Annotated in this window: 46 protein-coding genes, 1 tRNA gene and 1 pseudogene (1 of these 48 running past the window's edge); 24 read left to right on the top strand and 24 right to left on the bottom strand. The window is 66.1% G+C overall.

Translation table 11 applies throughout. The annotated features are described in order from the left end of the window. Window positions 1-108: the 3' end of a dioxygenase family protein gene (locus EJB06_RS27115; protein ID WP_126077154.1), read on the top strand. The gene continues 747 nt to the left of window position 1, outside the view; 108 of the gene's 855 nt are visible here — the last part of the coding sequence; the start codon falls outside the window, past its left edge; it ends in the stop codon at window positions 106-108. A gap of 40 nt (window positions 109-148) precedes the next feature. Continuing rightward, entirely contained in the window at window positions 149-958 is an 810-nt protein-coding gene (locus tag EJB06_RS27110) for an alpha/beta fold hydrolase (protein ID WP_126077153.1), read from the top strand. Window positions 959-1,019: 61 nt separating this feature from the next. On the opposite strand, the gene EJB06_RS27105 is transcribed toward EJB06_RS27110, so the two are convergent. Then, window positions 1,020-1,658 carry a TetR/AcrR family transcriptional regulator gene (locus tag EJB06_RS27105; protein WP_126077152.1) on the bottom strand — a complete coding sequence of 213 codons (639 nt, stop codon included), beginning with the start codon at window positions 1,656-1,658 and terminating at the stop codon, window positions 1,020-1,022. 109 nt (window positions 1,659-1,767) lie between these two features. On the opposite strand from EJB06_RS27105, the gene EJB06_RS27100 reads away from it, so the two are divergent. From EJB06_RS27100 to EJB06_RS27090, 3 genes are all read left to right on the top strand, one after another. Continuing rightward, the gene (locus EJB06_RS27100) at window positions 1,768-2,796 is read left to right on the top strand and encodes an SDR family oxidoreductase (protein ID WP_126077151.1); all 1,029 of its coding nucleotides are present in this window, start codon (window positions 1,768-1,770) and stop codon (window positions 2,794-2,796) included. Between the two features lie 220 nt (window positions 2,797-3,016). Next, window positions 3,017-3,586: a dCTP deaminase gene (gene dcd / locus EJB06_RS27095; protein WP_126077150.1), complete on the top strand. Its 570-nt coding sequence runs from the start codon at window positions 3,017-3,019 to the stop codon at window positions 3,584-3,586. An 81-nt stretch (window positions 3,587-3,667) separates the two neighbouring features. Continuing rightward, window positions 3,668-4,213: a hypothetical protein gene (locus EJB06_RS27090; protein ID WP_126077149.1), complete on the top strand. Its 546-nt coding sequence runs from the start codon at window positions 3,668-3,670 to the stop codon at window positions 4,211-4,213. An 87-nt stretch (window positions 4,214-4,300) separates the two neighbouring features. Here EJB06_RS27090 and EJB06_RS27085 read toward each other — a convergent pair whose 3' ends face one another. After that, a complete protein-coding gene (locus EJB06_RS27085; RefSeq protein WP_126077148.1) occupies window positions 4,301-6,553 on the bottom strand; it encodes an arginine/lysine/ornithine decarboxylase in 2,253 nt (750 codons plus the stop codon). On the opposite strand from EJB06_RS27085, the gene EJB06_RS32075 reads away from it, so the two are divergent. After that, window positions 6,552-6,689, top strand: coding sequence for a hypothetical protein (locus tag EJB06_RS32075; RefSeq protein ID WP_164558053.1), 138 nt, complete (start codon window positions 6,552-6,554; stop codon window positions 6,687-6,689). The two genes, EJB06_RS27085 and EJB06_RS32075, sit on opposite strands and share 2 nt — an antisense overlap. Window positions 6,690-6,733: 44 nt before the next feature. Here EJB06_RS32075 and EJB06_RS27080 read toward each other — a convergent pair whose 3' ends face one another. Then, window positions 6,734-7,219 (bottom strand): dihydrofolate reductase, encoded by a 486-nt coding sequence (locus EJB06_RS27080; protein ID WP_126077147.1) that lies wholly within the window; start codon window positions 7,217-7,219, stop codon window positions 6,734-6,736. Between the two features lie 330 nt (window positions 7,220-7,549). On the opposite strand from EJB06_RS27080, the gene carA reads away from it, so the two are divergent. The 3 genes and pseudogenes from carA to EJB06_RS32725 all read left to right on the top strand — a co-directional run bounded on the left by carA (window position 7,550) and on the right by EJB06_RS32725 (window position 14,381). Next, a complete protein-coding gene (gene carA / locus EJB06_RS27075) occupies window positions 7,550-8,704 on the top strand; it encodes a glutamine-hydrolyzing carbamoyl-phosphate synthase small subunit (protein WP_126077146.1) in 1,155 nt (384 codons plus the stop codon). Beyond that, window positions 8,697-12,555 (top strand): annotated as a pseudogene (gene carB, locus EJB06_RS27070) (carbamoyl-phosphate synthase large subunit). The gene carA and the pseudogene carB overlap by 8 nt, the downstream one beginning before the upstream one ends. 77 nt (window positions 12,556-12,632) lie before the next feature. Continuing rightward, window positions 12,633-14,381 carry a methyl-accepting chemotaxis protein gene (locus tag EJB06_RS32725; RefSeq protein ID WP_164558052.1) on the top strand — a complete coding sequence of 583 codons (1,749 nt, stop codon included), beginning with the start codon at window positions 12,633-12,635 and terminating at the stop codon, window positions 14,379-14,381. Between the two features lie 11 nt (window positions 14,382-14,392). On the opposite strand, the gene thyA is transcribed toward EJB06_RS32725, so the two are convergent. The 8 genes from thyA to wrbA all read right to left on the bottom strand — a co-directional run bounded on the left by thyA (window position 14,393) and on the right by wrbA (window position 23,902). Beyond that, entirely contained in the window at window positions 14,393-15,187 is a 795-nt protein-coding gene (gene thyA, locus EJB06_RS27060; protein ID WP_126077145.1) for a thymidylate synthase, read from the bottom strand. Between the two features lie 317 nt (window positions 15,188-15,504). Beyond that, window positions 15,505-17,355: an ABC transporter transmembrane domain-containing protein gene (locus EJB06_RS27055; protein WP_126077144.1), complete on the bottom strand. Its 1,851-nt coding sequence runs from the start codon at window positions 17,353-17,355 to the stop codon at window positions 15,505-15,507. A 26-nt stretch (window positions 17,356-17,381) separates the two neighbouring features. Continuing rightward, window positions 17,382-18,452, bottom strand: a complete 1,071-nt coding sequence (locus tag EJB06_RS27050; protein ID WP_198420930.1) for a lipocalin-like domain-containing protein — start codon at window positions 18,450-18,452, stop codon at window positions 17,382-17,384. Beyond that, the gene (locus tag EJB06_RS27045) at window positions 18,449-20,989 is read right to left on the bottom strand and encodes an FtsX-like permease family protein (RefSeq protein ID WP_126077142.1); all 2,541 of its coding nucleotides are present in this window, start codon (window positions 20,987-20,989) and stop codon (window positions 18,449-18,451) included. Before EJB06_RS27045 ends, EJB06_RS27050 begins: the two co-directional genes overlap by 4 nt. Next, a complete protein-coding gene (locus EJB06_RS27040) occupies window positions 20,986-21,441 on the bottom strand; it encodes a hypothetical protein (protein WP_126077141.1) in 456 nt (151 codons plus the stop codon). The genes EJB06_RS27045 and EJB06_RS27040 overlap by 4 nt, the downstream gene beginning before the upstream one ends. A 14-nt stretch (window positions 21,442-21,455) precedes the next feature. Beyond that, a complete protein-coding gene (locus EJB06_RS27035) occupies window positions 21,456-22,880 on the bottom strand; it encodes an FAD-binding oxidoreductase (protein WP_370660156.1) in 1,425 nt (474 codons plus the stop codon). Window positions 22,881-22,885: 5 nt separating this feature from the next. Continuing rightward, window positions 22,886-23,290, bottom strand: coding sequence for a DUF2069 domain-containing protein (locus EJB06_RS27030; protein ID WP_126077140.1), 405 nt, complete (start codon window positions 23,288-23,290; stop codon window positions 22,886-22,888). Continuing rightward, on the bottom strand, window positions 23,291-23,902 hold the full coding sequence (wrbA, locus tag EJB06_RS27025) for an NAD(P)H:quinone oxidoreductase (protein WP_126077139.1): 612 nt from the start codon (window positions 23,900-23,902) through the stop codon (window positions 23,291-23,293). A gap of 119 nt (window positions 23,903-24,021) precedes the next feature. Between wrbA and EJB06_RS27020 the strand changes: the two genes are divergently transcribed. Then, window positions 24,022-25,377 carry a YihY family inner membrane protein gene (locus EJB06_RS27020; RefSeq protein ID WP_126077138.1) on the top strand — a complete coding sequence of 452 codons (1,356 nt, stop codon included), beginning with the start codon at window positions 24,022-24,024 and terminating at the stop codon, window positions 25,375-25,377. 13 nt (window positions 25,378-25,390) lie between these two features. Here the strand turns inward: EJB06_RS27020 and EJB06_RS27015 are convergent, their stop codons facing one another. The 3 genes from EJB06_RS27015 to EJB06_RS27005 are packed head-to-tail and all read right to left on the bottom strand — an operon-like array spanning window position 25,391 to window position 27,841. Then, window positions 25,391-25,696, bottom strand: coding sequence for an Mpo1-like protein (locus tag EJB06_RS27015; protein ID WP_126077137.1), 306 nt, complete (start codon window positions 25,694-25,696; stop codon window positions 25,391-25,393). Window positions 25,697-25,719: 23 nt separating this feature from the next. Continuing rightward, the gene (locus tag EJB06_RS27010) at window positions 25,720-26,529 is read right to left on the bottom strand and encodes an alpha/beta fold hydrolase (RefSeq protein ID WP_126077136.1); all 810 of its coding nucleotides are present in this window, start codon (window positions 26,527-26,529) and stop codon (window positions 25,720-25,722) included. Window position 26,530: 1 nt separating this feature from the next. Beyond that, window positions 26,531-27,841: an O-acetylhomoserine aminocarboxypropyltransferase gene (locus EJB06_RS27005; protein WP_126077135.1), complete on the bottom strand. Its 1,311-nt coding sequence runs from the start codon at window positions 27,839-27,841 to the stop codon at window positions 26,531-26,533. Window positions 27,842-28,064: 223 nt separating this feature from the next. Between EJB06_RS27005 and EJB06_RS27000 the strand changes: the two genes are divergently transcribed. From EJB06_RS27000 to EJB06_RS26990, 3 genes are read left to right on the top strand one after another with little or no spacing between them, the layout of a single operon-like run. Further along, window positions 28,065-28,517 (top strand): CBS domain-containing protein, encoded by a 453-nt coding sequence (locus EJB06_RS27000; protein WP_126077134.1) that lies wholly within the window; start codon window positions 28,065-28,067, stop codon window positions 28,515-28,517. Between the two features lies 1 nt (window position 28,518). Continuing rightward, window positions 28,519-29,409: a PhzF family phenazine biosynthesis protein gene (locus EJB06_RS26995; RefSeq protein WP_307720482.1), complete on the top strand. Its 891-nt coding sequence runs from the start codon at window positions 28,519-28,521 to the stop codon at window positions 29,407-29,409. Window positions 29,410-29,458: 49 nt separating this feature from the next. Beyond that, entirely contained in the window at window positions 29,459-30,466 is a 1,008-nt protein-coding gene (locus EJB06_RS26990) for a TolB family protein (protein WP_126077133.1), read from the top strand. Window positions 30,467-30,535: 69 nt separating this feature from the next. On the opposite strand, the gene EJB06_RS26985 is transcribed toward EJB06_RS26990, so the two are convergent. Next, window positions 30,536-33,673: a ligand-binding sensor domain-containing diguanylate cyclase gene (locus tag EJB06_RS26985; protein ID WP_164558051.1), complete on the bottom strand. Its 3,138-nt coding sequence runs from the start codon at window positions 33,671-33,673 to the stop codon at window positions 30,536-30,538. Between the two features lie 144 nt (window positions 33,674-33,817). Further along, window positions 33,818-36,079: a GGDEF/EAL domain-containing response regulator gene (locus tag EJB06_RS26980; RefSeq protein WP_126077131.1), complete on the bottom strand. Its 2,262-nt coding sequence runs from the start codon at window positions 36,077-36,079 to the stop codon at window positions 33,818-33,820. 308 nt (window positions 36,080-36,387) lie between these two features. On the opposite strand from EJB06_RS26980, the gene aroC reads away from it, so the two are divergent. Together aroC and EJB06_RS26970 are read left to right on the top strand one after the other, a co-directional pair. Beyond that, window positions 36,388-37,482: a chorismate synthase gene (gene aroC / locus EJB06_RS26975; RefSeq protein WP_126077130.1), complete on the top strand. Its 1,095-nt coding sequence runs from the start codon at window positions 36,388-36,390 to the stop codon at window positions 37,480-37,482. Beyond that, window positions 37,475-38,647: an MFS transporter gene (locus EJB06_RS26970; RefSeq protein WP_229427313.1), complete on the top strand. Its 1,173-nt coding sequence runs from the start codon at window positions 37,475-37,477 to the stop codon at window positions 38,645-38,647. Before aroC ends, EJB06_RS26970 begins: the two co-directional genes overlap by 8 nt. Here the strand turns inward: EJB06_RS26970 and EJB06_RS26965 are convergent, their stop codons facing one another. Then, window positions 38,648-40,162 carry an HDOD domain-containing protein gene (locus tag EJB06_RS26965; RefSeq protein ID WP_229427312.1) on the bottom strand — a complete coding sequence of 505 codons (1,515 nt, stop codon included), beginning with the start codon at window positions 40,160-40,162 and terminating at the stop codon, window positions 38,648-38,650. Next, window positions 40,159-41,883: a putative bifunctional diguanylate cyclase/phosphodiesterase gene (locus tag EJB06_RS26960; protein WP_229427311.1), complete on the bottom strand. Its 1,725-nt coding sequence runs from the start codon at window positions 41,881-41,883 to the stop codon at window positions 40,159-40,161. Before EJB06_RS26960 ends, EJB06_RS26965 begins: the two co-directional genes overlap by 4 nt. A gap of 328 nt (window positions 41,884-42,211) precedes the next feature. Here EJB06_RS26960 and EJB06_RS26955 point away from each other — a divergent pair, with 328 nt between their 5' ends. From EJB06_RS26955 to EJB06_RS26940, 4 genes are all read left to right on the top strand, one after another. Next, window positions 42,212-43,891, top strand: a complete 1,680-nt coding sequence (locus EJB06_RS26955; protein WP_126077128.1) for an isovaleryl-CoA dehydrogenase — start codon at window positions 42,212-42,214, stop codon at window positions 43,889-43,891. A 111-nt stretch (window positions 43,892-44,002) separates the two neighbouring features. After that, window positions 44,003-44,653 carry a uracil phosphoribosyltransferase gene (upp, locus tag EJB06_RS26950; protein WP_126077127.1) on the top strand — a complete coding sequence of 217 codons (651 nt, stop codon included), beginning with the start codon at window positions 44,003-44,005 and terminating at the stop codon, window positions 44,651-44,653. 10 nt (window positions 44,654-44,663) lie between these two features. Then, the gene (locus tag EJB06_RS26945; protein ID WP_126077126.1) at window positions 44,664-45,035 is read left to right on the top strand and encodes an Hpt domain-containing protein; all 372 of its coding nucleotides are present in this window, start codon (window positions 44,664-44,666) and stop codon (window positions 45,033-45,035) included. Between the two features lie 342 nt (window positions 45,036-45,377). Continuing rightward, window positions 45,378-45,581, top strand: a complete 204-nt coding sequence (locus EJB06_RS26940; protein WP_010398811.1) for a cold-shock protein — start codon at window positions 45,378-45,380, stop codon at window positions 45,579-45,581. A gap of 88 nt (window positions 45,582-45,669) precedes the next feature. Here EJB06_RS26940 and EJB06_RS26935 read toward each other — a convergent pair whose 3' ends face one another. Beyond that, a complete protein-coding gene (locus EJB06_RS26935) occupies window positions 45,670-46,587 on the bottom strand; it encodes a LysR family transcriptional regulator (protein ID WP_126077125.1) in 918 nt (305 codons plus the stop codon). A 132-nt stretch (window positions 46,588-46,719) separates the two neighbouring features. Here EJB06_RS26935 and aceB point away from each other — a divergent pair, with 132 nt between their 5' ends. Beyond that, on the top strand, window positions 46,720-48,309 hold the full coding sequence (gene aceB, locus EJB06_RS26930; protein WP_126077124.1) for a malate synthase A: 1,590 nt from the start codon (window positions 46,720-46,722) through the stop codon (window positions 48,307-48,309). 111 nt (window positions 48,310-48,420) lie between these two features. Here the strand turns inward: aceB and EJB06_RS26925 are convergent, their stop codons facing one another. From EJB06_RS26925 to gloB, 3 genes are all read right to left on the bottom strand, one after another. Continuing rightward, on the bottom strand, window positions 48,421-52,857 hold the full coding sequence (locus tag EJB06_RS26925; RefSeq protein ID WP_126077123.1) for an EAL domain-containing protein: 4,437 nt from the start codon (window positions 52,855-52,857) through the stop codon (window positions 48,421-48,423). Window positions 52,858-52,861: 4 nt separating this feature from the next. After that, on the bottom strand, window positions 52,862-53,980 hold the full coding sequence (locus EJB06_RS26920; RefSeq protein ID WP_126077122.1) for an ABC transporter substrate binding protein: 1,119 nt from the start codon (window positions 53,978-53,980) through the stop codon (window positions 52,862-52,864). Window positions 53,981-54,196: 216 nt separating this feature from the next. Beyond that, entirely contained in the window at window positions 54,197-54,997 is an 801-nt protein-coding gene (gloB, locus tag EJB06_RS26915; protein WP_126077121.1) for a hydroxyacylglutathione hydrolase, read from the bottom strand. 27 nt (window positions 54,998-55,024) lie between these two features. On the opposite strand from gloB, the gene EJB06_RS26910 reads away from it, so the two are divergent. The 4 genes from EJB06_RS26910 (at window position 55,025) to EJB06_RS26895 (ending at window position 57,126) form a co-directional block, all read left to right on the top strand. Continuing rightward, window positions 55,025-55,798, top strand: a complete 774-nt coding sequence (locus tag EJB06_RS26910; RefSeq protein WP_126077120.1) for a class I SAM-dependent methyltransferase — start codon at window positions 55,025-55,027, stop codon at window positions 55,796-55,798. A gap of 17 nt (window positions 55,799-55,815) precedes the next feature. After that, window positions 55,816-56,253, top strand: a complete 438-nt coding sequence (rnhA, locus tag EJB06_RS26905; protein ID WP_126077119.1) for a ribonuclease HI — start codon at window positions 55,816-55,818, stop codon at window positions 56,251-56,253. 56 nt (window positions 56,254-56,309) lie between these two features. After that, entirely contained in the window at window positions 56,310-57,014 is a 705-nt protein-coding gene (dnaQ, locus tag EJB06_RS26900) for a DNA polymerase III subunit epsilon (protein ID WP_126077118.1), read from the top strand. Between the two features lie 37 nt (window positions 57,015-57,051). Then, a tRNA-Val gene (locus tag EJB06_RS26895) sits at window positions 57,052-57,126 on the top strand. Window positions 57,127-57,248: 122 nt separating this feature from the next. On the opposite strand, the gene EJB06_RS33150 is transcribed toward EJB06_RS26895, so the two are convergent. Both EJB06_RS33150 and EJB06_RS32720 read right to left on the bottom strand, forming a co-directional pair. Next, complete coding sequence (locus EJB06_RS33150; protein ID WP_370660155.1) at window positions 57,249-57,371, bottom strand: RNaseH domain-containing protein; 123 nt, start codon at window positions 57,369-57,371, stop codon at window positions 57,249-57,251. A gap of 25 nt (window positions 57,372-57,396) precedes the next feature. After that, window positions 57,397-57,671, bottom strand: a 275-nt coding sequence (locus EJB06_RS32720) for an RNAseH domain-containing protein (protein ID WP_229427310.1), incomplete at its 5' end; no start/stop codon positions are given.

Raw genomic sequence — 57,671 nt, 5'->3', positions numbered from 1 at the left:
GCGACCGACAATGTGTTCAGCGACGGCACCGCCCTGCAGATCGCCAGCGTGACGGGCAGCGCGAGCCTGGGCTACGTCGCCACCCTGACAGTAGGGGTTTCCCTCTAAACCTGTACGGCCGGCCGCGGAATCGTCTTACAATCGAAAAATGACGACACCGATCCTGCATTTCTCACACGGTAACAGCTTCCCGGCCGGCAGCTACACCAGGTTCCTCGACCAGCTGCGCGGGGATTTCGACATCCGCGCCGTCGACATGTACGGCCACGATCCCGAGTATCCGGTCAGCGACGGCTGGCCCAAGCTGGTCGAGCACCTGATCGCCACGCTGGAGAGCTACGGCGAGCCGGCGATCCTGGTCGGTCATTCGCTGGGCGGGATGCTGAGCATGATGGCGGCACGCGAGCGCCCGGACCTGGTGCGCTGCGTGGTGATGCTCGATTCGCCGGTGGTGGCGGGCTGGCGCGCCATGCTATGGCGGGTGGTGAAGTCGAAGCAAAGCTGGAGCGATTATTTTTCGCCGGCCCGCCTGTCGCGCCGGCGCCGTACCGTCTGGCCGAGCGTGCAGGCGGCCTACGACCACTTCATCTCGAAGCCGGTGTTCGCCAGCTGGGCCCCCGGCGTGCTGCACGACTACCTGGAACACGGGCTCGAACCGCATCCGGACGGCGTGCAGCTGCGCTTTTCGCGCGAGGTCGAGACCGAGATTTACCGCGGCCTTCCGCATCACCTGGGCAGCGTGATGGACAAGACCTACCCGGTGCCGATCGGCTTCATCGCCGGCACCGAGTCGGTCGAGCTGCGCCAGGCCGGCCTGGAAGCCACGCGCAAGCTGGTGGGCGATAATTTTGCCGAGATCCCCGGCGGCGGCCACCTGTTCCCGATGGAGTCGCCCGAGCTGGCGGGGCGCCTGACGCGCGAGATGATCGCCAGATTGCTCGCACAGCGCCAGGTCTGACGATTCCCCGGCGCGGCCGACGCTGCGCCGGGACGAGCGCATCGGCGGCAGCGGCGGGCCGCTATCCATCCTGCTGTTGCGGTGAGTCCGCACTGGCGATCAGCCCACGCAAGAACACCAGGATCAGGCGTCCCGACGGATCGGGTCGTCCCGCCACGCGTTGCAGCGCCAGGCCATGCGTCAGCGCCATGAAGGCCCCCGCGAGCTGCTCCGGGTCGGCCGGCGGCGTGCGTCCGAGCGTGGCGAACAGGCTGCCGACCACGCGGCCGAGCGCGGCCCGGTGCGCATCCCACACCGTCCGGTACTCGACCGCGAAGGTCGGGCTGCGATTGGCGTGCAGCTGCAGTTCGATCGACAGCATGCACCAGTCGGCATCGCTGTTGAGCGTGGCAGCCCAGGACTCCAGCTCGCTCAACAGCTGTTCCGGCGCGCGTCCTTCATTGTCGATGAGCCTGGACAGTTGCGCGGCTTCGGCCTCCATATGCCCGCGCAACAACTCCAACAGAACTTCTTCCTTGCTGGCAAAGTTCGAGTAGAAGGCCCCCTGCGAATAGCCCGCCTCATCCGCGATATCGCGGATCGACGTGCCGCCATAGCCATTCGCGACAAATAACTGCCGGGCGGTGTCGATCAGGCGCGCGCGCGTCTGGGCCTGGCTTTCCTCGCGGGACAGGCGCTTTCGTGGTGTGGTGGAGCTCATGCCCATAAAGATATCACATGAACTCTGGATATGGATTGAAATATTACTTGACATGCCCGCGATGCCTCACGCACACTAAATATCACTTGAACTTTGAAAATCAACTGATATGAAAACGAATACCCAACTGAACACCGCGTTCGTCACCGGCGCGACCGGACTGCTCGGCAACAACCTGGTGCGCGCGCTGATCGGGCGCGGCGTGTCCGTCAAGGCGCTGGTGCGTTCCCTCGACAAGGGCCGGCAGCAGTTCGGGGGAGTGGACGGCATCGAACTGGTGGCGGGCGACATGGCGGACGTGGCCGCCTTCGCCGGCAAGCTGACGGGATGCGATGTCGTGTTTCACACGGCGGCTTTCTTCCGCGACAACTACAAGGGCGGCAGCCACTGGCAGCAACTCAAGCGCATCAACGTCGACGGGACCCGTTCGCTCATCGAACACGCCTACGGCGCCGGCATCCGGCGTTTTGTCCAGACCTCGTCGATTGCCGTGCTCAATGGGGAACCGGGCACCCTGATCGACGAAACCTGCTTGCGCGAGCTGGACGATGCGGACGATTATTACCGCAGCAAGATACTGGCCGATCAAGCCGTGCTGGACTTTCTGGCAAGCCACCCGGACATGCACGCCAGCCTGGTCCTGCCCGGCTGGATGTGGGGACCGGCCGACATCGGCCCCACCTCGTCGGGACAATTCGTCAACGATGTGGTGCTCGGTAAATTGCCGGGGCTGGTGCCAGGCAGTTTTTCGGTGGTCGACGCGCGCGACGTGGCGCAGGCGCAGGTCGCGGCGGCATTGCAGGGGCAACGCGGCGCACGGTACCTGGCGGCGGGGCGCCACATGACTATGCAGCAACTGGTTCCCTTGCTGGGCAAGATCGCCGGGGTCGGGACGCCGACGCGCGATCTGCCGCTACCCCTGTTATACGCCCTGGCGGCGGTGCAGGAACTCTACGCGCGCCTCACCGGCAAGCCGGTCCTGCTCGGCCTGGCCACGGTGCGCCTGATGGTCAGGGAGGCTGGACGCAGCCACTTCAACCACGCCAACAGCGAGCGCGAACTCGGCCTGACATTCAGGCCGCTCGAAGACACCGTGGCCGATACCATCGCCTGGTATCGCAGCCATGGCTGGTTTTGACGCGAACGTTTTCCGTGTGGCGGCCGGCCGGGTGGCCGGGCTTGCAAAAATAGGGCGGCGATCTCCGCCGGCAAGGGCTTTTCGCGTAAAATCGCGGGAAATTCCAGCTTCGCCGCCCGGTGTGGGCGGACCTTGTGCGAACAAGCTCGCGCAAGCTGCCGCTGCGCACCTGGCGAAGCAAGCGTCATTTGACACATTCTCTCATTTTGGAAGCACACGCATGAGCATTAAATCCGACAAATGGATCCGCAAGATGGCTGCGGAAACGGGCATGATCGAGCCTTTCGAGCCAGGCCAGATCAAGGAGCACAACGGCCAGAAGATCGTCTCGTACGGCACCTCGAGCTACGGTTACGACATTCGCTGCGCCGACGAATTCAAGCTGTTTACGAACATCAACACCACCATCGTCGATCCCAAGGATTTCGATGCGAATAACTTCGTCGACGTTTCCGGCAAGGGATTCTGCATCATCCCGCCGAATTCCTTCGCGCTGGCGCGCACGGTGGAGTACTTCCGGATTCCGCGCAATGTGCTGACCATCTGCCTCGGCAAGAGCACCTACGCGCGCTGCGGCATCATCGTCAACGTGACCCCGTTCGAACCGGAATGGGAAGGTTACGTGACGCTGGAATTCTCCAACACCACGCCGCTGCCGGCCAAGATCTATGCCAACGAAGGCGTGGCCCAGGTCCTGTTTTTCGAATCCGATGAAGTGTGCGAGGTCTCGTACAAGGACCGCGGCGGGAAGTACCAGGGGCAGGTGGGCGTGACGCTCCCGAAAACCTGATTGCTTCCATGACTGGCGCCGCGAGGCGCCATTTTTTGCGGCGCCTGGCGCTTTGCCGGCTCGTCCCAACCGGAGCTTCTCATGCCGATCACCTTCCTTAACAGTACCGGGTTCGATGCCACCTGCGTGGTCCTGGACAAAGCGCGCACCGACGCGGTCAATGTGCTGGTGGCGCCGCAACACTTCGCGCAGCTGTCCACCGCCCACCGCTATACCGTCGTGGCCGAACACGTCGTCCACGGCGTCGTGCGCCGCAGCGTACCGGTCACCGTGACGGGCGGCGCGAAGTTCTTCGCCAGCGCCATCCACGATCCGTCGCAGAAGGCCGATGTGCTGACGATCGAGCACGTCCCCGACGCCGGTTCGAAGGTGCTGCGATTCCACGTCGACGGTCTGGCGCCGGTCGACTTCACGATCGAGCGGGACGGCGCTGCATTCCGTACCATCACCACGAGCGATGCGCGCTCGGAGTATGCCGTGCAGCTTGACGAGAGCTACACCATCTTCGCCGTCGTCAACGGCATCACCACCGACGAGGTGAGCACCACCAACGCCAATGCCCTGGTCACGGTGGCGAGCATCGACGGCGCATCCCTGTCCTGGGGTTATCGCCTGCAGGTCGACTGAGCGCCAGCGGCACGGCCGGGCACGAAAAAAAAGGAACCGCGAGGTTCCTTTTTTGCCGGTGCGCGCGCGGGCCGCGCATCGGTCCGATTACTGGCGCACGCAGTCCACGAAGTAACCGCGCTTGCCGTCCACCTCGCGCTTGACCAGGCCGTGCACGTCGGTCTCGAAGCCGGGGAAGCGCTCGTTGAAGTCGCGCGCGAAGCGCAGGTAGTCGACGATGGTCTTGTTGAAGCGCTCGCCCGGGATCAGCAGTGGAATGCCCGGCGGGTAAGGCGTGAGCAGGATCGCCGTGATGCGGCCTTCCAGCTCCTCGATCGCGACGCGCTCGATTTCGCGGTGCGCCATCTTGGCAAAGGCGTCGGACGGCTTCATCGCCGGGATCATGTCGGACAAATACATCTCGGTGGTCAGGCGCGCCACGTCGTAGGTCTTGTAGAAGTCGTGGATCTGCTGGCACAGGTCGCGCAGGCCCATCGCTTCGTAGCGCGGGTTGGCCGCCGCGAATTCCGGCAGGATGCGCCACATCGGCTGGTTCTTGTCGTAGTCGTCCTTGAACTGCTGCAGCGCCGTGACCAGCGTGTTCCAGCGCCCTTTGGTGATCCCGATGGTGAACATGATGAAGAACGAGTACAGCCCGCACTTCTCGATGATCACGCCGTGTTCGGCCAGGTACTTGGTGACGATCGAGGCCGGAATGCCGGACTCGCCGAACACGCCGTCGAGCGACAGGCCCGGGGTGACCACGGTGGCCTTGATCGGATCGAGCATGTTGAAGCCCGGGGCGAGCTTGCCGAAACCGTGCCAGTCGTCCTCGGCGCGGATCATCCAGTCGTCCTGGCTGCCGATGCCTTCTTCCGAGAAGCTGTCCGGACCCCAGACCTGGAACCACCAGTCGTTGCCGAATTCGGCGTCGACTTTTTTCATGGCGCGGCGGAAGTCGAGCGCTTCGAAGATCGATTCTTCCACCAGCGCGGTGCCGCCCGGCGCTTCCATCATGGCCGCGGCGACGTCGCACGAGGCGATGATCGAATACTGCGGCGAGGTCGAGGTGTGCATCAGGTAGGCTTCGTTGAAGGCATCCTGGTCCAGCTTGACCGTCTCGGATTCGCGCACCAGCACCTGCGAGGCCTGCGACAGGCCGGCCAGCAGCTTGTGGGTCGACTGGGTCGAGAAGATCATCGATTCCTTGGCGCGCGGGCGGTCCTTGCCGATCGCGTGCATGTTCTTGTAGAAGTCGTGGAAGGTCGCATGCGGCAGCCACGCTTCGTCGAAGTGCAGGGTGTCGATCTTACCGTCCAACATTTCGCGCAGGGTCTCGACGTTGTACACCACGCCGTCGTAGGTCGACTGGGTGATGGTCAGGATGCGCGGCTTCTTGTTGACGGCCTGGCGCGCGAAGGGATTGGCTTCGATCTTGCGGGCGATCGATTCGGGCGTGAATTCTTCGAGCGGAATCGGGCCGATGATGCCGAGGTGGTTCCGGGTCGGCATCAGGAACACGGGAATCGCGCCGCACATGATGATCGAGTGCAGGATCGACTTGTGGCAGTTGCGGTCGACCACGACGATGTCGCCCGGGGCGACGGTCGAATGCCATACCATCTTGTTGGACGTCGAGGTGCCGTTGGTGACGAAGTAGCAGTGGTCGGCGTTGAAGATGCGCGCGGCATTGCGTTCGGACTTGGCCACAGGGCCGGTGTGGTCGAGCAGCTGGCCGAGTTCTTCGACGGCGTTGCAGACGTCGGCGCGCAGCATGTTCTCGCCGAAGAACTGGTGGAACATCTGGCCGATCGGCGACTTCAGGAAGGCCACGCCGCCCGAGTGGCCGGGGCAGTGCCAGGAGTAGGAGCCGTCGTTGGCGTAGTTGACCAGCGCGCGGAAAAACGGCGGCGCCAGGCTGTCGAGGTAGGACTTGGCTTCGCGGATGATGTGGCGCGCCACGAATTCGGGCGTGTCCTCGAACATGTGGATGAAGCCGTGCAGTTCGCGCAGGATGTCGTTCGGGATGTGGCGCGAGGTGCGCGTTTCGCCGTAGATGTAGATCGGGATGTCCGAGTTCTTGTGGCGGATCTCCTTGACGAAGGCGCGCAGCGCGATCAGGGCCGAATCGGTGTCTTCGATCGAGCCGGAACCGAATTCCTCGTCATCGATCGACAGCACGAAGGCCGAGGCGCGCGACTGCTGCTGGGCGAACTGCGACAGGTCGCCGTAGCTGGTCACGCCAACGACCTCCATGCCCTCTTTTTCCATCGCCTCGGCGAGCGCGCGGATACCGAGCCCGGAGGTGTTCTCGGAACGAAAATCCTCGTCGATAATGACGATTGGGAAACGAAATTTCATGGACAGCTCCAAAGCGAAGCGCCGTGAGGATGTCCGCGCCTGTGCGGGACGCCGCTCACGGCACCGGTCAAAAAAAGAAGAAGCGGATTTTCGCAGAAATGACGGCAATCCGGTGAAAAAACTTTTGCTAGATTAACTACATGCGGGCTGTAGTGTCGCACACTATGGCCGCACGGGTGTTCAGGGCGCTTTTGTATACGTCACGAAGGCGTAATCGAAGCCGTTCGCTTCCGAACGGTGCGTCTCGCGCGCGTACTCGGTCCATGCGCCCGGGCCGAGCGGCGGAAAAAACGCGTCGCAGTCGAAGGTGTGCGCGATCTCGGTGACGATCAGCGTCTGCGCCAGCGCCAGGGTCTGGGCGTAGATCTGGGCGCCGCCGATGACGAAAGCCGGCGCCTCGCCCGCCAGCGCGATCGCGTGCGCAACCGACAGGGCCCGCTCCACGCCGTCGTGCCGCCAGTCCGGATTGGTCGTGATGACGATGTTGCGCCGGTTCGGCAGCGGGCGGCCGATCGAGTCGAAGGTCTTGCGGCCCATGATGATCGGGTGGCCCGTGGTCAGGCGCTTGAAGTGCGCCAGGTCTTCCGGCAGGCGCCAGGGCAGGGTGTTGTCGATGCCGATGCCGCGTTCGGCATCCATCGCGACGATGAGGCTTAAATGGGTCATGGGTGTTGCTCGCTGCTGGTTGGCTTGAATCGGGAAAAACGCGACATTATGGCGCAAATCGCGCGCCGGGCCGCAATTGCCTTGTATCGAACCGGTGCGGCATCGTCCGCCGCCGTTTTCTTGGCAGAGTGTTATTGATCCATATCTTTGTCGGTTGGCACTTTTGGCGCTCGCCGCGAGGTGGCGCATACCAAATGTCGGTTTAAGAAGACAGGCCAACAACTGCCAGTGTGAGGCGTTATTTCTTTCAGGTATCGTGTTTTTCGACAGGCGGCGTGGGCATCCAAACCCAGCCACGCGCCATGCCGAAGCACCTCACCGGGAGACTGTATGAAGCACCCGCTCAGCGGCTCGGGAACACGTCCCGGCGCCATTCTCGCGCTCCAGGATGGCACGCTGTTTTACGGCGCCGCAGTCGGCGCGCCGGGCCGGACCAGCGGCGAAATCGTCTTCAACACGTCCATGACCGGGTACCAGGAAATCCTGACCGACCCCAGTTACGCGCGCCAGATCGTCACCCTCACGTATCCGCACATCGGCAACACCGGCATCAACGCCGAAGACGGCGAATCGGCGCGCGTGCACGCGGCGGGGCTGGTGATCCGCGACCTGGCGCTGCTGGCGTCGAACTTCAGGAGCAGTGCCAGCCTGGCCGATTTCCTGGCCGCGCAGGGCGTGGTCGCCATCGCCGGCATCGATACCCGCAAACTCACGCGCCTGCTGCGCGACGGCGGCGTGCAGCACGGCGCCATCGTGACCGGCGACGACCCGCAGCCGGCGCTGGCGCTGGCGCGCGCCTTCGGCGGCATGGCCGGCGCCGACCTGGCGCGGCTGGTTTCCACGCAGGCGCCGTACCGGTGGGACCAGACGGCATGGCGGCGGGGAGGCGGTTTCGGGCGCCAGCAACATGCGCACCTGCACGTCGCCGCCTTCGACTTCGGCGTCAAGTCGAACATCCTGCGCATGCTGGCCGAGTGCGGATGCCGCATCACCGTGCTGCCCGCCGCTACCTCTGCGGCCGAGGTGCTGGCGCTGGCGCCGGATGGGGTCTTCCTGTCCAACGGCCCGGGCGACCCGGCCGCCTGCGGCGACGCCATCGAAGCCGCGCGCATCCTGATGGAGGGCGGCATGCCGGTATTCGGGATCTGCCTCGGGCACCAGATCATGGCGCTGGCATGCGGCGCCAGCACGGTCAAGATGAAGTTCGGCCATCGCGGCGCCAACCACCCGGTGCAGGACCTGGCCAGCGGCAAGGTGGCGATCACCGCGCAGAACCACGGCTTCGCGGTCGATGCAGCCACCCTGCCGGCCAACTGCCGCGTCACCCACGTGTCGCTGTTCGACGGTTCGCTGCAGGGTTTCGAACGCCTGGACAAGCCGGCCTTCTGCTTCCAGGGCCACCCCGAAGCCTCTCCCGGCCCGCACGACATGGCCGGCCTGTTCGACCGGTTCGTGACCATGATGGAGGAACGCCAGCATGCCTAAGCGCGCAGATATCCGCAGCATCCTGTTGATCGGCGCCGGACCGATCGTGATCGGCCAGGCCTGCGAGTTCGATTACTCCGGGGCCCAGGCCTGCAAGGCCCTGCGCGAGGAAGGCTACAAGGTCATCCTCGTCAACAGCAACCCGGCCACCATCATGACCGACCCGGACATGGCCGATGTCACCTACATCGAGCCGCTCGACTGGGAAGTGGTGGCGCGCATCGTCGCCAGGGAGCGTCCGGACGCCATATTGCCGACCATGGGCGGGCAGACCGCGCTCAATTGCGCGCTCGACCTGCACCGCCACGGCGTGCTGGCCGAATACGGCGTGGAGCTGATCGGCGCCACCCCGGAAGCGATCGACAAGGCCGAGGACCGCGCCAAATTCAAGGCCGCGATGAGCGCCATCGGCCTGGCCTCGGCCCGTTCGGGCGTGGCGCACAGCATGGCCGAAGCGTGGGAGGCGCAGGCAACGCTCGGGTTTCCGGTGGTGATCCGGCCATCGTTTACGATGGGCGGCAGCGGCGGCGGGATCGCTTACGACGCCGCGCAGTTCCACACCATCTGCCAGCGCGGGCTGGAACTGTCGCCCACGCGCGAGCTGCTGATCGAGGAATCGCTGCTGGGGTGGAAAGAGTTCGAGATGGAAGTCGTGCGCGACAGGAACGACAACTGCATCATCGTCTGCTCCATCGAAAACCTCGACCCGATGGGCGTGCACACGGGCGACTCGATCACCGTGGCGCCGGCGCAAACGCTGACCGACAAGGAGTACCAGATCATGCGCAACGCCTCGCTGGCGGTGCTGCGCGAAGTGGGGGTGGATACGGGCGGCTCCAACGTGCAGTTCGCGCTCAACCCGCACGATGGCCGCATGATCGTCATCGAGATGAATCCGCGCGTCTCGCGCTCCTCGGCGCTGGCGTCCAAGGCCACCGGTTTTCCGATCGCGCGCGTGGCGGCCAAGCTGGCCGTGGGATTGACGCTCGACGAACTGCGCAACGAGATCACCGGCGGCGCCATGCCGGCCTCGTTCGAACCGTCGATCGACTACGTGGTGACCAAGATCCCGCGCTTCGCCTTCGAAAAATTCCCCGGCGCCGACGAGCACCTGACCACGCAGATGAAGTCCGTCGGCGAAGTCATGGCCATCGGCCGCACGTTCCAGGAATCGTTCCAGAAGGCGTTGCGCGGGCTCGATATCGGCGTCGACGGCGTGCGCCGCGACGGCATGCGCACCGGCCGCGCGGTGATCGAGGATGAACTGCGCAAACCCGGCCCGGACCGCATCTGGTATGTGGGCGCCGCCTTCGCCCAGGGCCACACGCTCGACGAAGTGCACGCCTGCAGCGCCATCGACCCCTGGTTCCTGGCGCAGATCAAGGACCTGGTCGAAATCGAGCTGTGGATCGAACGGCAGAGCCTGGCCGCACTCGACAGGCCGGTCATGTTCCGGCTCAAGCAGCAGGGCTTCGGCGACCGCCGCCTGGCCGCGCTGCTGGGCGCGAGCGAGCAGGCCGTGCGCGAGGCGCGCCATGCGCTCGGCGTGCGGCCGGTGTACAAGCGGGTCGACACCTGCGCCGGCGAATTCGCCACCACCACCGCCTACCTGTATTCGACCTACGACGAAGAATGCGAAGCCGCGCCCAGCGAACGGCGCAAGATGNTGCGAAGCCGCGCCCAGCGAACGGCGCAAGATGATGGTGCTGGGCGGTGGCCCGAACCGCATCGGCCAGGGCATCGAATTCGATTACTGCTGCGTGCACGCGGCCATGGCGCTGCGCGACGACGGCTACGAGACAATCATGGTCAACTGCAATCCGGAGACCGTATCGACCGACTTCGATACGTCGGACCGCCTTTACTTCGAGCCGGTGACGCTGGAAGACGTGCTGGAAATCGTCGCCATCGAACGGCCCGAAGGCGTGATCGTGCAGTTCGGCGGCCAGACCCCGCTCAAGCTGGCGCTGGCGCTGGAAGCGGCCGGGGTGCCCATCATCGGCACCTCGCCCGACATGATCGACGCCGCCGAAGACCGCGAGCGCTTTCAGCGCATGCTGCAGCGGATCGACCTGCGCCAGCCGCGCAACCGCAGCGCGCGCTCCGAACAGGAAGCGGTGCGCATGGCCGCCGACATCGGCTACCCGCTGGTGGTGCGGCCCTCGTACGTCCTGGGCGGACGCGCCATGGAAATCGTGCACGAAGCGGCCGACCTGGAACGCTACATGCGCGAGGCGGTCAAGGTCTCGCACGATTCGCCGGTGCTGCTGGACCGCTTCCTGGACGACGCCATCGAGGTCGATGTCGACTGCGTGGCCGACGGCAGCCGGGTCGTGATCGGCGGCGTGATGGAGCACATCGAGCAGGCCGGCATCCACTCGGGCGACTCGGCCTGTGCGCTGCCGCCGCATTCGCTGGGCGAGGCCACGGTGCTGGAGATCCGGCGCCAGACCGCGCTCATGGCGCTGGAACTGAACGTGGTCGGGCTGATGAACGTGCAGTTCGCCGTCCAGCAGTTGCGGGTCGACGCGCGCCTGGTGGACTTCGTCTACGTACTCGAAGTCAATCCGCGCGCCTCGCGCACCGTGCCGTTCGTGTCCAAAGCCACCGGCCTGGCGCTGGCCAAGATCGCCGCGCGCTGCATGGCCGGGCAATCGCTGGACCGGCAGGGCGTGGAAGAAGCGCTGGCACCGCGCTTCTGCGTCAAGGAAGCGGTGTTCCCGTTTGCCAAATTCCCAGGCGTCGACACCATCCTCAGCCCCGAAATGAAGTCGACCGGCGAAGCGATGGGCATCGGCCCGACCTTCGGCGAAGCCTTCTTCAAGGCGCAGCTGGGCGCCTCGGTCAAGGTGCCGACGCAGGGACGCGTCTACCTGCGCGTGCGGCGGGCCGACCAGGCGCGCGCGGTGGCCCTGGCACGGCGCCTTGCGGGTGCCGGTTTCTCCCTGTGCGCCAGCCTGGTGACGGCGACCGTGATCCGCGCCGCCGAAATCGAGGTCGCCGAGATCGACGACGACGCCATGCTGGCCGCGCTGGCATCGCGCGGGCTGTCCATGGTGGTGCTGACGGTGGACGAGCGGCGCAGCGCGGTGGCCGCCTCGCAGGCGATGCGGGTGGCCGCGCTGGCCGCCGGTACGGTGCTCTGCACCACCATCGCCGGCGCCGAGAGCATGTTCGAGGCCAGCCTGCATGCGGCCAGCGTCGGGCTGGTCTCGCTGCAGGAGCTGCACCGCGCGCCGGCGCTGGCCGCGCCGTCGCCCACAGGCCGCCCGAGCCCCAGCGCGGCCGACCTGCTGGCGGCCGCCGCCACGCTGCCGGAACGGCGCCGGCAAGCGCGCCAGCGCACGGTCGGCGCCCCCGTGCTCAAGCTGTTCATCCGCCAGCCCTTCACCGAATCGGACGCCGTCCAGCAGCAGCTGGTCGGCCAGGTGCTGCACCTGATCGACAGCGCCAACGGGCTGCCGCACCCATTCGACTACCTGACCGGCGCCAGGGCCGAAAGCGCCGACACCTTCAGGAAGTCGTTCGAGCGCGAGACCGGCATGCCGTTCACGCCCAAGCACTTCCGCGACCACCGGCTCGATTTGCTGAACCAGGCCGACGCGCTGGTCAACATCCGGGTCGGCATGAGCGAGAGCAGCGCCTTCGAGCTGGCGTACCACATCTTCCGAGGAAGGCGTACGCCGGTCCTGTTCCTGGTGTGGAAGGAGGCGCCGATCAAGACCACCCTGATCCGCGAACTGCAGGACCTGTGCGACGTCACCTATCTGGAGTTCGGGCAGGTGGACGAACTGCGGGCCGGCATCCAGGCATTTTTCGCACGGCTGCGGCCCGCCGCCGCGCGCCAGTAACGCAAGCAGGCCGGCCGCATGGTGCGGTACCGGTGTATCGAGGATTATTTTCAGATCAGCCACGCAAGGAGTATCGAATGTTCGACAACATCAGCATCAAAAACCTCGTCACCGGGGTTCTCGGCTTCCTGATCGCGCTGCTGGTGGCGATCGGCGGCATGGGCATCTACAGCGCCGGCCATTCGGTCGCCCTGATTCGCGACGTCACGCTCGAAGACTACAAAAACAGCTCGGTGCAGGCGGCCAGCCGGCTCGAGATGGAACTCAATCGCAGCCAGATCCTGCAGGCACTCCAGCACAATCCGGTGCTGCCCTCGTCGCAACTGCACGACCACGCCCTGGTCGTGCACTTCGACCAGATCGACGCGATCGCCGAGCGCGCCACCAAGCGCTGGAAGGAATACATGGACGCCATCAAATCGCCGGAAGAGAAGCGCCTGGCCGAGGAGTGGTACGCCAAAAGCGAGGGGCTCGGCCTGGAAAACATCCGCGCGGCCGCGGCCCTGATCAAGGCCGGCAAGTGGGAAGACGCCGAGCATGTGCTGATCAAGAAAATCAATCCGACCTACCGGGTCGGCGACGCGGCGATGGAACGCATGAAGGAAGCCATCGCCACCCGCGTCAGCGCCGACGAAGTGCGGGTCCAGGACGAACTCAAGGAGATCGCCTGGATCATGGTGGCGGTGCTGGTCCTGGGTGTGGTGCTCGGGATCGCGGTCGGCTGGGCCCTGCTGCGCGCGATTTCGCTGCCGCTGCAGGAAGCCATGCAGATCGCCGTGCGCGTCGCCGACGGCGACCTGACCGGCAAGATCGGCAAGCACGGACGCAACGAGATCGGCGCCTTGCTCGGCGCGCTGGACAAGATGAAGGCCAACCTCGCCAGCATTGTCGCGGAAGTCCGCAGCAGCACCGACACCATTTCCAGCGCATCGAGCGAGATCGCGGCCGGTAACACCGACCTGTCGGACCGCACCAGCTCCCAGGCCAGTTCGCTGGAGCAGACCGCGGCGTCGATGGAAGAACTGACCTCCACCGTGCGCCAGAACGCCGACAATGCGCGCCAGGCCAACGTGCTGGCCCTGTCCGCGTCGGAAGTGGCGACCAAGGGCGGGGTGGTGGTGGCGCAGGTGGTCGAGACCATGGGGTCGATCAATGCCTCGTCGAAGAAGATCGTCGACATCATCGCCGTCATCGACGGTATCGCCTTCCAGACCAATATCCTCGCGCTCAACGCGGCGGTGGAAGCGGCGCGCGCCGGCGAGCAGGGACGCGGCTTCGCGGTGGTGGCATCCGAAGTGCGCAACCTGGCGCAGCGCTCGGCCGGCGCCGCCAAGGAGATCAAGCAGCTCATCGGCGACTCGGTCGAAAAAGTCGACAGCGGCGCCAGGCTGGTCGACCAGGCCGGCGAGACGATGCAGGAAATCGTCACCAGCATCCAGCGCGTGACCGACATCATGGGCGAAATCACCACCGCCAGCGCGGAGCAGACGGCCGGCATCGACCAGATCAACGAGGCGGTCGGGGAGATGGATTCGATCACCCAGCAAAACGTGGGCCTGGTCGAGGAAGCGGCTGCGGCGGCGGGCTTGCTGCAGGAGCAGGCCGGCGCGCTGACGCAGGTGGTCAGCGTGTTCAAGGTCGACGGCGCGCCGCTGCGGGCGCCGGACGTGGCGGCGCGCAAGGCGCCGCCGCGCAAGCCGGAACCTGCGGCCCCGCGCCTGGCGGGCAAGCCGCAGCCGGTCGCGCCCAAGGCGGCCGCACCGAAGGCCGCCGCCCCGAAGCGCGCGGCCAGCGCCGCGGTCGAAGCGGACTGGGAAGAGTTTTAAGGGCGCTGCCTTTAGACCGCGACCGGCGCCTTGATGTGCGGGTGCGACTGGTAGCCCTCGACGTCGAAGTCCTCGAACCGGTAGTCGAACAGCGAATCCGGTTTGCGCTTGATGACGAGGCGCGGGAGCGCGAACGGCTCGCGCGCCAGCTGCAGGTCGACCTGCTCCATGTGGTTCGAATACAGGTGGCAGTCGCCGCCGGTCCAGATGAAGTCGCCCACGTCCAGGCCGGCCTGCTGGGCCATCATGTGGGTCAGGATCGCATACGAGGCGATGTTGAAGGGCACGCCGAGGAAGATATCGGCGCTGCGCTGATACAGCTGGCATGACAGCTTGCCGTCGGCCACATAGAACTGGAACAGCGCGTGGCAGGGCGGCAGCTTCATGTTCGGGATATCGGCCACGTTCCAGGCCGAGACGATCATGCGGCGCGAGTCCGGATTGTTTTTGATCTGCTCCATCACCTGGGTGATCTGGTCGACATGCTCGCCGGCCGGGGTGGGCCAGCTGCGCCACTGGTAGCCATAGATCGGCCCGAGGTCGCCGTTGGCGTCGGCCCAGTCGTCCCAGATACTGACGCCGTTGTCCTTGAGGTAGGCGATATTGGTGGAGCCGGCCAGGAACCAGATCAGTTCATGGATGATGGATTTGAGATGCACCTTCTTGGTGGTCACCAGAGGGAAGCCGTCCTGCAGGTTGAAGCGCATCTGATGGCCGAAGACCGAGCGCGTACCGGTGCCGGTGCGGTCGGTTTTTTCGGTGCCATGGTCTTTCACATGGCGCATGAAGTCGAGGTATTGGCGCATCGTTAAAACTCCTGATTATATCGTAACGTCCCAACCGGGGTCAGAGCTTTAAGTCGCAACATTGTCAAATCGCGCTCTGCGGGGTTTGGCCTCAACTGAGCAACATTGCCGGCCGAACTAGCTGCTTTCGATGGTGAAACGATCAAACTGGCTAAATTTGACATATTTCCCGCTAGAGCGCAGTTCCAAACCGAAAGATTTCCTAAAAAGCTTTGACTGAGGTGGTGAAACTGTCAAATGTTGCAAGTTAAAGCTCTGACCCCGGTTGTAGGAATGGGAGAAGTGCCGAATCGGCGGTCAGCGCTCGGCTTGCGTGGTCAGGCTGCTTCGTGGGCGATGTGGATGTTGTGGAACTGCAGGGCGGCCAGGTTGGCGTAAATGCCGCCCAGCGCGACCAGCGAGGCGTGCGTGCCGGTTTCGACGATCTTCCCATCTTCCATCACGATGATGCGGTCGGCCCGCTGCACCGTCGCCAGCCTGTGCGCGATAATGACCGTGGTGCGGCCCACCATCGCCGCTTCCAGCGCACTTTGCACCAGTCGCTCCGATTCGGCGTCCAACGCACTCGTCGCTTCGTCGAGCAGCAGCAGCGGCGGATTTTTCAGCAGCGCGCGCGCAATCGCGATGCGCTGGCGCTGTCCGCCCGAGAGCCGCACCCCGCGCTCGCCCAGGAACGATTTGTACCCCTGCGGCAGGCGCTCGATGAATTCGTGGGCGGCGGCCATGCGCGCGGCGGCGATCACTTCGGCGTCGGTAGCGTCGGCGCGCCCGTAGCGGATGTTTTCCATGGCGTCGGCCGAGAAGATCACCGTGTCCTGCGGGACGATGCCGATGGCCTCGCGCAGCGTGTGCAGGTCGAGGCGCTTGATGTCGACGCCATCGAGGGTGATGGTGCCGCTTTGCGGGTCGTAGAAGCGCAGGAACAGCTGGAACAGGGTGGTCTTGCCGGCGCCGGAAGGGCCAACCACGGCCACCGTTTCGCCCGGAGCGATGGAGAGCGTCAGATGCCCCAGCGCCGCCGTCTCGGGTCGCGATGGATACGAGAAGGTGACGTCGTTCAGGGCCAGCGCGGCGCCCGGGCCGGTGCGCGCCGGCAGGGCGAGCGGCTTGGCCGGGTTCTGGATCGAGGACTGCACCGACAGCAGTTCGAGCAGGCGTTCGGTGGCGCCGGCGGCGCGCTGGGCTTCGCCCATCACTTCCGAGAGCGCGCCGATCGAGCCGGCCACGATCGAGGCGTACAAAATGAACTGGCCAAGGTCGCCGCCGGTCATGGTCCCTTCCAGGACGGCATGCGCGCCGAGCCACAGCACGAACACGATGGTGCCGAACACCAGCACGATGGCGAGCATGGTCAGCAGCGCGCGCGCGCGGATGCGCCGCATCGCGGTCGAGAACGCGCCTTCGACCGACCGGCCGAAGCGGGCCGATTCGATTTTTTCGTGGGTGAAGGCCTGCACGGTCGGCATGGCGTTGAGGATTTCGCCGGCCATGGCGGAGGCGTCGGCGATGCGGTCCTGCGAGTCGCGCGAGAGCTTGCGCACGCGCCGCCCGAACAGCACGATCGGCACGATCACGGCCACCAGCAGCGCCAGGATGATGGAGGACAGCTTGACGCTGGTGACGAACAACATCACCAGCCCGCCCACGAACAGCAGCACGTTACGCAGCGCCATCGAGATGCTGGTGCCGACCACCGCCTGGATCAGGGTGGTGTCGGTGGTGATGCGCGAGAGGACTTCCCCGGTCTGCGTGGTCTCGAAAAACTCGGGGCTCTGGTCGACCACGTGCTTGTACACGGCGCTGCGGATGTCGGCGGTGACGCGCTCGCCCAGCCAGCTCACGGTGAAGAAGCGCGCGGCGGTGGCCACTGCCAGCAGCGAAGCCACGCCGAACAGGGCGAGGAAGGTGGCGTCGACATGGCGAATGCTCTTCGCCCCGGCCGAGGCGCCGAAACCGAGGTCGATCATCTGCTTGAAGGCGGCCGGAATCGCCAGGGTGGCGCCGGCGGCGACCACCAGCGCGATGCCGGCCATCAGGAACTGGCGGCGGTACGGGCGCAGGAAGGGGAACAGGCCCTTGAAGGCGGCCAGGCTGCCTTTGCGGTTCGATTCGGACGCGTTGCTGTTGGTCGGGCTGTGGGTGGCGCTGCTGGTGGAGCTGTTGGTCATCGTGTCAGTGCTTCAGTGTTCGTTTTTTAAAGTTTCATCGCGCGGTCGTATCCGGTCATTTCGAGGTAGCCCTTGCCGGCCGGCTTGCCGTCGCGCTTGACCGTGACCGCGCCTTCCCAGTAGACCGCGCCGGTCGAGCGGCGCGAGTCGAGTTCCTGGTCGGGCTGCAGCGGGTCGATCCGCCATTGCGTGGCGCCGGTCGTGATCGTCGTCGCCACCGGGTAGACGGCGTGCGTGCGCGGCGACGTCCAGTGAACCTGCGGCGTAAATACCACGTCGCCGGGAGCGTATTGCGTCACCTTGCCTGCCGCATCGCGGACCGTCGCGTGCGCCCATAGTTTACCACCTTGTTTGCTGCGGATCTGGAAAGCCATCAGCGCCGAGCCGTCATCGAGGTTGGCGCCGACCCAATTCCAGCCCTGGGTGTCGGGCGGCAGCGCTTCGGTCGACCATTCGTGATCGAGCCAGGCGCTCCCTTCGACCGCCTGCACGGCGCCCTTGCCGGCGGCGGCGCTGCCGCGCACCTTGAGCTGCGGCTCGCTGTAGTAGTAGCTGGCGTACTGGCCGCTTGCGCTCTTGCGCGAAAAGCCGCCCTGGCCCTGCGGCAGCACCGGCTGGGTCGGGGCCAGGCTCAGGTCGAGGGTCAGGTGCGGCGAGGCGATGCTGACGCGGTAAGTGCCGTCGGCGCCGCGCAGCATGGTCCAGTCGTCCAGTTTGAGGTCGGTGTTGCCGGTTCTGGCGTGCGCCAGGCCGAAGCCTTCGCGCACGGTGCGCTGGTCGTGCGCCAGCTTGCCGAGCGTGGGGTCGGACACGGCGGCGTGGCCGATCACCAGCTGCCTGGGCGCGAACGCGCTCGGGTTGGCGCGGTCATGCCCGGTGGCGCGCCGGAAGAACGTGACCTGGAAACCGAGCGGCTTGCCGTCGGCGGTCTTGAGCCAGCCGGTGACGTACCACCATTCGGTGAGGTAGTCCGGATGCGCGCCGTAATCGGCCGGGAACGACAGCGCGCGCCCGGGCGCGACCACGCCGAAGGCCGGCGGCGCCGCATGGCCGATCTGGGCCGCCGCGATCAGCAGCGCAAAAATGAATCGTCTCACCAGTCCTCCCTGACTGCTCGAATGGGTCCGCCCGACAGGGCAAAGCGCCCCGACACCAGCGCCGTGAGCACGGACGCGATCAGCAGCACGGTGGCCACGCCGCCGACCAGCGCCCATGGCACGTGCAGCTGCATCGACCAGTGGAACGATTGCGGGTTGACCACGTAGACCAGGATCGTGCTGATGACGAAGCCGAGCGCGAAGCCGCAGGCCACGCCCAGCGCCGTCAGCGCCCCGCCTTCCAGCGCCAGGATGCGCAGGATCTGCCCGCGCGTCACGCCCACGTGGCGCAGCATGCCGAACTCCCTGGCGCGCGCCAGGGTCTGGGCCGAGAAGGTGGCGGCCACGCCGGCCAGGCCGATGGCGATCGCGATCGCTTCGAGCACGTAGGTGACGGCAAAGCTGCGGTCGAAGATGGTCATGCTGAGGGCGCGGATTTCGCCCGGCTTGGCGAAGTCGAGGGCGCGCCCGAAGGGCAGGGCGCGCACCTTCTGTTCCAGCTGGTCGGCGTCGACGCCCTTGCTCACCCACATGGCGGCGTCGTTGACCTGCGTGTCGCCGGTCAGCGCGCGGTAGTCGGACAGGCGCATCTGCACCGAGCCGGCCTGGGTGGCGTAGTCGCGCCATACGCCGGCGACAAAAAACGCGCGCAGCCGTCCGCCCAGCGGCAGGCGCAAGCTGCCCCCGGCGCGCGCGCCGTACAGGTCGACCATCGCTTCCGAGACCCAGACCGGGACCGCGCCGGACGGCACCGCGACGGTCTGGCCGCGTATCAGGATCGTGCGCCCGGGGTCGAGCACGTCGATCGGGCGCGCCATCAGCAGCACGTCGGGCCGGGCCGCGTCGAGCGAGATCTGGCGCGAGCGCAAAAAGTCGACCCGCGCCGCGCCCGGCAGGGCGGAGAGCGCGGCCTGCTCGGCAGGACCGAGGCCGCCGGCGCTGCCGCCGCTGGTAATGCGCACGTACAGGTCGGCCGGCAGCAGTTGCACCAGCCAGTCGTCGAGCGAGACGCGGAAGCTCGATACCATGATCGCCATCGCCACCATCAGGCTGAAACTCGATAGCACGCCGCCCAGCGCAATGGCGGCCTGGCCGGAGGCATTGGCCAGTCTCGCCATGGTCAGCGCGAGCACCGGATGGCGCTGGGTGCGGCGCATCGCCGCGCGGTTGACCATGCCGAACAGCGAAGCGGCCAGGCGCGGCATCAGGCCGATCCCGCCGATCAGCAGCAGGCCGATGGCGGCGTAGCCGAACAGCGGCAGTTCGAACACGGGTGGCGCGAACGCCAGCGCGCCGGCCAGCACGATGCACAGCACCGACGGCCAGATGCGCGCCAGGCGCGCCAGCGCGACTTCGTCGGTGCCCGATTTGAGGGCCACCGCCGGCGCCGCGCGCGAGGCTTCCCAGGCGGGGGCGACACACCCGAGCAGGGCCACGCCCAGGCCCAGCGTAAAGAACACCACGGCCGCCACCGGCGTGAACTGGACCGCCGGACGGGCGCCGGTAAAGTAGCCGGCCCCCAGGTCGCCGCCGAAAAAGTGCAGCGCGGCGGCGGCCAGCGCATAGCCGGCGCCGATGCCGAGCAAGGCGCCGATGACGCCCAGGCTGGCTCCTTCGAGCAGGACCTGGCGCAGCAGCTGGGCGCGTTCGACGCCGAGCACGCGCAGCAGCGCGAACTGGCTGCGGCGCCGGATCACCGACAGCGCCTGGGTCGAAAACACCAGGAAGGCGCCGGTGAACAGGGCCACCAGCGCCAGCACCGTGAGGTTGACGCGGTAGGCGCGGCTCATGCCCTGGTTGCGGCTTTCGGCGTCGTCGTCGTTGGGCTGGCCGACGTTGAAGCGGCCGGGGAAATCGCGTTCGAGTTCCTGCGCCAGCGCGCGCTGGAAGGCGCCGCGGTCGACCCCGGCGCGCAGGCGCAGGTCGATGCGGGTCAGGGTGCCGGCTTTGTCGAAGCGCCATTGGGCCGCGCCGATATCCATCACGCCGATGCGCTGGCCGGGCCGCGCCTCCTGCAGGCCGCCGGCCACGCGCAGGGTAAAGTCGCGCGTGCCCGAGCGCAGTTGCACGCTGCCGCCGCGCCGGGTCCTGAGCCAGTCCATGGCCGCCGGCGACAGGAACACGGCGTCGTCGGCCATCATGTCCATCATGTTCTCGCCGTCGGTGGCGGCGAGCAGGCCGGGTGTGACGAAGCCGGCGCGAAAGGCGTCCAGGCCGATGATTTTCAGGGTGCCCTGCGCGCCCGGCACGCCGGCGTTGAGGCTCAGGATCGGCGAGGCCACCGCCACCGAGGGATGCCGGACCAGGCGCGGGTAGATCGCTTCGTCGAAGCCGGTGTCGCGCGCCGCCACCTGGATGTCGGCCTGCCCCGACAGGCTCTTGACCGCCGCCGAAAACTCGTTGAAGGCGGAGGCGTTGATCAGGTGGATGGCAAAGCCCATCGCCACGCCGACCGCGATCGCCGCCACCGCGAGCAGGGCGCGCACCGGGTGCGCGCGCCATTCGCCGAACAGGAGCCAGCGCGAGAGTGTCTTCATGAACTGCACGCGGCGTCGACCGCCCGGGCCATGGCCTGGGCGTCGAGCTCGCGTTCGATCTTGCCCTGTCCCCCGACCTTGGCGGCTTCGGCGGCGAGGCGCTTGTGCTCTTTCTGCTGCTTCTGCTGCATCCTGGCGCAGTCGGCCTGGCGCCGCGCTGCGGCGCGGTTGATGCGGGCCGCGTCGCGCGCGGCCTGCGCCTGCCTGGCGTCGCTGCCGGCGCGCTCCTTCTGCAAGGTCGCCAGCAGTGCCTTCTGGCGCTGCAAGGCGTTGGCGGCGTCCGCATCCGGCGCCGGGGCGTCGGGCAGCGCGTCGAGCCGGGTGGCGCGCCCGGCGGTGCAGGGCTCGCTGCTGTAGGTGATCTTGCCGCCGCTCGTGCATTTGTGGATGGGGTCGGCGCTGGCAGCGCAGTTCAGGGCCAGCAATCCCAGCATAATCAGGGGTCGTAACATGATGTGCTCCGTGGTCAAAGGATTTTTCCAGGATTCATAATGCCGAGCGGGTCCAGCGCCGCTTTGATGGCACGCATCATGTTCAGTTCGACCTCCGGTTTATATCGCTTGAGCTCGTCTCTTTTGAGGGCGCCGATGCCGTGTTCGGCCGATATCGAGCCGCCGTGCGCGGCCACGCTGTCGTGCACGATGCGGTTGAGCGCTTCCTGGTTGGCCAGGAAATCCTCGTGCGCGGTGCCGGGCGGCGGCGCCACGTTGTAGTGCAGGTTGCCGTCGCCCACGTGGCCGAAGCAGACCAGCTGGCAGCCGGGGAAGGCTGCCAGCACGCGGGCGTCGGTAGTGTCGATGAAGTCGGCGATGCGCGAGACCGGCAGGGCGATGTCGTGCTTGACGTTCTTGCCGGCCGCCGCCTGCGCCAGCGGGATGTGTTCGCGCAGCTTCCACAGGGCCAGCGACTGGGCCACCGAGGTGGCGACCACGGCGTCGTCGGCGATGTCCTGCGCGATGGCGTCGGCGATGGTCTGTTCCAGCAGATCGACCGCGTGTTGTTCCGATTCGCTGCTCGACAGTTCCAGCAGCACGTACTGGGCATGGCGCGTCACGAACGGCTGGGCCAGGCCGGGGAAATGGGTGCCCACCAGGCGCAGGCAAAAGTCGGACATCAGCTCGAAGCCGGTCAGGCTGGCGCCGCAGCGGTCCTGGGCCAGGGTCAGCAGGTCGAGCGCCTGGCGCGGCGCGGCGATCGCCACCAGGGCCGTGATGGCCGCGCGCGGCTGCGGGAACAGGCGCAGCACGGCGCCGGTGATCACGCCGAGCGTGCCTTCGGCGCCGATGAACAGGTCGCGCAGGTCGTAGCCGGTGTTGTCCTTGCGCAGGCCGCGCAGGCCGTTCCAGATGTCTCCCTGGGCGGTGACCACTTCCAGGCCCAGGCACAGTTCGCGGGTGTTGCCGTAGCGCAGCACTGCGGTGCCGCCGGCGTTGGTCGACAGGTTGCCGCCGATGCTGCAACTGCCTTCGGCGGCCAGCGAGAGCGGGAACAGGCAGCCTTCGGCGGCGGCGGCTTGCTGGATGGTGTGCAGGATGCAGCCGGCGTCGACCGTGATGGTGCGGTTGACGGTATCGAGCGCGCGCACCCGGTTCAGGCGCGCCAGCGACAGCACCACGGCGCGGCCGCTGGCGTCGGGCACGCCCCCGAGCACCAGGCCCGTCTTGCCGCCCTGCGGCACGATCGGCACGCGCTGCGCGGCGCAGGCTTGCACCAGCTGCGCCACCTGCTGCGGGTCGGCCGGACGCAGCACCGCCAGCGCGCGCCCGGTGAAGCGGCCGCGCCAGTCGGTGAGGAAGGGCGCCATGTCCGCTTCGCTGGTGAGCACGTGCGCGGCGCCGGCGATGGCGCGGCAGCGCTCGAGGAAGCCGGCGCCGGGGGCGCCCAGGGTCACGTCATTCACTTGGTCGATTTGGTGGAGTTGACTTTCTCCAGCAATTCCTTGGCCATTTTTTTCGCGGCTTTTTTATACGGGCGCAGGTAGAGCAGGGCGCAGGCGAAGTAGATGAAGACGAGCACGATTTCGCCCATCGCCATCATGCGCGACACTTCCAGCTTGTCGCTCCAGGCGCGCACCACGCCTTCGGTGAAGTAGAGCAGGATCACCATGGACGACCATTGCAGGGTGTAAATATCGCGCTTGATCACGCCGCCCAGGGGAATCAGCAGGGGCAAGACCTTGAGCGACAGGATCCAGCTGCCGGGGCGCAAGGGCGCAACCACGATTTCCCATGCCAGCAGCCAGAGGATCAAGACCACCAGGCTGGCGATGGCGCCGATATGAAAGTACTTGGGTGGCTGCATTTATTCGGCTCCGTGCAGGCGCGCGGCGGTTTGCGCGAGGCGCCGGCCCATGGCAATGGCGAGGCGCTTTTCATCGTCGCTGACCGGCTTGTTGCCGTCCACGCCGGCCCAGTGGGTCGGACCGTAGGGCGTGCCGCCGCTGGTGGTGGTCATCAGTTCCGGATGGCTGTAGGGCAGGCCCATGATCATCATGCCGTGGTGCAGCAGCGGGATCATCATCGACAGCAGGGTCGATTCCTGGCCGCCGTGCAGGCTGCCGGTGGAGGTAAACACCACCGCCGGCTTGCCCGAGAGGGTGCCGGCCAGCCATTCGGCCGCCGTGCCGTCGAGAAAATACTTGAGGCTGGAGGCCATATTCCCGAAGCGCGTGGGCGAACCCAGCGCCAGGCCGGCGCACTCGGCCAGGTCCTGGGCTTCCACATACGGGGCGCCGGCCGGCGGAATGGCGGGCTCGGTCGATTCGGCCACGGTGGAAACGGCGGGCACGGTGCGCAGGCGCGCATCGACCCCGGGAACGCTCTCGATGCCCTGGGCGATCAGTTCGGCCAGCTTGCGCGTGGCGCCATGGCGCGAGTAGTACAAAACGAGAATAATCGGATTGGTTTGGTTCATCGTTGGTATTATAGGGCGCTTTACAGGGTTACATCGGCGCTGCCGGCGCGTTTTTCACGCGTTTCTCCAGATACATGCTTTCAAAAACAGTCCATTCGATTTCCCGATCCACCAGCCACATGATCAATACCAGTGTCGACATGGTGCGCGGCCTGACCTGGAACGAAGCGCGCGACCTGCTGCGCTTTGCCCGCCGCCGCCTGAACGAAGAGCGCTTGCCGCAAGTGGCAGGCAGCCTGACGTTCACCAGCACCCTGGCGCTGGTGCCGCTGCTGACCATCGTGCTGGCGATTTTCACGACCTTTCCCGTATTTAGCAATTTCCGGGTTGCGCTGGAAGCGTATTTCGTCCAGACCCTGATGCCCAAGGCGATCGCCAACACCATCACCGGCAACCTGACCCAGTTCGCCAGCAAGGCCAAGAGCCTGTCGGTGGTGGGCGCGGTGGCGCTGGTGTTTACCTCGGCGATGATGATGAACATGATCGAGCGCGCCTTCAACCAGATCTGGCGCGTGCGCGACGTGCGCCCGATTGCCCAGCGCGTGACGATCTACTGGGCGCTGGTCACGCTCGGGCCGCTGCTGTTCGGGCTGTCGCTGACGGCGACCTCGCAGCTGTTCATGGCCACCAGCGCCCTGACCGGCAGTTCGCCCTTCCTGAGCGCGCTGTTCTACACGGCCGCCTCGGTCGGGCTGACCACCGGCGCCTACACGCTCTTATACATGACGGTGCCGAACCGCTTCGTCGACTGGCGCGACGCGGTCTGGGGCGGCCTGGTGGCGGCGCTCGCCTTCGAAGTCGCCAAGCGCCTGTTCGCCATGTTCGTCAGCCAGTTTCCGACCTACGCCATCATTTATGGCGCGCTGGCGGCGCTGCCGCTGTTCTTGATGTGGATTTACCTGTCGTGGATGATTACCCTGGTCGGGGCGATCATCACCGCCGCGCTGCCGGTCATCAAGTACGAGCGCTGGTGGTACGAGCCGGCGCCGGGCGCCGAGTTCGTCGATGCGATGGCGATCCTCAAGGTGCTGTACGGCGGCGCCCGGGTCAGCGATACGGCGCTGGTGTCGAGCGTGGCCATTCGCGCGCATACGCGCATCGGCTACGATGAAATGACCACCTTGCTCGAACAGATGCGCAGCATGGGCTGGGTCGGCCGGGTGCAACCGAGGGGCACGGTCCGTTCGCGCTGGGGCAAGAGCGGGATCGAAAGCGCCGAGAACTGGGTCTTGCTGGTGAATGTGGACAAGGTGACGCTGGCCGACGTGTACCGCCTGTTCGTGTTCGGCCGCACCGCGATCGATGCGGCCGGGGCGATCGATGCCGACAAGGACGACCAGCACGGCAAGAACGGGCCGATGATACTCGACGGCAGCGCGCTGGCGCGCCAGGTCGAATTTGCGGTGGAGCAAGGCTTGAACCAGACGCTGGCGCAGCATTTTGCGGCGCCGCAGCTGGCGGCGGCGCGGGCGTGAAGAACGGGCCATCCTACCAGCTCAGCTTCCCCGTCAGCATCTGCCAGTACATCACCCAATCGCCCATGAAGGAATACACGGGCCGCGCAAACGAGGCCGGCCGGTTCTTTTCGTAGAAAAAATGCCCGATCCAGGCGCCGCCGTAGCCCGACACCAGCGCCATTGCGATCCACCACGGGTTCATGCTCGCCACATACTGCGTCAGCGCCGCAATCGCCGACGAACTGCCCAGAAAATGGGCGCGCCGGCACAGCAGGTTTTCATGCTGAGTCAGATAGTAAGGATAAAACTCGGCAAAGCTGGCGTGACGGGTCGGCATGCGGCTCTCCTGGCTACTCTACTCTACGCGGGCGCGGTGGCGAAGCCGAACAGCGCGTCCAGTACGGCGTCCGGCTGCTCGGCCATCAGTTGATGTCCGGCATCCACCTGTACGATTTTGCCATGCTTGATTGCCGACGTCAGCAACTTTGTCGAGCGCGGCGGCGTCATCATGTCCTTGCTGCCGAAAATGAACAGGGTAGGGCAGGCGACCGCTTCGGCCGCCGCCTGGCCGTTGGCGTAGGCATTGCAGGCGAAAAAGTCGGTGTAGAACAGCTGGTCGGGATTGATGGCCGACATGCGCTGCATCAGCCGCTGCGCGCCGCCCATCGTATAAAACCCCGGTCCGGGGCAGGACGGCTTTTGCGCCATCGAGGAATGCGAGAAGATGTTGACCATGTCGATCGCGGCCTGCTCGTTGTTCTTGGCCGTGTCCAGCAGCGCGTCCGAGACCTTCATCGGATAGGTGGTGCCCAGCAGCGCCAGGTGGCTGACCCGGCGCGGCGCCTGGAATGCCGCTTCCAGCGCGATCAGGGAACCCATGCTGTGGCCCGCCAGGATGGCGCGTTCCACGCCGGCGGCGCCCATCAGCGCCAGCAGCCAGGCCGCCATTTCCTCGACGCTGTGCAGGGCAGCGCCCTTGCTGCGGCCGTGGCCGGGCAGGTCGACCGCCAGCACGTTGAAACCGTGATGGGCAAAATAGCGCGACTGCAAAGCCCATACCGAATGGTCGTTCTGGGCGCCGTGAATGAAGACGATGGTCGGCTGGGCCGCGTTGAAGGCCTTGCCGCCGCTGTAGCAGTAGGCGTCGAAGCCGGGAAGGTGAACCATCATCTCAAGCTCCCTTCTGCGACAGTTTCAGGCCGCGCGCGAGGTCCTCGATCAGGTCGTCCGCGTCTTCCAGCCCGATCGACAGGCGCATCGTGCCTTCCTTGATGCCCGACGCCGCCAGTTGTTCGGTCGGCACGCGGAAATGGGTGGTGGAGGCCGGATGGATCACCAGCGACTTGGCGTCGCCCACATTGGCCAGGTGCGAGAAAATCCTGAGGGCGTCGACGAAACGGCGCCCGGCCGCGCGGTCGCCTTTGAGGCTGAACGAGAACACCGCGCCGCATCCCTTCGGCAGCAGGCGTTTGGCCAGGGCGTAGTCGGGATGCGATTCCAGTTCCGGGTAGGACACCGACTCCACGGCCGGATTCGACAGCAGGAACTCGACCACCTTGCGCGTGTTGGCCACGTGGCGGTCCATGCGCAGGCTGAGCGTCTCGATCCCCTGCAGGACCGCGAACGCATTGTGGGGACTCATCACCGCGCCGAAATCGCGCAGGCCTTCGCGCCGCGCGCGCAGCGAAAACGGGGCCACGGTCGACTCCTCGGCGAACACCATGCCGTGGAAGCCCTCGTACGGCTCGCACAATTCGGCGAAGCGTCCGGTCTTGTCGTAGGCGGCCTGCCAGTCGAAGGTGCCGCCGTCGACCAGCAAGCCGCCGATGGCGGTGCCGTGCCCGCACAGGAACTTGGTGGCCGAGTGGAACACCAGGTCGGCGCCGTGGTCGAAAGGCCGCAGCAGATACGGCGTGGTGAAGGTCGAATCCATCATCAGCGGCAGGTGATGGTCGTGCGCGATGGCCGAGACGGTGGCGATATCGAGCACGTCCAGCCCCGGATTGCCCAGCGTCTCGGCGAACAGCACCTTGGTGTTGGGGCGGATCGCGGCGCGCCAGGCGTCGGGGTCGCGCGGGTCGACAAAGGTGGTCTCGATGCCGAAGCGCTTGAGGGTGTAGCCGAGCAGGTTCTGCGAGCCGCCGTACAGCGCGCGCGAAGCGACGATGTGCGATCCGGCGCCGGCGATGGTCGCCAGCCCGAGGTGCATGGCGGCCTGGCCGCTGGCGGTGGCGATGCCGGCCACGCCGCCTTCCAGCGCGGCGATGCGTTCTTCCAGCACGGCGTTGGTCGGGTTCGAGATGCGCGAATACACATGGCCGGCGCGTTCCATATTGAACAGCGAGGCCGCGTGGTCCGAGTCCTTGAACGCGAACGAGGAAGTGAAATAGACGGGGGTGGCGCGTGCGCCGGTGGCCGGGTCGGGCGTGGCGCCGGCATGCAGCGACAGGGTGTCGAAGCCGGGATACTGAGGTCCGCTCATGGTGGGCTCATCTCGTGGTAAAAAAGGATGGGCCGAATCGTAGCACGCATGCGTTGCACAAAAACGTGGTTTGCTCGCTAAAATGGTGCAAATGCCAATCGGGCGCTGTCAGCAGTGCCATGATCGATCGCAATGCTGGATTTTTTGCCAAGCTTACGCTACAGTCGGAGCTAGGGCTTATAACAGGCATCCACTTATAACCTCACCACAGAAGGCGGCCACCATGAAAGTCTCAGAAATCCTTCAAGTGAAGGGCAACATCCTCTATACCGCAACGCCCGAGATGCTGCTCGTCGATGCCGTCAACACCATGGCCGAAAAGGACATCGGATCGCTGGTGGTGATGGAGTTCGGCGACCTGGTCGGCATGCTGACATTCCGCGAAGTCATCAAGGTGCTGCACAAGAACAACGGCGCGGTCGGCGGCGGCACGGTGCGCAAGCACATGGACGACCATCCGATCACGGTCACGCCCGACACCGAAGTGAACGAAGTGCGCCGCATGATGCTCGAAAAGCACGCGCGCTACCTGCCGGTCATGAACGCCAAGACCCTGCTCGGCGTGATTTCGTTCTACGACGTCGCGCGCGCGGTGCTGGAGGCGCAGAGCTTCGAGAACCGCATGCTCAAGGCCTACATCCGCGACTGGCCGGCCGAAACCGCGCAGGAAGACTGATTTGACGGCGGCCCTGGGCGCGGCGCGCCGCTTCAAGCAGGTGGACGTGTTCACCGGCGTCGCGTTCAAGGGCAATCCGCTGGCCGTCGTGCTCGACGCCGACGGCCTGTCCGACGCCCAGATGCAGGCCATGGCGCGCTGGACCAACCTGTCCGAAACCACGTTCGTGCTGACGCCGCGCGATGCGCAGGCCGACTACCGCGTCCGCATTTTCTCTCCCGATACCGAGTTTCCCTTCGCCGGCCATCCGACCCTGGGCACGGCGCACGCCTTGCTGGAAGCGGGGCTGGCGCCGCGCCGCGCGGGCACGCTGGTGCAGGAGTGCGGCGTGGGCCTGGTGCCGATCGACGTCGGCGCCGATGGCGCGCTGGCGTTTCGTGCGCCGGCGGCCAGCCTGGCGCCGCTGGCGCTCCAGCATCAGCCATTGCTCGCGCGCGTCTTGCCGGGCACCGTGATCGACGCCGGCTGCACGCCGCTGATCGCCACCATGGGCATCGCCTGGCTGGTGGTGCGCTTGGCGAGTGCGCAAGCCTGCCTCGATGCGCGCGTCGACGGCGCCGCCTTGCAGGAATTGACGCGCCTGGGCGTGACCGGCGTGGCGGTCTACGGCCCGCATGATGCCGGCGGGCCGGCCGATTACGAGGTCAGGGCGCTGTTTACCAAGCACGGATCGCTGGTCGAAGACCCGGTCACCGGCAGCGCCAACGCCTGCATCGCGCGCGTGCTGGCGGCGCAGGGCTTTCCCGATGGCGGCGAGACCAGCCGCGCTTACAGCGCGCGCCAGGGTGCCTGTCTGCAGTGCGACGGGCGCATCGCAGTGACGTACATAGATGGCGAACCGTGGATTGGCGGGCAGTCGATCACCGTGATCGATGGCATCGTGCGCGTTTAAGATGTGGTATCGCTACGCATGTTTGGTCATATCGGCAGGTTTGACGGGCATGGCGATGGCGTCTGCGCCAAGCGCGGACGCAGCTTGTGGCCAGCATGAATCCAGCGGCGCGGGTAAAGTTGCATTGTCGGCGATGCGCATCACGACGCCGCTGTATGCGGTGGAAGATGCAGGCCGGCTCGTCAAACTGGACCTCATCAGCGGCAAGACGACGATCCTGTCCGACCACGGTTTCGATTCGGCGCCAACCTTGCGCGCCTCGGCCGACGGCAGATGGCTCAGTTACAGCGGCGTTCTGAAAACAGGTAACAAGACGCAGTACTGGCTCTACGACCGACGCAGCAATTCGGAACGGCTGGTGTATGAACACCCTGCATGGGGAGGCGGAATTCCCGGTTTTTCGCCGGACAGCCGCTATCTGGCCATTGGCGCGAGCTACGACAGCCGCTGGACAAATGCCAGCGGTGCCGGCATTTTTGTGTTTGACACCGCAACTGCGCGCCTGGTATCCGTCGAGCTGCCCCCTACAATTCCCGTCCAAAAAGCATGGGCTGCGACCGATTGGTCGCAGGATGGCAAGACGCTGTTAATCATGGTGCGCGCAATGTCCGGTAGCGGTCAATTCTATGTTGGTTTTCATCCCGCCAGTGGCCGCATCGAAAAGCTGTCGGGTCAGTACGATTCGCGCACACATCGCCATGACTTCAAACGCGGTGCGACGGCCATCGGTGTTGCCGATGAGGGTGTGCCGCGTTCGCACGAGGCGCACCGGTCGGTGCGGTCGCCGGGCGGGCGGTGGCATGCCTATCTCGACCAGCGACACGATAGCCGGCCGTACCGGCTGGTCGTCGAAAACAAGGCTGGTGCGATCAAGCCGGTCGCTGTTGGGCACTATCATCAGTGCGAAGGCTACACGCTCAATATCATCGGCTGGCTCGATGAGCGGCATCTGGTGTATCGGCATGGCATGATGAAGTATCTTGTCTTTGACGCGGAGACGGGCAACACGGCACAACTGTATGGGGACGACAATACGGCGCTGTCGTTCACATGGTAAGGCAGGACACCCCCGCTTCTTGCGCCCGGCTGCAATGGAAAGAGCAGGCGCGCGTCCATGAACCAATCGTTACGCCGGGTTATTCGACTCCGCCAGCGCCGCATGCGCCGGCGTCAACTGGTCGCTCGAACTGATCAGGGTCGCGCGCCCGGTATCGATCATCGCCTGCGCGCCCAGGTGCAGCTTTTCGATCAGCTCCGCGTTGTCCACCCCCGGTTTCGGGCGCAGTGCGCTCCAGCCGTTGCGGCCGTTCGCCTTGATCCAGTACAGCGCCGCATCGGCCAGTTCCACCAGATGCTCCCAGCTCACGCGCTTGCTGTCGTCGAGATACAAGCCGCTTTCGGCCAGCCCCACTGAACACGTCAGGGACACCGTAATGCCATCGCCCAGGTCGAACACATGGCTGGCCACCGCGCGCCGGATGCGCTCTCCCAGCACCGGCACGAACTGGCGCGTGCTGGGCCGGCACACCAGCAGGAATTCCTCGCCGCCCCAGCGCACGATGTAGTCGCCCACCCGCACCTGGCCGCGCAGCACGTCGGACACCTGCTGCAGCACCCGGTCGCCCGCGCGGTGGCCGTAGGTGTCGTTGATGCGCTTGAAATGGTCGATGTCCACCAGCGCGAACAGCAGCGTGTTGTCGCCCGAGCCGGTGCGCTTGTTCTCGCGCTCGTAAAACGCCAGGTCGGCCGGAATCTGGTTGCTCAGGTAGCGCCGGTTGTGCAGCCCCGTCAGCGGGTCGGTCTGGCTGGCCAGTTCCAGCGCGCGGTTGGCCACGTGCAGCTGCTCGGTGCGCTCGGCCACCTGCAGTTCGAGCGCGGCGCGCTGCTTCTCGTGCGAACGCCGCTGCAGCCGGTAGCCGCCGTAGATGGTGCCGCCCAGCAGGGCCAGCAACAGCCCGTAGAACCAGCTGGTCTCGTAAAAATGCGGGGCGATCGTGAAGTCGAGCCGCGCCGGCAGCTTGTTCCAGACGTCGGCGTTGTTGCTGGCCTTGACCTCGAAGCTGTACGAGCCGGCCGGCAGATTGGTGTAGTTGACCGAACGCGGCGCGCCGGCCGCCAGTTCGCGCCAGTCCTTGTCGTAGCCGTGCAGGCGGTAGCGCAGCACCACGCTGGCCGGGTCCTGGAAGGAGAGGGCGGTGAACTCGAACGCCATGTCGCGCGCATCTTCGCGCACGCGCAGCGCGCCTTCCTGGCCGTGGCGCATGTCGCGCCAGGTGTCGAGCACGCGCACGCGCTCGATCACGGCCGTGGGCGGGGTCATGTTCTTGGTCAGGCCCATGGTGTCGAGCGTGACCACGCCGTCGCGGCTGGGCAGCCAGAGCGTGCCCGCCGGATCCATGAATCCCTTGGAATTGCCCGCGCCGTTGCAGCAGAAACCCTGTTCGCCGCTGCGCCGGTCGCCGCGCTCGTTGAGGATCATCTCGCCGTAGGCGGTCTTGGCCTGGCCGTTCTGCACCTGGCGCATGTCGGCCACCGGTACCCGCAAAATGCCGCGCAGGCCGGCCGACCACAGGTAGCCGGCCGCGTCCTCGGTCAGGTAAAACGGCGCGTTCGGCGGCAAGCCTTCGGCGGCGGCGAATTTGTGCCAGCGGCGCCCGTTGAACAGGTACAGCTCCTCGGTCAGCGAGCCGAGCACCAGCGAGCCGTCGCGCAGCTCGGTGATGGCGGTGACGTCCATGCCGGGCTGCAGGCCGCTGTCCAGGCCGATCTGCTCCATGCGGTCGCCGCGCAGTTCGTACAGGCCGTCCTGGGTCGTCACCAGCAGGCGCCCGTCCTTCAGTTCGCGCACCTGGCGCGCGCGCACGTCGTGCAAGCCTTCGTTCTTGCCGAATTTGACGAGCTTGCCCTCGGCCAGGCGGAACACGCCTTCGCTGGTGGGAAACCAGATCACGCCGTTGCGGTCGCGCACGATGCCGTTGATCTGCGCCGCCGCCATCGGCGCGAACAGGGCAGGCGCTTCGATCTTGCCGTCGCGCCACAGCACCAGCCCGCGCCGCGTGCCGATCCAGATCCGGTCGGCGTCGGCCAGCAGGTTGTAGGCGTGCGGATGGGGCAACTGGCTGCCGCTGAGCACCTGGCGGAAGCGCCCGTCGCTGTACACGCTCAGGCCGTCGTTGGTGCCGACCCAGGTGCGCCCGTCCGGCGCGCGCGCCACCGACCAGACGATCGGTTCGGTCAAGCCTTCGGCCGCGGCCAGGCGCCGGGTCGAGCCGTTCCACAGGCGCACCAGGCCTTGCCACTGGCTGCCCAGCCACAGGTTGCGTTCGCGGTCTTCGAAGGCGGCAAGCACGCCCTTGAAGGCGGCCGGGTTTTTGTCGGGGATGACTTCGGTGGCCTCGCCGTTGCGGATGCGCGCCATGCCGGCGTTGCTGGCAACCCACAGGTTGCGGTCGCTGTCCTGGTACAGCATGGTGGTCGGCGAGCTTTGCAGGATCGGCTCGCCGGTGGCCGCCAGCAGCGCGCCGCCTTCGCGCGCGAACAGGCCGACGCTGGTGCCGACCCAGATTTTTCCCTGCGCTTCGGCCAGCCGGCTGACCACGCCGTGGCGCAGGCCGGCCGGCAGGGCGATCAGTTCGATCTCCTTGCCGCGGCTGTGAAAAATGCCGCCGGCGCCGCCGATATACACCCCGTCGGCGCTCTTGAGCAGGGCGGTGGCCGGGGCCGGGCTGCCGGACCGGTGCACCAGTTTGCTGCCGTCGAAGTCGAATACGCCGCTGCTGGTGGCCACCACCAGCCGGCCCTGGTCCTCGGCCATGGCGTGGATGTCGAGCACGGGGAACTGCAGCGGATCGGCCGCCGGAATGGCGCGGAACACGCCTTTGTCGTAGACGGTCAAGCCCTTGTAGGTGCCGATCCAGAGGCGCCCGGCGCCGTCGGCCAGCAGGCTGCGGATCCACACGCCGGCGATGGCGGGCTGGTTTTCGGGCGAATAATTGGTGAAGCGCACGCCGTCGAAGCGCGCCAGGCCGGCCTGGGTGGCGATCCAGATATAACCCTGCTGGTCCTGGGCGATCGCTTGCACGCTCACCTGCGGCAGGCCGTTCTGGATCGACCAGCTGGTGCGCACGAAATGGTGGAAGGCTTTGTCGGGATCGAGGGCGTACGCCGGGCTGCATAGCGCCAGGCCGGCCAGTGCCAGCAGCGCACACGCACGCCTTGCGCGCCGCGCCAGCTGGTGCAAGCGCCCCGGAAAACTCGTACTCATGCATTCATTCAAGTTGGCGCCCCGTCCATTGCAAAGCATGACTACGATATTACGTGAACGGGGGCGCGCACGGGGCGTTTACGGTGACCGGAAGTGACCTTGTTGCCGATGTGCAACGATTGCTTGCTAGTGGGATATTTCCGGTCAAACTGGCGCCGACAGGCCGTCGTCGTTCAGCCATGCGTACAAGGCGGTGGTGGCCATCGGCCGGGCGAACAGGAAGCCTTGCGCCAACGGGCAGCCGAGCGCTTGCAGGATGGCGGCCTGGCGTTCGTCCTCGACCCCTTCGGCGATCACCGACAGGCCCAGGTTGCGCCCGAGCTGGATGACCATTTCGGCAATGCTGCTGCCGCGCGCCGAGTGCGTGATTTCGGTGACAAACGCGCGGTCGATCTTGAGCCGGTCGACCTGCAGCCGCTGCAGGTAGGACAGCGAGGAAAAGCCCGTGCCGAAGTCGTCGATCGCGATCGACACCCCGGTGTGCTTGATCTGGCCCAGCATCTTGATCAGCAGGTCCGGTTCTTCCATCGCCATCGATTCGGTGATTTCGAGTTCGATGAATTCGGGCGGAGCGCCCGTTTCTTCCAGCGCGGAGCGCAGCATGTCGAGGAAGTACGGGTGGCGGAACTGCACCTGCGAGACGTTGACCGACATCGTGAACTGGCGGTGCCCCGCTTCGCGCAGGCGCACCAGTTCATGGCAGGCGCTGCGCAGCACCCATTCGCCGATGTCGATGATCAGGCCCGAATATTCGGCGATGGGGATGAAGCGGTCCGGCGAAATGAAAGTGCCGTCGGGCGTCTGCCAGCGCAGCAGCGCTTCGGCGCCGACCGGGCGGCGCGCCGCCAGGTCCATCTGCGGCTGGTACACGACGAACAGCTCGCCCTTGGCAAAGCCGGTGCGCAGCGCGTGCATCATGCGCACGCGTTCGCGGATTTCCACGCCCATGCTGCGCGAAAAATAGAAGTGGCCGGCGCGCTGCTGGCTCTTGGCGCGCTTGAGGGCGATGTCGGCGTCCTTGAGGGCGTCGGCGCCGCTGCCGTCGTGCTCCGACAGGCGCACCAGGCCCAGGGTGGCCGACAGCTGGACATCCTGGCCGTCGATCGAGAACGGGGTTTCGAACAGCGCCAGGATGCGCACCGGATTGACGGCGGCGGCGTCGCCCAGCACCGAAAAAATATCGCCGCCGATGCGCGCCACCGTCAGTTGCTGGCCGAGGCGCTGCTGCAGGCGGCTGGCCACGGCGACCAGCAGCAGGTCGCCGAACTGGTGGCCGAGGGCGTCGTTGGTTTCGGCGAAGTGGTCGAGGTCGACCAGCGACAGGGTGGCGTCTTCGCGCGCCGGCCCGGCCAGCGTGGCGTCGAGGATTTCGACCAGGCGGGTGCGGTTGGGCAGCTTGGAGAGCTGGTCGTAGAAGGCGGCGTTGTGCAGGTGGCTGACCAGCTCCACGTTGTCCAGCCCCACCGCCACATTGCTGGAGAAGACTTCCAGCAGGCGCTGGTCGATCTCGCCCAGCATGCGCCCGGGCGCCAGGAAGGCGGCGAAATCGCGGCTCGATTTGCCGGCGAAGAACAGGGTCACCGCACCCGCTTCGTAGATATTGCGGCGCTGCGCCAGGGTGCGCTCGAGCGCGCTGGCGACGCTGGCGTCTTCCAGCGCGGTCAGGCGGCCCGCGCCGAGTCGCCGCAGCGCGCCGGCCGTGGCCATGATGTGCAGCTCGCGGCAACGCCCGTCCGGGCACTCCTGCACGCACAGCACCCCGTTCGGTTCGACCCCGAGGATGTCGGAGATCTGCGCCAGCACGCCGGCGGCGAAGTTCTGCACCCCGTGCAGCGCCATCAGCTCGGTGCTGGCGCGCACCACGCGGTCGAGCCCGCGCCGGTTGGTGCTGATCGCGCGGATCTGCTCGTACGAGCGGATGGCCGCCGTCACCGTCGTAAACAGCTTGATGCGGGTCAGTTCGGATTTGGTCTTGTAGTCGTTGATGTCGAAATCGCGGATGGCGTCGATCTCGGGCGCGTAGCCGGGCTGCCCGGTGCGCAGGATGATGCGCACGTCGGCCAGCTTGAGCGTTTCGCGGATGTAGCGCACCAGGTGCAGGCCGGCGTCGTCCTGTTCCATCACCACGTCGAGCAGGATGACGGCGATGTCGTGTTCGTGCTTGAGCATCTCGCGCGCCTGGCCGGCCGAATAGGCGTGCACGAATTCGAGCGGGCGCTGCTGCATGTCGAGGTTGCCGAGCGCGAAGGTGGTGGTCGAGTGCACGTCTTCGTCGTCGTCGATGATCATCACGCGCCACACGCCGCCCGGCCCCGCGCTCGCGGGCGCGGCGGGGTGTTCCTCCAAAAATACCAGGTCGTCGTGGTCGTCCTCAAGGTCGTCCAAGGGCGTGCTCGATGGGGGCATGTGTCGCTTCTCCAGGCGTTTCTCGGTCGTGATGCGTCGCCAGTATACGTCCGATTGCGATATCGAACGCACATTCGTGCCGGCAAGCCGGCGCCGGTCGTAGCGAACTGCCACTGCTTTTCCATAGCATGCCACGAATTCGGGCCACTGTATCTATTAACAGTGAGAAAAAGAAATTGCACAACAGATCAAGACCCTTGGCAAAATGCTCAGCGCGTGGCGAACGGGCCGGCGGGATCCTGGCCCTTGCCGCCAGCAAATGCGCGCGGGCTGGTAGAATTGGCTTTTCCGCCACTTTCCTTCCTATCATGTCCGGCAATTCTTTTGGCAAGCTGTTTACCGTTACAACGTTTGGCGAGTCGCATGGCCCGGCCATCGGCTGCGTGATCGACGGCTGCCCGCCGGGCCTGGTGTTGTCCGAAGCCGACATCCAGCCCGACCTCGACCGCCGCAAACCGGGCACCTCGCGCCACGTCACCCAGCGCCAGGAGGCCGACACCGTCGACATCCTGTCCGGCGTCTACGAAGGCAAGACCACCGGCACCCCGATCATGCTGATCATCCGCAACCAGGACCAGCGCAGCAAGGATTACGGCAATATCGTCGAGAGCTTCCGTCCCGGCCATGCCGACTACACCTACTGGCACAAATACGGCGTGCGCGATCCGCGCGGCGGCGGACGCTCCTCGGCGCGCCTGACGGCGCCCGTGGTCGGCGCGGCGGCGGTGGCCAAGAAATGGCTGCACCAGCAGTACGGCACCGTCTTCATGGGCTGCATGAGCCAGCTGGGCGACATTGTCGTGCCCTTCCAGGCCTGGGAACATGTGCCGGACAACCCGTTTTTTGCCGCCACCGGCGACCTTGACCTGATCGCGCGCATGGAAGCGGCCATGGACGACCTGCGGCGCGACGGCGACTCGATCGGCGCGCGCATCGACGTGGTGGCCAAGAATATCCCGGTGGGCCTGGGCCAGCCGATCTACGACAAGCTCGATGCCGACATCGCCTACGCCATGATGGGCATCAACGCCGTCAAGGGCGTGGAGATCGGCGCCGGCTTCCGCTCGGTGGCGCAGCGCGGCTCGGAGCACGGCGACGAACTGACCCTGGAAGGCTTTGTTGGCAATAACGCCGGCGGGGTGCTGGGCGGGATTTCGACCGGCCAGGACATCACGGTCTCGATCGCGATCAAGCCGACGTCCTCGATCCGCACGCCGCGCCGCTCGATCGACAAGGCCGGCAACCCGGTGCTGGTCGAAACCTTCGGCCGCCACGATCCCTGCGTGGGCATCCGCGCCACGCCGATCGCCGAAGCCATGCTGGCGCTGGTGCTGATCGACCACGCCCTGATGCAGCGCGCCCAGTGCGGCGATGTGCGGGTCGATACGCCGAAAATTGCTTAAAGCCGGGGCGGCGCCGCCAGCCGGGCCGCCGCTTCGACCGTTCGCGCTGTTCCTGTTCGCGTACTACGCCCAGGTCGGCGCGTTCGCCATTTACGCGACCCTGTTTTTTGCCGCGCGCGGCATGAGCGCGCCCCAGATCGGCGTGCTGATGTCGCTGATCCAGGTGTTGCGCATCATCGGCCCGAACCTGTGGGGCTGGCTGGCCGACCACACCGGCCGGCGCGTGGCCGTGCTGCGCCTGACCACCGCCGGCGCGCTGCTGGCCTTTTGCGGCATCTTCTTTGCCGCCAGCTACTTCCAGTTCATCGCCGTGATGGTCGCCTTCAACCTGTTTTCGAGCGCCCAGGCGCCGCTGGCCGAAGCGCTGCTGCTCGCGGCCATGCGCGGCGACGCCAGCAACTACGGGCGGGTGCGCATGTGGGGCTCGGTCGGCTTCATCGTGGCGGTGCTGGCCGCCGGCTGGCTGCTGGACTGGCTGGGCGTGGGCGCGCTGCCGTGGATCGCGCTGTTCCTGCTGCTGTGCGTCGGCGCGGCCGGCCTCGGCATCCGCCAGGCGCCGCTGGCGGCGCATGCCGAGGCCGCGCCGGGCCTGTGGAGCGTGCTGCGGCGGCGCGAGGTGATCGCCTTTTTCGTCTCGGCCGCGCTGATGGCCGGCGTGCACATGTCGCTCAACGCCTTTTACTCGCTGTACCTGGAGCAGGCCGGCTACAGCAAACCGGTGATCGGCATCATGTGGGCGCTCGGGGTGGTGGCCGAGGTGGCGTTCTTCTATTTCCAGGCGCCGCTGCTGCGCCGCTTCGGCGCCGAGCGCGTGATGATGTGCGCCTTCGCCGTGGCCGCGGTGCGCTTTCCGGTCATCGGCGCGGCCGGCCAGGTGCTGCTGGTGCTGGCGCTGGCCCAGCTGCTGCACGCGGCCACCTTCGCCGCGCATCTGTCGAGTTCCGTGATGGTGATGCAGCGCTGGTTCGCCGGCCCCCTGCAGGCGCGCGGGCAGGCGCTGTACATGAGCCTTGCCTACGGCATCGGCGGCACCGGCGGCGGACTGGCGATGTCGCTGTGCTGGGACAAGGTCGGCCCGCAGGCGGTGTTTTACCTGGCCGGCGCGCTGGCGGCGGCGGCGGCGGGCAGCGCGGCGCTGTCGTTCCGCTGGCAGCGCCAGGGCTGATCAGCGCGGCCTGGCGGCGTCCAGTTCCACCTGCTGGCGCCGCACCACGGTCTTGACGATCAGCGAACGCAGGTCGTTGAGCAGGCCGAATTCGGTCTGGCTCAGGTGGATCGCCGGGAAGCTGTCGTCCCAGTCGCCGTAAATGAAGCCGACCGGCTGGCCGTTGGACGAGAGCGGCAGGATCACGAAGCTGCGCGCGTCCGGCAGCGAATCCTTCCACCACTGCGGCAGCTTGGCCGCGAACTTGGCGTCTTGCGCGTTCTCCACAAAAATCACGCGGTCGCTCCCGAGCGAGGCGTGGAACACGTTGGCGCTGTAGGTATCGTCGAACGACAGCGCGCCGATCAGCGCGGCCGTGCCGTCGCCCAGCCCCATCTTGGCGATGTACCTGTTCTCGCGCCGGTTGCGCAGGAAGGCCAGCGCGCGCGAAAAGGTCAGGCCCTGGAACACGGTTTCCAGCGCCATCGACATCATCTGGCCCGGATTGGCGCTGGCGACGACGTCGCGCATGTCGGACACGCCCGACAGCAGCACCTTGTTGCCCTCCGCCCGCATGCGGCGCGTGGCCATGTCGGCGGCGCGCTTTTCGGCCGGCTTGGACAGCGGCGCGATCGACAGGTCGGCCGCCGCCGTTTCCTTGGCCTTTTCGATGGCGCTCAGCAGGTGATCGGGCGCAACGCCCAGCATCGACGAAAAATCCGCGGCCAGCACGCGCACCTGGGCCGCCCCGGCTTCGTCGTCGTTCCAGAGCGAACTGGCGCACTGGGACGACATGGTCGACACCGCGGCCAGCCAGTCTTCGTGGGTGAAGACGTCGCCGCGCGGGGCCGGTTCGACCCGGCGCATGCCGGCGATCAGGTTCTTCGGCAGGCCCCAGTGTTCGGCGGCGGCGCGTCCGATCGCTTCCATCGACATGCCCAGCACCGGCGGCGCGGCCGCGTCCTCGCCCCCGGTGCCGCCCACCGCCTGCAGCGCGGTCCAGCGCTCCGGCATGTAAAAGGTGACCATCATGCGCCCCAGGGTGTGCAGCATCGAGCAGACCACGGCTTCCTCGGCGTCGCGCGGGGTGGCGCTGGCGCTGGAGGTGACCTGCTGCGCCACGATCCCGGCCAGCACCGCTTTTTCCATCTCCACGTGGGCGATGGCCGAATCGGGCGAGGCGCGCGTCAGTTCCTCGATCAGTTTCAGGCCCAGCGCCAGGTGGCCGATCGCTTCCGTGCCCAGCACCAGCACCGCCTTGCTCACGGTGTTGATGCGCTGGCCGAAGGCCGAATACATGCCGCTGTTGGCCAGGCGCAGGACCTTCTGCGTCAGGACCGGGTCCGACAGCACGGTCTGCGTCATGCTGAACTGGTGCTCGTCCTCGCCGCGCATGGCGCCCAGGATGGCGCTGATGGCCTTGGCGAAGCCGGGCATGTCGCCGCGCCGGCGCACCCGTTCCCACAACTGGGCCAGGGTGGCGTCGGCGCTGGCCGGTCCCGGCGGCGACGGGTGGAGCAGGGCGCCGGCGATCATCGCGGCCCCGCCTGCGTTTCGATCGGCATCAGCGAGGCGTACAGGTCTTCCTTGAGGGCCGCCATGGCCGCGTGGGCCGGCATCGGCTTGCCGGTCAGGTAGCCCTGGATGTACTGGCAGCCGCGCCGGTCGAGGTAGTCGAGCTGCGCTTCGGTTTCGACCCCTTCGGCCACCACCGACAGGTCGAGGTGCTTGGCCAGGTCCAGCACCGCATTGCAGATCGCGCCATCCTTGGGCGCGTCCGGCAAGTCCTTGATGAAGGCGCGGTCGATTTTCAGCACCGAGATCGGAAACCGCTTCAGGTAGGCCAGCGAGGAGTAGCCGGTGCCGAAATCGTCGATGGCGATGCGCGCCTGCCGCTCGGCCATCTTGACGAGGATCGATTCTGCGTGCACGGGGTCGATCATCAGGGTTCCTTCGGTGATTTCGAGGACCAGCTGGCTGCCGCTCATGCCGGAAAAGGCCAGCGCGTGGTCCAGCACCTCGAGGAATTTATCGTTGCGAAACTGGCGCGGACTGATATTGACCGAGATGTACAGCGGCCGCTTGGCCGCTTCCTCGAAGTGCTTGAGCTGGACGCAGGCCGCCTTCAGGGCCCAGGCGCCCAGCAGGTTGATCAGGCCATTGGTTTCGGCGATCGGGATGAAGCGCACCGGCGGCACCATGCCCAGGGTCGGGTGCTTCCAGCGCATCAGCGTTTCGAAGCCCTGGATGCGGCGCGTGGCGGCGTCCACGATCGGCTGGTAGTACAGTAAGAACTCGCCTTCGCGCACCGCCTGGAACATGGCCGCTTCGAGCGAGATGTCGTGCTCCGGCGGGCCGCTGGTGCGCGGGCTGTAGACCAGGCAGCGCGCCTTGCCGGTTTCCTTGGCGCGCGACATGGCCGCGTCGGCCAGCGCCACCAGCTGGACTTCGTCCTCGGCATGCTCGGGAAACAGCGCCAGGCCGATCGAGGCGCCGATGTAGATGGTGTGCTTGTCGACTTCGAAGGGCGCCTGCAGGGCCGCCAGCAGGCGCCCGGTGACCAGCTTGATCTGGGCTTCGGTGCAGGTGCCCGGCAGGACCGCGACGAATTCGTCGCCGCCGATGCGCGCCAGGGTGTCGCTGTCGCGCAGGGTCTTGCGCAGGCGCGCCGCGGCGATGCGCAGCACGGCGTCGCCGACCGGGTGGCCCAGGCCGTCGTTGACTTTTTTAAAACTATCGAGGCCGATGCTGGCCACCGCAAAATGCTGTCCCGAGCGGCGCGCGTGGGCGATCACCATGCGGATCCGGTCCGACAGCAGCAGCCGGTTGGGCAGCTCGGTCAGGCTGTCGTGGGTGGCCATGTGGCGCAGCCGTTCTTCGGTCTCGCGCTGGGCCGAGATGTCGCGCCCGACCGCCAGCAGCAGCATGGCGCCGCTGGCGCCGCCCTGCTGCAGGCGGCACAGGCGCAGCTCGAACCAGAGTTCCTTGTGCGGCGCCTTCAGGCGCAGTTCGAGGCGCACCGGGGCGCCGGCGGCGTCGGCCAGGGCGGCGGCCAGGCCGGCCTGGTCGGCCTCGCACACCAGCGCGGCGAGCGCGGACCCCGGCGCAAAGCTGAACAGGGCGCCGGTGCGCTTGCTGGCGGCCTTGATCCGGCCGCCCGCATCGAGGCGGAACACGATGTCGCCGGCCGCTTCCATGAACTGGTCGAGCTCGGTGAGGGTGTCGCCCGGGGGCACGGAAGGGGCACTGGTGCGCATTGTAAAAGTCGTTACCTTGGTTTTATGGCTTGCCCTAGTTTAGCAAATCGCCATCCACTGTGACACGGAAAGATTCCAGAATGCATCAAAAATCGACGGTGATGCGCGTCATTCAATGTTGCTTGACCGAACGCAAAAGCCGGCGCTCGAGACGGGCGGGAAAGCAACTCTTGCCCTGTTTTCGGCTTTGGGCTAGGCTGTAGCGCGACGTGCCGCAGCGTGCGGGGCAGACCGTCATTGTCGCTCACCGGCGCCGTTTCGGGGGTGGACAAAGCGTGAATATGCTGCTTTTGCGCAATATTTTTCGGGAGTTGAGTCGATTCGCACCATGAACCCATTCGATACGCATACAATTTTCAATCAGGCAACTCCGTTCGCGGATGTCAACCTGTTCGCTGCCGATCCGGCCCTGCGCGAAGCGCTCGCGCGCGAAGGGGCGGGGTGGGCGCTCGAGGACTTGACGGCGTTGGGCGAGCGGCTCGGCCGGGCCGAGGTGCTCGACCTGGCGCGCCTGGCCAATCTACATCAACCGGTGCTGCATCATGTCGACCGCAGCGGACGGCGCATCGACGAGGTCGAATTCCATCCGTCCTGGCACCAGTTGATGGACCTGATGATCGGCGCCGGCGTGCACGCCTCGCCGTGGGACTCGGGCCAGGCCGGGGCGCAGGTGGCGCGCGCGGCCCAGTACCTGCTGTTCGGGCAGGTGGAAAACGGCGCCCAGTGCCCGGTTACGATGACCTACGCCTCGGTGCCGGCGCTGCGCCAGGCCGGCGCCATCGGCGCCAAATGGCTGCCCAAGATCCTCTCGCGCCGGTACGATCCGCGCTCGCTGCCGGTCGAACGGAAGACCGGTGCGCTGATCGGCATGGGCATGACCGAAAAGCAGGGCGGCACCGACGTGCGCGCCAATACCACGCGCGCCACCGAACTGCCCGCCGCCGAGGCCCGGGCGCGCTTCGGCGAGGAGGGCGCCGGCGCCTGGCGCATCGTCGGCCACAAATGGTTTTTTTCGGCCCCGCAGTCGGACGCGCACCTGATCCTGGCGCAGACCGGGGCCGAAGGAAGCGCGGGCCTGAGCTGCTTTTTCGTGCCGCGCTACCTGCCCGACGGCAGCCGCAACGCGATCCGCGTGCAGCGCCTGAAGGACAAGGTCGGCAACCGCTCGAACGCCTCTTCCGAAGTCGAGTTCTGCGACGCCGTCGGCTGGCTGGTGGGCAAAGTCGGGCGCGGCATTCCGACCATCCTGGAGATGGGCGGGCATACCCGCCTCGATTGCGTGCTCGGCAGCGCCGGCATCATGCGCGCCGCGCTCACGCACGCGCTGCACCACGCGCGCGAACGCGCCGCCTTCGGACGCCCGCTGGCCGAACAGCCGCTGATGCAGAACGTGCTGGCCGACCTGGCGCTGGAATCGGAAGCCGCCACCGCCTTTGCGCTGCGCCTGGCGCGCTGCTTCGACGAGGGCGCCGACCCGGCCCAGGCGCTGCTGGGGCGCATCCTCACGCCGGCCGGTAAATACTGGCTGTGCAAGCGCGGCCCGGCCTTCGGCGCCGAGGCCATGGAAGTCATGGGCGGCAACGGCTATGTGGAAGACGGCCCGCTGGCGCGCCTGTACCGCGAAGCGCCCGTCAATTCGATCTGGGAAGGTTCCGGCAACGTGATGTGCCTGGACCTGCTGCGCGCCTTCGGCAAGACCCCGGCCGCGCGCGAGGCGCTGGCGGGCGAGCTGGCGCTGGCCGGTGCCGCCGATCCGGCCTTTACCGCGTATGCCGGGCGCCTGCTGGCCGACCTCGAAGGCCAGCAGGGCGACGAGTACGGCGCGCGCCGCCTGGCCGAACGGATCGTGATCGCGGTGCAGGCGGCGCTGCTGCTGCGCCATGCGCCGCCGTTCGTCGGCGCCGCCTTCGTCGCCTCGCGCGTGGCGCGGGACGTGGGCGGGGCCTTCGGACGCCTGCCGGCGGGCGTCGACTGCGCGGCGATCCTGGCGCGCGCGCTGCCGGTCTGAGGGTCGCGTTCGGGGCGCTGCACGGCGAAATTGCCGCAAAATGCGGACAAGCGCTCGGTTTGCGGGATAATACGGCTACAAGCCACAACAACAACGACTGAATCGAACTCCATGAAACAAGATCCGCGCTTTCCCAACCTGTTCATCCTCAATCATCCGCTGATCCAGCACAAGCTGAGCCACATGCGCGAGCGCGACACCTCCACGCGCACCTTCCGCGAGCTGCTCAAGGAAATCACGCTGCTGATGGGTTACGAAATCACGCGCGACCTGCCGCTCACCACGCGCCAGATCGAAACCCCGCTGGTGACCATCGACGCGCCCGTCATCGCCGGCAAGAAGCTGGCGATCGTGCCGATCCTGCGCGCCGGCATCGGCATGAGCGACGGCCTGCTGGAACTGGTGCCGTCGGCGCGCGTGGGCCACGTGGGCGTGTTCCGCGACCCGGACACCCACAAGCCGGTCGAATACCTGGTGCGCCTGCCCGACACCACCGACCGCATCTTCATCCTGTGCGATCCGATGGTCGCCACCGGTAACTCGGCGGTGCACGCCATCGACGTGCTCAAGAAACGCGGCGTGACCGACGAACAGATCATCTTCCTGGCCCTGGTGGCCGCGCCCGAAGGCGTGCAGGTGGTGCAGGACGCGCATCCGAACGTCAAGGTGTATGTCGCCTCGCTCGACTCGCACCTGAACGAGCACGCCTACATCGTGCCGGGCCTGGGCGACGCCGGCGACCGCATCTTCGGCACCAAGTAAGCGGCACGCGATGGCCACGCTGATCGACCAGGAATTTTTTGCGCGCCTGCACGCGCTCAACGAGAAGTTCGCCGCCAGCGTGCCGGCCACCCTGGCGCGCCTGGAAGAACTGCGCGCGCAGTTCGACCCGGCCAGCGCCGACGCGGCCCTGGTCAAGGAGCTGCACCAGAGCCTGCACACCATCGCCGGCTCGGCCGCCACCTTCGGCTTCCGGGTCTTCGGGGCGCAGGCGCGCCAGCTCGAGCAGCGCCTGCGCGTGCTGATGGCGTTCGAGCTGATCGCGCCGAAAGACTGGAACGACTGGCTGCATGCGCTCGACGAGTACATCGCGTGGTCGCGCCTGGACCCGAAGGCGGCGAGCTATCCCGGCCAGGCCGACTGAATCCTCCGGAAAACCACAACCCACGTAGTTTTTTGCCAATTGTGCGCGCATGCAAGGTCAAGTGGGCGTATCGTTTGATCTAGCGCAAACTTCGGCGGTCCTGATGTTCTATATTTGTCGGACTGCCGATGCAAAACCGGTGCTGCAAAAATTGAAATTCTGAATTTCTACAGCTTGCGGGAAGTTTATTTTGCAGAGAACGTGTTTTTTGTGTTTTATTCGGTATAATGCGGGATCGTTGTGATTCGAGGTAGTAGTGCAGTCTGTCTGTCATTTCTTTCTTGCTTCTTCAAACGATCTAAAACGGGCGCAAGCCCAACTTAACTGAAATAGGAAATTGTAATGGCAACTGGCATCGTAAAATGGTTCAATGATTCGAAGGGTTTTGGCTTTATCACCCCTGACGAAGGCGGCGAAGATCTGTTCGCTCACTTCTCGGCGATCCAGTCGAACGGCTTCAAATCTTTGCAAGAGAACCAGCGCGTCTCTTTCGAAGTCACCGCTGGCCCTAAAGGCAAGCAAGCTTCGAACATTCAGCCAATCTAATCGCTGAGTCAACGACAAAAAATCCTCGGTTTCCGGGGATTTTTTTTGTCCGCGTTTTCGTCGGCCCGCCTCGCGCGGGCCGATGGCGTTATGGGGCGCCGGCCCGGGCGCGCCAGTAATCCGGCCGGGCGTAGGTGCGCCGCAGGAAGTCGACGAAGGCGCGGATGCGCAGCGGCAGGTGGCGGCGCTGCGCGAACACCGCGTGGATATCGTTGCCGGGCGCGGCGAAGCGGTCGAGCACCGTGCACAGCGTCCCCGCTTCGATCTCGCTGCCCACTTCCCACATCGAACGCCACGCCAGGCCCTTGCCGGCCAGCGCCCAGTCGTGCAGCACTTCGCCGTCGTTGCAGACCATATTGCCCGCCACCTTGAGCGTGAGCAGCTTGCCGTTGTCGCGGAAGGTCCAGCCGCGCTGGCTGCCTTCGCTGCTGATGGCCAGGCAGTTGTGGCGCGCCAGGTCGGCCAGGGTCTCGGGAACGCCGTGCCGTTTCAGGTAGGCGGGCGAGGCCACCAGCACGCGCTGGTTGTCGGCCAGCTTGACGCCGACCAGGCTCGAATCGGACAGGCTGGCGATGCGGATCGCCACGTCCACCCCTTCGCCGACGACGTCGACCACGCGGTCGTTCAGGTTCAGGTTGAGCGTGACGTCCTGGTGTTCGGCCAGGAAGGAGGGCAGCAGCGGCGCCACGTGCTGGCGCCCGAAACCGGCCGGCGCCGACACCAGCAGGTGGCCGCTGGCGCGCGCGCTGCGTTCGGCCACCGCCGATTCGGCCTCTTCGAGTTCGCCGAGGATGCGCTGGCAGTCTTCCAGGAAGGCCGCGCCTTCGTCGGTCAATGCCAGTTTGCGCGTGGTGCGCTGCAGGAGCTTGACCCCGAGGCGCGCTTCGAGCGCGTCGAGCCGGCGCCCGATCATGGCCGGCGCGATGCCTTCGGCGCGCGCCGCCGCCGACAGGCTGCCGCGCGCGACGACCTCGACAAAGGTGGATATCTGACGGAACTGCCCCACGTGCCACTCCTTTATCTATGACAAAAACGCACAGATGAATGTATTTTTTGTCTCGTTTAGCTACCAGTCAGTGAATATACTAGATGACAGACGAATCGCCAATTTTGCAGTTTTACCTCTACAGGAGCACGCATGACACTGACACTTCCCGCCGGCATGGAAATTACCGCCGAGATCAAGCCCGGTTACGAACAGATCCTCACGTCCGAAGCGCTGGCGCTGGTGGCGCGCCTGACGCGCGCGTTCGAGCCGCGCCGCCAGGAACTGCTGGCGGCGCGGGTGGAGCGCGCCAGGCGCCTCGACGCCGGCGAGCGTCCCGACTTTTTGCCGGAAACGGCGCAGATTCGCGCCGGCGACTGGAAAATCGCCCCGATTCCGCCGGCGCTGGCATGCCGCCGCGTCGAAATCACCGGCCCGGTCGAGCGCAAGATGGTCATCAACGCCTTCAATTCGGGCGCCGACAGCTACATGACCGACTTCGAAGACTCCAACACGCCGAACTGGGACAACCAGATCACGGGCCAGATCAATATGCGCGACGCCGTGCGCCGCACCATCTCGCTCGAACAGAACGGCAAGGTGTACAAGCTCAATGAGAAGATCGCGACCCTGGTGGTGCGTCCGCGCGGCTGGCACCTCGACGAAAAGCACGTGCTGGTCGACGGCAAGCGCGTCTCGGGCGGGATTTTCGACTTCGCCCTGTTCATGATCCACAACGCCAAGGAGCAGCTGGCGCGCGGCGCCGGTCCGTATTTCTACCTGCCGAAGATGGAATCGCACCTCGAAGCGCGCCTGTGGAACGATATTTTCGTGATGACGCAGCAGGAACTGGGCCTGGCGCAGGGGACCATCAAGGCAACCGTGCTGATCGAAACCATCCTGGCCGCGTTCGAGATGGATGAAATCCTGTACGAACTGCGCGAGCACAGCGCCGGCCTGAATGCGGGACGCTGGGACTACATCTTCTCGTGCATCAAGAAGTTCAAGCTCGACAAGGACTTCTGCCTGGCCGACCGCCCGAAAGTGACGATGACGTCGCCGTTCATGCGCGCCTACGCCTTGCTGCTGCTCAAGACCTGCCACAAGCGCGGCGCACCGGCCATCGGCGGCATGGCGGCGCTGATCCCGATCAAGAACGATCGCGAGAAGAACGAGATCGCCATGGGCGGCGTGCGCAACGACAAGGCGCGCGACGCGAGCGACGGCTACGACGGCGGCTGGGTCGCGCATCCGGGCCTGGTGGAGCTGGCGATGGGCGAATTCAAGAAGGTCCTGGGCGACAAGCCGAACCAGATCGACAAGCAGCGTCCCGATATCGACGTGACGGCGGCCGAGCTGCTCGACTTCAAGCCGGAAGCGCCGATCACCGAAGCGGGCCTGCGCTACAACATCAACGTGGGGATTCATTACCTGGGCAGCTGGCTGGCGGGCAATGGCTGCGTGCCGATCCACAACCTGATGGAAGACGCGGCCACGGCGGAGATCAGCCGTTCGCAGGTATGGCAGTGGATTCGCTCGACCAAGGGTGTGCTCGACGATGGCCGCAAGGTCACGGCCGAGATGGTGAAGGCCATGATTCCGGAAGAACTGGCCAAGGTGAAGGAAGTCGCGCCGAACGGCGATAACCCGACCTATGCGCGCGCGGCGGTGATTTTCGAAGAGATGTCGACCTCGGAATCGTTTGCGGAGTTTCTGACCTTGCCGCTGTACGAAGAGATTTGAGTAGTTAGTCCCACCGACACGTCGTTCCCGCGCCAAGGCGGCCGCCAAGGCCGGGAACGACGGCGATGAGTGTGGCGGTCGGCGCCATGCGTCGAGGCGGCGGGAAAGCGATCAAACCCGCAGCGCCATCGCTTCACGCTTGATGATCAACTCCGCAAACTGCTCCGCCGGCATGGCCGGCGCCAGGTACCACCCCTGCAGCAGGTCGCAACGCTGCGCGCGCAGGTAATCGAGCTGCGCCTCGGTTTCCACGCCTTCCGCCACCACCTCCAGCCTTAAACTGTGCGCCAGTGCGATGATGCCGGCGATGATGGCCGCGTCGTCGGCGTCGTGCGGCACGTCGGCCACGAACGAGCGGTCGATCTTGATGATGTCGACCGGGAAGCGCTTCAGGTACGACAGCGACGAATAGCCGGTGCCGAAATCGTCGATCGACAGGCGCACGCCCAGCCCGCGCAGGCGGTGCAGGGCCTTGAGCGTATCCTGGGCGTGCTCCATCAGGGTGCTCTCGGTGATTTCCAGCTCCAGCAGTGCGGGCGGCAGGCTTGAGGCCACCAGCACCGCTTCGACCGTATCGGCAAAATTCTTTTGCAGCAGCTGGCGCACCGACAGGTTGACCGCCACCCGCATCGGCGGCAAGCCCTGGTCGATCCAGGCCTTGAGCTGCGCGCACGCGGTGCGCAGCACGAATTCGCCGAGCGGATTGATCAAACCGGTTTCCTCGGCCAGCGGAATGAATTCCACCGGCGGCACCATGCCGCGGGTCGGATGCTTCCAGCGCACCAGCGCTTCCATGCCGATGATGCGCTGGTTGTCCAGGCGCGCCTGCGGCTGGTAAAACACTTCGAGTTCGCCGCGCTCGAGCGCGCGCCGCAAATCGCTTTCGAGCCGCACATGCTCCGAGATCGCCTGTTCCATCGAGGCCTCGTAGAACTGGAAGCCGGTATTGGTCTTCTTGGCGCGGTACATGGCGCTGTCGGCGCGCTTGACCAGGGTCGGCACATCGAGCCCGTCGAACGGATACATGGCGATGCCGACGCTGCCGGTGACAAAAATATCGTGGCCGTCGATCTGGAACGGCGCCGCCAGCACGCGGCAGATGGTCTGCGCGGCGGCCGCCGCCGGCGCCGGGCCGTCGACGTCGCCCAGCACCACCGTGAATTCGTCGCCGCCCAGGCGCGCCACCATGTCGATGCTGCGCACCGCGCGCCGGATGCGCTGCGCCACCGCCACCAGCAGGCGGTCGCCCACGTCGTGCCCGAGGTTGTCGTTGACGTACTTGAAGCGGTCCAGGTCGAGGAACAGCACCGCCAGCTGGGACTTGCCCACGCGCGCGTGGTCGACCGCCTGCCCGAGCAGGTCGAAGAACAGGGTGCGGTTCGGCAGTCCCGTCAACAGGTCGTTGAAGGCCAGGTGGCGGATGCGCTTTTCGGCGCGGTTGGCCTCGATGATGCGGCGCACCCGCTGCGACAGCACCGCGTAGTGGATCGGCTTGGGAATATAGTCGCTGGCGCCGGCCGCGAAGGCCCGCTCGACCGAGGAATTGTCTTCCAGCGCGGTGATCATCAGCACCGGAATGCCGCTGCCGCCGGGCAGCTCCTGCATGCGCGCGCAGGCGGTAAAGCCGTCCATCACCGGCATGACCGCGTCCATCAGCACCACGTCGGGCTGGAAGCGCTTGAGCATCATCAGGGCCTGGGCGCCGTCGGCCGCTTCTTCGACCTTGAAGCCGTCGCGCTGCAAAGTGTAGCGCAAGGTGCTGCGCGTGCTGCGGTCGTCGTCGACGATCAGCACCTGCGGCACGTCGTCGGCGCCGCCCTGGCCGGCGCTGTCGCCGCCGGTCACTTCGGTGGCCAGCGCACTGGCCACCGCATTGTAGGCCACGCGCAGGCGCGCCAGCAGCGGCACGATCAGTTCCGGACGGCCGGCGATGGCATGGTCTTCGGCTTCCTTGGCCAGCTGCGCCAGGTGGGTCGCCCCCAGGTTGCCGGACGAGCCCTTGATGGCGTGCGCCTTGGCGCGCGCGCTTTCGCCGTCGCCGCCGTGGGCCGCCGTTTCCAGGTCGAGCAGGTATTGCGGCGTGTCTTCGAGGAAGGGGCTGATCGCCTGGGCCAGCGAGGAGCCCATGATTTCGCGCAGCTTGACGAACATGGCCTGGTCGATCGGGCTGTCGCTGTTGCCGGCGGCATGCTCGCCCGGCGCCTGCGCGCTGCGCTGCTCTTCGCCGCGCGGCAGCCAGCGGTCGAGCTTCTGGCGCAGTTCGAACAGGGTGATCGGCTTGGCCAGATAGTCGTCCATCCCGGCGGCCAGGCATTTTTCGGCGTCGCCGCGCTGGGTGTTGGCGGTCATCGCCACCAGCGGCGTGCGCCGGCCGGTCCCCTGTTCGAAGGCGCGGATATGCGCGGTCGCTTCGTAGCCGTCCATCTCGGGCATGCTGCAATCCATCAGGATCAGGTCGAAGCTGCTGGTGCGCGCCGCTTCCAGCGCTTCGCGTCCGTTGGCGGCGAACTCGCAGGCGCAGCCGTTCATGGCCAGCATGCCGGCGGCGACCATCTGGTTGGTGCGGTTGTCTTCGGCCACCAGGATGCGGAACGAGGTGCGCGGCGGCGCGGCCAGGGCGCTGGCGATCGCCGGCGCGGGCGCCCTGGCGCCGGCCAGCACGTCCTTGAGCGCCTGCAGCAGGCGTTCTTCGCGCAGCGGCTTGCCGAGCGAGGGATGGCCGTCGACCAGGGTGCCGCCCGAGGGCGTGCCGAAGCGGTCGAGGATCAGCATCAGGGTGCCGGGCCACTCGGCGGCGATGCGGCCGGCCAGGTCGTTGCCGTCGTCGTCGAGGGCGCCGATGTCGAGCATGACGATGCCGTACGGGCGTGCCTCGCCGGCGCCGACCTTGAGCTGCAGCAGCGCTTCGCCGCCCCAGCGCGTGGCGTGGCAGTCGATGCCGTGGCGGTCCATGGTGCGGGCCACGAAACTGCGCACGATCTGGCTGTCGTCGACGACGATGGCGCGCAGGCCGGCCAGCTCGGGATGGGCCGCTTCCGGCACTTCCTGCAGGGCGCTCTTGCAGACGATGTCGAAGGTGAAGGCGGTGCCTTCGCCGAGCGCGCTGTCGACCGTGATGGCGCCGCCCATCAGTTCGACCAGCTGCTTGCAGATCGCCAGCCCCAGGCCGGTGCCGCCGTATTTGCGCGTGGTCGACGGGTCGGCCTGGGCGAAGGACTGGAACAGGTGCTGCTGCTGGTCGGCGCTCATGCCGATGCCGCTGTCGCGCACTTCGAAGCGCAGGCCGCGCTGCGGACCGTCGAGCGGGCCGTCGGCCAGCGCGATCGAGACCGCCACTTCGCCATGCTCGGTGAACTTGACGGCGTTGCCGAGCAGGTTGATGAGCACCTGGCGCAGGCGCAGCGAGTCGCCGTTGACCCAGCGCGGCACGTCCGGCGCCAGCAGGTAGCCCAGTTCGACGTCGCGCACCTGCGCCTGTTTGGCCACCAGTTCGATGACTTCTTCCAGCAGCGTGGGCAGGTCGAAGTCGACTTCTTCCAGCGACAGCTTGCCCGCCTCCATCTTGGAGAAGTCGAGGATATTGTTAATCAGGTCGATCAGGGTGCGCGAGGAATTCCAGGCCACGTCCACGCATTCGGCCTGGCGCTTGTTCAGGCTCATCTCCTTGAGCATGTCGAGCATGCCGACCACGCCGTTGAGCGGGGTGCGCACTTCGTGGCTGACGGTGGCGGCAAACTGCGCCTTGACCAGCGCCATGCTCACCGCCGCGTCGCGCGAGTCCTTCAGTTCCGCTTCGCGCTGTTCGAGCACGTTCATCATCTTGTTGAAGGCGAGCGCCATGTCGATCAGGTCGCGCGGGCCGGCCGGCTCGGCGCGCATGCCCGATTCGCCCCCCTCGGCGCGCCGCATCAGGCGCGACAGGGCGTTGAGCGGGTTGATCATGTGGCGCGTGATCAGGCGCACCACCGCCAGCAAAATGGCGGCGAACGACAGCGTGACGACCAGGTTCCCGACCAGCAGCGAGAGCGTCAGGCGGTTCAGGGTGTCCTTGGCGATGGCCACGTGCACGTGGCCGAGCAGTTGCCTGGGCGGCTCCTGCAGGTCGAACGGCGAGGCGATGCCCTGGCCGCCGAACACCGGCGCGCTGAAACGCCAGGCTTGCCTGGTTTCGCCGGCGAGGCGGGCTTGCGGCCCGGCCGGGACGGGCTTGACGTCGGCGGCGGGCATGGCCCCGGCCTGGGTCCTGGAAAGGATGACGGTGCCGCGCGTGTCGCTGATCTGCACGCTCAGCACATCCGGGAAGGCGAGGGTGGTGGCGACGACGTCCTGGGCGTTTTCCGGCGAGTGATACAGCAGCGCCAGGGTGCTCTGGCGCGCCAGGTTTTCCGCGATGCGTTCGCCCTGTTCCAGGAAGTAGTCGCGCATGCGGGTGCGCGCTTCCCAGGAATTCATCAGCGACGAAAACAGCGCCAGGCCGAGAATGGCGGCCGAGACGAGGACGGTCAGCTGGCGGCGGAACCCGGTGCGGCGAAGGAAATCGTGAAACATTGACTCAGGGCTCCGGATAGATAAGGTCGAAAGTGCGCTGCTGCTGGTGGCCGATGGTCAGGCCCATGTGGCTGGCGGTACGCAGGTTGATGGCGGTGTACAGTTCGCGCAGCGGCTGCACGCCTTTTTTAAGTTCGCCCGCGATCGCGCCCTCGGCGGAACTGGCCAGCGAGCGGCCCAGTTCCACATTGTTGGGACTCATGGCGAACAGCGCGCCTTTTTTCACATGCAGCACATTGCTGGAAAAGATAGGCACGCCGCTGTTCCAGGCTTGCTTGAGGATCAGGGGCAGCAGGGTGCCTTCTTCGACGGTGGTGGTGTCGTGCGGCAGCCAGACGGCGTCGCGCCGGCTGTCGGCGGCCGCGAATTGCGCGGTGTAGACCTGGGCCGCCTGGGCCAGGTCGCGCGCTTCGTGGGAGACCAGTTCCAGCCCCTGTTCGCGGGCGGCCTCGCGTGCGATGCGCAGCAGCCATTCGGTTTTTCTGGGATCGTAGACCACCAGCACGCGCCGGATCTCGGGCAGCAAGGTGCGCAAGCGGGTAAACAGCAGGGCCGGATCGGGCGTGAGGCTGATGCCGTTCAGGTTGACGATTTCGGCGTCCGACAGCAGCAGGGCGCCGCCCACCAGCACCACGATGTCGCGGTCCAGCGCGGCGGCCACGTTCAGGCCCTGGCGCCCGAGCGCGATGACGACCCGGGTGCCGCTGCGCTTGAGCTGCGCATTCAGGTCGGCGGCATCGATACGGGCGTCGACCGCATAGCTGCGCACGCGCAGGCGGGTGCGTTCTTCGATCCCCTGGATCATGCCGATGAAGGCGCCGCGGAACGGTTCCGACACGTTCGGGTACAGCACCGCGATGGCGCCCTTGCCGGCCGAGGCTTGCAGCTCGGGGCGGCGCAGCTGGTCTTCCAGCTGCGAGAGCGTGATCGGCGTCATGTCGTATTGACCGCCGCTGTCGTAGCGCTCGAACAGGCCGGCAGTGGCGGGCGCCGCATCGGCGCCATGGCCTAGCGCGCGCGGCGCCGCTGCCGCCAGCAGCAGTAAAGACAGCAGTAAAGACAGCGGCCACCAAAGCCCGCGCGCGCGCAGCCGGCGCCAGGCGGTCGAAAAGAGAGTAGTCATTGCGTACAGCGGGGACGCGTGGTCCGGTTAATTTGTAAGCAGCCACGCACGTGGGCAGACACCAGCATGCAGTATACGTTACCGAAGTAGCTCGAAAGAAAGAATTTTGCGGATTCGACAAAAATTCCCCTTCCCGCTCCGGCGCATCGATAGCGGTACGGTCGGCGCCGGGGCGCCGTCGCGTCATGCGCTGTGTCGCACCGTTGCCTGGCGAGGCTAGAAGGTGTTTTTCCAGCTGCGCAGGGCGGCGAAGGCGGCGCCGGGCGCGGCCTGCGGGTCGAGTTTGCCGAGCGCGACCAGGTTGGCGACGATGGCTGGCTGCTCGTCGCGCAGGAACGGATTGGTGGCTTTTTCAAGGCCGATGGTCGAGGGGATGGTGGGGATGCCGCGTTCGCGCTTGGCACGTTCGACCTCGATGCGCTCGGCGATCAGCGCGTTGCCCGGTTCGGCGGCGGCCGCGAAGCGCAGGTTCGACAAGGTATATTCGTGCGCGCAGTACACGGCGGTGTCGCCTGGCATGGCCAGGAAGCGGGCGAGCGAGGCGCGCATTTGCGCCGGCGTGCCTTCGAACAGGCGCCCGCAGCCGCCGGCGAACAGGGTGTCCCCGCAGAACAGCCAGTGTTCGGCCGACTGTTCGCGCACGAAGGCAATATGGCCGAGCGTATGGCCGGGGACTGCCAGCACGCGCAGGGCCAGCGCCAGGCCGGGCACCTCGACCAGGTCGCCGTCGCCGAGCGGCACGTTCACCGTGGCGATGGCCTCGGCGCGCGGTCCGTACACCGGTACCGGAGCGTGCCCGAGCAGGTCCGGTACGCCGCCAATGTGGTCAGCATGGTGATGGGTGAGTAAAATGGCGGTGAGCGTGAGATGATGCGCGTCCAGGGCCGCGATGACGGGCCCGGCGTCGCCGGGGTCGACCACGGCGGCGTGCACGCCATCATGGATTAGCCACAGGTAATTGTCCTTGAACGCGGGGACGGCGAGGACGCTCAAGGGGCGCTGCGTCGGATACGTCATAGTGAAGGTGTCGGCAAAGGAATAGGCATGGATAGCGCGGCATCGGAAAAGTCCATTATAGCGCTCGACGGCTGGTTGCAGACGCCGGCCGGCGCTTACGTGCGCGCGTGGGAGCAGGCTTGCCTGGACGAGCTGACGGCCGATATTTTCGGCTATAACGCGGTGCAGATCGGCTTGCCGCAGATCGATGCGCTGGCCGCCAACCGCATGCCCAACAAGTGGCAGGCGGCAACGCGCACGTCCTCGCGCGAGCAGGTCGCGCTCGGTTCGGGCAAGCGCCAGATTGCCGTGGCGCTCGACTTTGCCGAACTGCCCTTCGCTTCGCAAAGCCTGGACCTGGTGGTGATGCCGCACGTGCTGGAGTTCGCCGCCGAGCCGCACCAGGTGCTGCGCGAGGTCGAACGGGTCCTTATTCCCGAGGGCCAGTTGATCATCTGCGGCTTCAATCCGGCCAGCCTGTGGGGCATGCGGCAGGGCTTGCGGCGGGTGACGCGCTCGTCCTACCTGCCGGTGGCGGGGGAATTCATTTCTATGCCGCGTATGAAAGACTGGTTAAAATTGCTGAACCTGGGCGTGAGCCGCAGCCATTTCGGCTGCTATGCGCCGCCCTGCCGCACCGCGCAGTGGCTGGAGCGCTACGCCTTCATGGAGCCGGCCGGCCAGCGCTGGTGGCCGTATCTGGGCGCGGTCTACATGGTGCACGCGATCAAGCGCGTCAAGGGCATGACCATGATCGGTCCTGCCTGGAACAAGAAATCGGCGACGGCGCCGCAAGCGGTGCCCGCCACCAACCGGAAGTAAAGACAGAGAAAGTCAGGATGAGCAAAGTAGAGATTTTTACCGACGGTGCGTGCAAGGGCAATCCGGGCACCGGCGGCTGGGGCGCCTTGCTGGTGGCCGACGGTCACGAGAAGGAAATCTGTGGCGGCGAATTGAATACGACGAATAACCGCATGGAGCTGCGCGCCGTGATCGAGGCGCTCAGCATTCTCAACCGGCCGTGCGAAGTGGTGCTGCATACCGACAGCCAGTATGTGCAGAAGGGTATTTCGGAATGGATCCACGGCTGGAAGGCGCGCGGCTGGAAAACCGCGTCCAAGGAGCCGGTCAAGAATGAAGACCTGTGGAAGGCGCTCGACCTGGCCCAGGCGCAGCATGCGGTGGAATGGAAATGGGTGCGCGGACACAACGGGCATCCGGGCAACGAGCGCGCCGACGTGCTGGCCAACCGGGGCGTGGAAACCGTCCGCCGCTAAGCTGCGCCGCGCTTTGGTATACTGCGCGCCTTGTTTCACTCTTCACCCGGACTGCCATGCGTCAAATTGTTCTCGATACCGAAACCACCGGCCTGAATCCGCGCACGGGCGACCGCGTCATCGAGGTCGGCTGCGTCGAACTGGTCAACCGTATGCTGACGGGGAATAACTTCCACCGTTACATCAACCCAGAACGCGATTCGGAAGAGGGCGCGCTGGCGGTCCACGGCCTGACCACGGAATTTTTGCGCGACAAGCCCAAGTTCGCCGAGATCGCCCAGGAATTGCGCGAGTATATCCAGGGCGCCGAAGTCATCATCCACAATGCGCCGTTCGACCTGGGCTTCCTGAATAACGAATTCAAGCTGCTCGGACTGCCGTCGTTTACCGAGCACTGCAGCGGGGTGATCGATACCCTGGTTAACGCCAAGGAAATGCACCCCGGCAAGCGCAACTCGCTCGATGCGCTGTGCGACCGCTATGGCGTCTCGAACGCGCACCGCAAGCTGCACGGCGCGCTGCTCGATGCCGAGTTGCTGGCCGATGTCTACCTGTCGATGACGCGCGGGCAGAACAGCCTGTCCATGGATGTCGAGGAAGAAGCCGGGGGCGGTGGCGGCCTGCTGGAGGCGGTGGCGCTGGCCGACGTGATCGTGCTGGCCGCCAGCGCGGACGAGCTGGCCGAGCACGAAAGCGTGCTGGGCGGGCTGGACAAGGCGGTCAAGGGCAACTGTATTTGGAGAAATTACGCAGAAGCGTGACCTTTTGCGAAAGCTGTGTCATAATACGCCCCGCTTCGGGAGGTTAGCTCAGGGGTAGAGCACTGCATTCACACTGCAGGGGTCGCAAGTTCGAAACTTGCACTTCCCACCAAAATTCTGCTTGAAATCAAGGGCTTGCAACTTATGTTGCCGGCCCTTTTTCATAAGTGCTCAAAAAGTACTCAAAACTGGTTTTCTTCTACGAGAAATGTCCCGCCGACTCACTATCCGGCGTCACGCGTACGCCCGGCGCTGCATGGCGATCGCAGGGTGATCTTTCGCAACCTGCATTGCAAGATGAAGTGGTCCAGGTAGACGTATCTCTCCGTCCCACGATGGCGCTTTCGTACAAAGCAGGGCAGTTTACTCGGCAATTTCCTCCTCAGTGCTGAAGTTTGATTCCACTGTAGATGCGCTTTAGATTGCTATGGAGGTACACAATCAAGGGCCCGTCCAGGACGTCGGTGGGGTGGGCAAGTGCACGTTGAATAAACTCGCTTGTCTTCACCGGCGTCAACAAGTCGGGTTGAGCGTAAGTGGCGCATATGCCCGAGTGGTACGGAACCCATGTGCCGCGTACGGCACTATTGCCTATAGCAAATATTTTTGGTGTATTTGTCAGCGGCGATTTAAAACTGATACAGTTTTCGTAGTGCC

Source organism: Massilia atriviolacea, assembly GCF_003953935.1.
GTDB classification, from domain to species: domain Bacteria; phylum Pseudomonadota; class Gammaproteobacteria; order Burkholderiales; family Burkholderiaceae_D; genus Telluria_A; species Telluria_A atriviolacea.
Note: the sequence above shows the minus strand (reverse complement) of the source record. Positions and strands in the feature narration are given on the sequence as shown.

Coding starts and splice junctions, on each gene's coding strand:
- EJB06_RS27110 (WP_126077153.1), top strand. CDS start 149: ATGACGACACCGATCCTGCATTTCTCACACGGTAACAGCTTCCCGGCC.
- EJB06_RS27105 (WP_126077152.1), bottom strand. CDS start 1,658: ATGAGCTCCACCACACCACGAAAGCGCCTGTCCCGCGAGGAAAGCCAG.
- EJB06_RS27100 (WP_126077151.1), top strand. CDS start 1,768: ATGAAAACGAATACCCAACTGAACACCGCGTTCGTCACCGGCGCGACC.
- dcd (WP_126077150.1), top strand. CDS start 3,017: ATGAGCATTAAATCCGACAAATGGATCCGCAAGATGGCTGCGGAAACG.
- EJB06_RS27090 (WP_126077149.1), top strand. CDS start 3,668: ATGCCGATCACCTTCCTTAACAGTACCGGGTTCGATGCCACCTGCGTG.
- EJB06_RS32075 (WP_164558053.1), top strand. CDS start 6,552: ATGGACAGCTCCAAAGCGAAGCGCCGTGAGGATGTCCGCGCCTGTGCG.
- EJB06_RS27085 (WP_126077148.1), bottom strand. CDS start 6,553: ATGAAATTTCGTTTCCCAATCGTCATTATCGACGAGGATTTTCGTTCC.
- EJB06_RS27080 (WP_126077147.1), bottom strand. CDS start 7,219: ATGACCCATTTAAGCCTCATCGTCGCGATGGATGCCGAACGCGGCATC.
- carA (WP_126077146.1), top strand. CDS start 7,550: ATGAAGCACCCGCTCAGCGGCTCGGGAACACGTCCCGGCGCCATTCTC.
- EJB06_RS32725 (WP_164558052.1), top strand. CDS start 12,633: ATGTTCGACAACATCAGCATCAAAAACCTCGTCACCGGGGTTCTCGGC.
- thyA (WP_126077145.1), bottom strand. CDS start 15,187: ATGCGCCAATACCTCGACTTCATGCGCCATGTGAAAGACCATGGCACC.
- EJB06_RS27055 (WP_126077144.1), bottom strand. CDS start 17,355: ATGACCAACAGCTCCACCAGCAGCGCCACCCACAGCCCGACCAACAGC.
- EJB06_RS27045 (WP_126077142.1), bottom strand. CDS start 20,989: ATGAAGACACTCTCGCGCTGGCTCCTGTTCGGCGAATGGCGCGCGCAC.
- EJB06_RS27040 (WP_126077141.1), bottom strand. CDS start 21,441: ATGTTACGACCCCTGATTATGCTGGGATTGCTGGCCCTGAACTGCGCT.
- EJB06_RS27030 (WP_126077140.1), bottom strand. CDS start 23,290: ATGCAGCCACCCAAGTACTTTCATATCGGCGCCATCGCCAGCCTGGTG.
- wrbA (WP_126077139.1), bottom strand. CDS start 23,902: ATGAACCAAACCAATCCGATTATTCTCGTTTTGTACTACTCGCGCCAT.
- EJB06_RS27020 (WP_126077138.1), top strand. CDS start 24,022: ATGATCAATACCAGTGTCGACATGGTGCGCGGCCTGACCTGGAACGAA.
- EJB06_RS27015 (WP_126077137.1), bottom strand. CDS start 25,696: ATGCCGACCCGTCACGCCAGCTTTGCCGAGTTTTATCCTTACTATCTG.
- EJB06_RS27010 (WP_126077136.1), bottom strand. CDS start 26,529: ATGATGGTTCACCTTCCCGGCTTCGACGCCTACTGCTACAGCGGCGGC.
- EJB06_RS27005 (WP_126077135.1), bottom strand. CDS start 27,841: ATGAGCGGACCTCAGTATCCCGGCTTCGACACCCTGTCGCTGCATGCC.
- EJB06_RS27000 (WP_126077134.1), top strand. CDS start 28,065: ATGAAAGTCTCAGAAATCCTTCAAGTGAAGGGCAACATCCTCTATACC.
- EJB06_RS26990 (WP_126077133.1), top strand. CDS start 29,459: ATGGCGATGGCGTCTGCGCCAAGCGCGGACGCAGCTTGTGGCCAGCAT.
- EJB06_RS26985 (WP_164558051.1), bottom strand. CDS start 33,673: ATGAGTACGAGTTTTCCGGGGCGCTTGCACCAGCTGGCGCGGCGCGCA.
- EJB06_RS26980 (WP_126077131.1), bottom strand. CDS start 36,079: ATGCCCCCATCGAGCACGCCCTTGGACGACCTTGAGGACGACCACGAC.
- aroC (WP_126077130.1), top strand. CDS start 36,388: ATGTCCGGCAATTCTTTTGGCAAGCTGTTTACCGTTACAACGTTTGGC.
- EJB06_RS26965 (WP_229427312.1), bottom strand. CDS start 40,162: ATGATCGCCGGCGCCCTGCTCCACCCGTCGCCGCCGGGACCGGCCAGC.
- EJB06_RS26960 (WP_229427311.1), bottom strand. CDS start 41,883: ATGCGCACCAGTGCCCCTTCCGTGCCCCCGGGCGACACCCTCACCGAG.
- EJB06_RS26955 (WP_126077128.1), top strand. CDS start 42,212: ATGAACCCATTCGATACGCATACAATTTTCAATCAGGCAACTCCGTTC.
- upp (WP_126077127.1), top strand. CDS start 44,003: ATGAAACAAGATCCGCGCTTTCCCAACCTGTTCATCCTCAATCATCCG.
- EJB06_RS26945 (WP_126077126.1), top strand. CDS start 44,664: ATGGCCACGCTGATCGACCAGGAATTTTTTGCGCGCCTGCACGCGCTC.
- EJB06_RS26940 (WP_010398811.1), top strand. CDS start 45,378: ATGGCAACTGGCATCGTAAAATGGTTCAATGATTCGAAGGGTTTTGGC.
- aceB (WP_126077124.1), top strand. CDS start 46,720: ATGACACTGACACTTCCCGCCGGCATGGAAATTACCGCCGAGATCAAG.
- EJB06_RS26925 (WP_126077123.1), bottom strand. CDS start 52,857: ATGTTTCACGATTTCCTTCGCCGCACCGGGTTCCGCCGCCAGCTGACC.
- EJB06_RS26920 (WP_126077122.1), bottom strand. CDS start 53,980: ATGACTACTCTCTTTTCGACCGCCTGGCGCCGGCTGCGCGCGCGCGGG.
- gloB (WP_126077121.1), bottom strand. CDS start 54,997: ATGACGTATCCGACGCAGCGCCCCTTGAGCGTCCTCGCCGTCCCCGCG.
- EJB06_RS26910 (WP_126077120.1), top strand. CDS start 55,025: ATGGATAGCGCGGCATCGGAAAAGTCCATTATAGCGCTCGACGGCTGG.
- rnhA (WP_126077119.1), top strand. CDS start 55,816: ATGAGCAAAGTAGAGATTTTTACCGACGGTGCGTGCAAGGGCAATCCG.
- dnaQ (WP_126077118.1), top strand. CDS start 56,310: ATGCGTCAAATTGTTCTCGATACCGAAACCACCGGCCTGAATCCGCGC.